51 protein-coding genes, 1 tRNA gene and 8 pseudogenes (1 of these 60 cut by a window edge) are annotated in these 56,462 nt (G+C 61.6%); 35 read left to right on the plus strand and 25 right to left on the minus strand.

Annotation, left to right across the window (positions count from 1 at the left end; translation table 11 throughout):
• The 6 genes from AC0V8S_RS29065 to AC0V8S_RS29090 all read right to left on the minus strand — a co-directional run.
• Positions 1–318 carry the 5' portion of a hydroxypyruvate isomerase family protein gene (locus AC0V8S_RS29065; RefSeq protein WP_183457665.1) on the minus strand. It extends 465 nt beyond the left edge of the window, so only the first 318 of its 783 coding nucleotides appear in the window; it begins with the start codon at positions 316–318; its stop codon lies beyond the left edge, outside the window.
• A gap of 1 nt (position 319) precedes the next feature.
• Positions 320–631, minus strand: a complete 312-nt coding sequence (locus AC0V8S_RS29070) for a MocE family 2Fe-2S type ferredoxin (RefSeq protein WP_096456187.1) — start codon at positions 629–631, stop codon at positions 320–322.
• A 105-nt stretch (positions 632–736) separates the two neighbouring features.
• Positions 737–1,561, minus strand: coding sequence for an ATP-binding cassette domain-containing protein (locus tag AC0V8S_RS29075; protein WP_183457662.1), 825 nt, complete (start codon positions 1,559–1,561; stop codon positions 737–739).
• Positions 1,561–2,562, minus strand: a complete 1,002-nt coding sequence (locus tag AC0V8S_RS29080; RefSeq protein ID WP_183465211.1) for an ABC transporter permease — start codon at positions 2,560–2,562, stop codon at positions 1,561–1,563. The genes AC0V8S_RS29075 and AC0V8S_RS29080 overlap by 1 nt, the downstream gene beginning before the upstream one ends.
• A gap of 257 nt (positions 2,563–2,819) precedes the next feature.
• Complete coding sequence (locus AC0V8S_RS29085) at positions 2,820–3,800, minus strand: sugar ABC transporter substrate-binding protein (RefSeq protein ID WP_475434877.1); 981 nt, start codon at positions 3,798–3,800, stop codon at positions 2,820–2,822.
• A gap of 89 nt (positions 3,801–3,889) precedes the next feature.
• Positions 3,890–4,909: a sterol desaturase family protein gene (locus AC0V8S_RS29090; RefSeq protein WP_475434878.1), complete on the minus strand. Its 1,020-nt coding sequence runs from the start codon at positions 4,907–4,909 to the stop codon at positions 3,890–3,892.
• Between the two features lie 269 nt (positions 4,910–5,178).
• Here AC0V8S_RS29090 and AC0V8S_RS29095 point away from each other — a divergent pair, with 269 nt between their 5' ends.
• Positions 5,179–5,646: a LacI family DNA-binding transcriptional regulator gene (locus tag AC0V8S_RS29095; RefSeq protein WP_475434880.1), complete on the plus strand. Its 468-nt coding sequence runs from the start codon at positions 5,179–5,181 to the stop codon at positions 5,644–5,646.
• Complete coding sequence (locus tag AC0V8S_RS29100; protein WP_475434881.1) at positions 5,613–6,215, plus strand: substrate-binding domain-containing protein; 603 nt, start codon at positions 5,613–5,615, stop codon at positions 6,213–6,215. The genes AC0V8S_RS29095 and AC0V8S_RS29100 overlap by 34 nt, the downstream gene beginning before the upstream one ends.
• A 34-nt stretch (positions 6,216–6,249) precedes the next feature.
• On the opposite strand, the gene AC0V8S_RS29105 is transcribed toward AC0V8S_RS29100, so the two are convergent.
• Positions 6,250–7,797, minus strand: a complete 1,548-nt coding sequence (locus AC0V8S_RS29105; protein ID WP_475434883.1) for a helicase HerA-like C-terminal domain-containing protein — start codon at positions 7,795–7,797, stop codon at positions 6,250–6,252.
• A gap of 289 nt (positions 7,798–8,086) precedes the next feature.
• On the opposite strand from AC0V8S_RS29105, the gene AC0V8S_RS29110 reads away from it, so the two are divergent.
• Together AC0V8S_RS29110 and scpA are read left to right on the plus strand one after the other, a co-directional pair.
• Complete coding sequence (locus AC0V8S_RS29110) at positions 8,087–9,529, plus strand: methylmalonyl-CoA mutase subunit beta (RefSeq protein WP_183457654.1); 1,443 nt, start codon at positions 8,087–8,089, stop codon at positions 9,527–9,529.
• Positions 9,526–11,648: pseudogene (gene scpA, locus AC0V8S_RS29115) on the plus strand (methylmalonyl-CoA mutase). The gene AC0V8S_RS29110 and the pseudogene scpA overlap by 4 nt, the downstream one beginning before the upstream one ends.
• A gap of 11 nt (positions 11,649–11,659) precedes the next feature.
• Here the strand turns inward: scpA and greA are convergent.
• On the minus strand, positions 11,660–12,133 hold the full coding sequence (gene greA / locus AC0V8S_RS29120; RefSeq protein WP_183457650.1) for a transcription elongation factor GreA: 474 nt from the start codon (positions 12,131–12,133) through the stop codon (positions 11,660–11,662).
• A 120-nt stretch (positions 12,134–12,253) separates the two neighbouring features.
• On the opposite strand from greA, the gene AC0V8S_RS29125 reads away from it, so the two are divergent.
• Positions 12,254–13,630 (plus strand): TIGR03808 family TAT-translocated repetitive protein, encoded by a 1,377-nt coding sequence (locus AC0V8S_RS29125; RefSeq protein ID WP_475434884.1) that lies wholly within the window; start codon positions 12,254–12,256, stop codon positions 13,628–13,630.
• Between the two features lie 9 nt (positions 13,631–13,639).
• Here the strand turns inward: AC0V8S_RS29125 and AC0V8S_RS29130 are convergent, their stop codons facing one another.
• A complete protein-coding gene (locus AC0V8S_RS29130) occupies positions 13,640–14,644 on the minus strand; it encodes an asparaginase (protein ID WP_475434886.1) in 1,005 nt (334 codons plus the stop codon).
• An 80-nt stretch (positions 14,645–14,724) separates the two neighbouring features.
• On the minus strand, positions 14,725–15,891 hold the full coding sequence (locus tag AC0V8S_RS29135; protein WP_095204293.1) for an acetyl-CoA acetyltransferase: 1,167 nt from the start codon (positions 15,889–15,891) through the stop codon (positions 14,725–14,727).
• A gap of 200 nt (positions 15,892–16,091) precedes the next feature.
• Between AC0V8S_RS29135 and betI the strand changes: the two genes are divergently transcribed.
• From betI to betB, 5 genes and pseudogenes are all read left to right on the plus strand, one after another.
• On the plus strand, positions 16,092–16,682 hold the full coding sequence (gene betI / locus AC0V8S_RS29140) for a choline-binding transcriptional repressor BetI (RefSeq protein WP_475434888.1): 591 nt from the start codon (positions 16,092–16,094) through the stop codon (positions 16,680–16,682).
• Positions 16,679–18,207, plus strand: a pseudogene (gene betC, locus AC0V8S_RS29145) (choline-sulfatase). Before betI ends, betC begins: the two are co-directional and overlap by 4 nt.
• Complete coding sequence (locus tag AC0V8S_RS29150; protein WP_475434890.1) at positions 18,207–19,208, plus strand: threonine/serine dehydratase; 1,002 nt, start codon at positions 18,207–18,209, stop codon at positions 19,206–19,208. Before betC ends, AC0V8S_RS29150 begins: the two are co-directional and overlap by 1 nt.
• A pseudogene (betA, locus tag AC0V8S_RS29155) lies at positions 19,201–20,852 on the plus strand (choline dehydrogenase). The gene AC0V8S_RS29150 and the pseudogene betA overlap by 8 nt, the downstream one beginning before the upstream one ends.
• Positions 20,853–20,930: 78 nt before the next feature.
• A complete protein-coding gene (betB, locus tag AC0V8S_RS29160) occupies positions 20,931–22,394 on the plus strand; it encodes a betaine-aldehyde dehydrogenase (protein WP_183457638.1) in 1,464 nt (487 codons plus the stop codon).
• Positions 22,395–22,401: 7 nt separating this feature from the next.
• Here the strand turns inward: betB and AC0V8S_RS29165 are convergent, their stop codons facing one another.
• Both AC0V8S_RS29165 and AC0V8S_RS29170 read right to left on the minus strand, forming a co-directional pair.
• Positions 22,402–24,642 (minus strand): AGE family epimerase/isomerase, encoded by a 2,241-nt coding sequence (locus AC0V8S_RS29165; RefSeq protein WP_475434892.1) that lies wholly within the window; start codon positions 24,640–24,642, stop codon positions 22,402–22,404.
• 42 nt (positions 24,643–24,684) lie between these two features.
• A complete protein-coding gene (locus AC0V8S_RS29170) occupies positions 24,685–25,584 on the minus strand; it encodes a LysR family transcriptional regulator (RefSeq protein ID WP_475438717.1) in 900 nt (299 codons plus the stop codon).
• 101 nt (positions 25,585–25,685) lie between these two features.
• Here AC0V8S_RS29170 and AC0V8S_RS29175 point away from each other — a divergent pair.
• The 10 genes and pseudogenes from AC0V8S_RS29175 to AC0V8S_RS29220 all read left to right on the plus strand — a co-directional run bounded on the left by AC0V8S_RS29175 (position 25,686) and on the right by AC0V8S_RS29220 (position 35,521).
• Positions 25,686–26,569: pseudogene (locus AC0V8S_RS29175) on the plus strand (NmrA/HSCARG family protein).
• 75 nt (positions 26,570–26,644) lie between these two features.
• A tRNA-Pro gene (locus AC0V8S_RS29180) sits at positions 26,645–26,721 on the plus strand.
• 576 nt (positions 26,722–27,297) lie between these two features.
• Complete coding sequence (locus AC0V8S_RS29185; RefSeq protein ID WP_475434893.1) at positions 27,298–28,311, plus strand: ABC transporter substrate-binding protein; 1,014 nt, start codon at positions 27,298–27,300, stop codon at positions 28,309–28,311.
• Positions 28,312–28,341: 30 nt separating this feature from the next.
• Positions 28,342–29,352: an ABC transporter substrate-binding protein gene (locus tag AC0V8S_RS29190; RefSeq protein WP_475434895.1), complete on the plus strand. Its 1,011-nt coding sequence runs from the start codon at positions 28,342–28,344 to the stop codon at positions 29,350–29,352.
• Positions 29,349–29,954 carry an SCO family protein gene (locus tag AC0V8S_RS29195; protein ID WP_475434896.1) on the plus strand — a complete coding sequence of 202 codons (606 nt, stop codon included), beginning with the start codon at positions 29,349–29,351 and terminating at the stop codon, positions 29,952–29,954. The genes AC0V8S_RS29190 and AC0V8S_RS29195 overlap by 4 nt, the downstream gene beginning before the upstream one ends.
• The gene (locus tag AC0V8S_RS29200; protein ID WP_475434897.1) at positions 29,920–32,028 is read left to right on the plus strand and encodes a sensor histidine kinase; all 2,109 of its coding nucleotides are present in this window, start codon (positions 29,920–29,922) and stop codon (positions 32,026–32,028) included. The genes AC0V8S_RS29195 and AC0V8S_RS29200 overlap by 35 nt, the downstream gene beginning before the upstream one ends.
• Positions 32,025–32,390, plus strand: coding sequence for a response regulator (locus AC0V8S_RS29205; protein WP_475434899.1), 366 nt, complete (start codon positions 32,025–32,027; stop codon positions 32,388–32,390). The genes AC0V8S_RS29200 and AC0V8S_RS29205 overlap by 4 nt, the downstream gene beginning before the upstream one ends.
• Positions 32,391–32,403: 13 nt before the next feature.
• Positions 32,404–33,552 (plus strand): response regulator, encoded by a 1,149-nt coding sequence (locus AC0V8S_RS29210; RefSeq protein WP_475434901.1) that lies wholly within the window; start codon positions 32,404–32,406, stop codon positions 33,550–33,552.
• A 352-nt stretch (positions 33,553–33,904) separates the two neighbouring features.
• On the plus strand, positions 33,905–35,011 hold the full coding sequence (locus tag AC0V8S_RS29215) for an ABC transporter substrate-binding protein (protein ID WP_475434903.1): 1,107 nt from the start codon (positions 33,905–33,907) through the stop codon (positions 35,009–35,011).
• Positions 35,012–35,044: 33 nt separating this feature from the next.
• The gene (locus AC0V8S_RS29220; protein ID WP_475434905.1) at positions 35,045–35,521 is read left to right on the plus strand and encodes a hypothetical protein; all 477 of its coding nucleotides are present in this window, start codon (positions 35,045–35,047) and stop codon (positions 35,519–35,521) included.
• Positions 35,522–36,007: 486 nt separating this feature from the next.
• Here the strand turns inward: AC0V8S_RS29220 and AC0V8S_RS29225 are convergent, their stop codons facing one another.
• The 4 genes from AC0V8S_RS29225 to AC0V8S_RS29240 form a co-directional block, all read right to left on the minus strand.
• Complete coding sequence (locus AC0V8S_RS29225; protein WP_475434906.1) at positions 36,008–36,163, minus strand: hypothetical protein; 156 nt, start codon at positions 36,161–36,163, stop codon at positions 36,008–36,010.
• Between the two features lie 564 nt (positions 36,164–36,727).
• Entirely contained in the window at positions 36,728–36,856 is a 129-nt protein-coding gene (locus AC0V8S_RS29230) for a hypothetical protein (protein WP_475434908.1), read from the minus strand.
• A gap of 95 nt (positions 36,857–36,951) precedes the next feature.
• A complete protein-coding gene (locus tag AC0V8S_RS29235) occupies positions 36,952–40,755 on the minus strand; it encodes a helix-turn-helix domain-containing protein (protein WP_475434909.1) in 3,804 nt (1,267 codons plus the stop codon).
• Between the two features lie 270 nt (positions 40,756–41,025).
• Positions 41,026–41,289, minus strand: a complete 264-nt coding sequence (locus AC0V8S_RS29240) for a hypothetical protein (protein WP_475434910.1) — start codon at positions 41,287–41,289, stop codon at positions 41,026–41,028.
• A gap of 215 nt (positions 41,290–41,504) precedes the next feature.
• Between AC0V8S_RS29240 and AC0V8S_RS29245 the strand changes: the two genes are divergently transcribed.
• Both AC0V8S_RS29245 and AC0V8S_RS29250 read left to right on the plus strand, forming a co-directional pair.
• A complete protein-coding gene (locus AC0V8S_RS29245; protein WP_475434912.1) occupies positions 41,505–41,909 on the plus strand; it encodes a host attachment family protein in 405 nt (134 codons plus the stop codon).
• A 319-nt stretch (positions 41,910–42,228) separates the two neighbouring features.
• Entirely contained in the window at positions 42,229–42,720 is a 492-nt protein-coding gene (locus AC0V8S_RS29250) for a pyridoxamine 5'-phosphate oxidase family protein (RefSeq protein ID WP_475434914.1), read from the plus strand.
• 214 nt (positions 42,721–42,934) lie between these two features.
• Here the strand turns inward: AC0V8S_RS29250 and AC0V8S_RS29255 are convergent.
• Positions 42,935–43,549 (minus strand): annotated as a pseudogene (locus AC0V8S_RS29255) (hypothetical protein); the annotation flags it as partial.
• A 328-nt stretch (positions 43,550–43,877) separates the two neighbouring features.
• On the opposite strand from AC0V8S_RS29255, the gene AC0V8S_RS29260 reads away from it, so the two are divergent.
• From AC0V8S_RS29260 to AC0V8S_RS29275, 4 genes are all read left to right on the plus strand, one after another.
• On the plus strand, positions 43,878–44,633 hold the full coding sequence (locus AC0V8S_RS29260) for a phosphatase PAP2 family protein (protein ID WP_475434916.1): 756 nt from the start codon (positions 43,878–43,880) through the stop codon (positions 44,631–44,633).
• Positions 44,630–45,541: a diacylglycerol/lipid kinase family protein gene (locus AC0V8S_RS29265; RefSeq protein WP_475434918.1), complete on the plus strand. Its 912-nt coding sequence runs from the start codon at positions 44,630–44,632 to the stop codon at positions 45,539–45,541. Before AC0V8S_RS29260 ends, AC0V8S_RS29265 begins: the two co-directional genes overlap by 4 nt.
• Positions 45,542–45,569: 28 nt before the next feature.
• Complete coding sequence (locus tag AC0V8S_RS29270; RefSeq protein WP_095198529.1) at positions 45,570–46,382, plus strand: metallophosphoesterase family protein; 813 nt, start codon at positions 45,570–45,572, stop codon at positions 46,380–46,382.
• A 142-nt stretch (positions 46,383–46,524) separates the two neighbouring features.
• Positions 46,525–46,788: a YMGG-like glycine zipper-containing protein gene (locus tag AC0V8S_RS29275; RefSeq protein ID WP_095198530.1), complete on the plus strand. Its 264-nt coding sequence runs from the start codon at positions 46,525–46,527 to the stop codon at positions 46,786–46,788.
• An 85-nt stretch (positions 46,789–46,873) separates the two neighbouring features.
• Here AC0V8S_RS29275 and dnaE2 read toward each other — a convergent pair.
• Positions 46,874–47,221: pseudogene (dnaE2, locus tag AC0V8S_RS29280) on the minus strand (error-prone DNA polymerase); the annotation flags it as partial.
• 27 nt (positions 47,222–47,248) lie between these two features.
• Positions 47,249–48,040 (minus strand): class I SAM-dependent DNA methyltransferase, encoded by a 792-nt coding sequence (locus tag AC0V8S_RS29285; protein ID WP_475434920.1) that lies wholly within the window; start codon positions 48,038–48,040, stop codon positions 47,249–47,251.
• 935 nt (positions 48,041–48,975) lie between these two features.
• Between AC0V8S_RS29285 and AC0V8S_RS29290 the strand changes: the two genes are divergently transcribed.
• Both AC0V8S_RS29290 and AC0V8S_RS29295 read left to right on the plus strand, forming a co-directional pair.
• The gene (locus AC0V8S_RS29290) at positions 48,976–49,146 is read left to right on the plus strand and encodes a hypothetical protein (RefSeq protein ID WP_475434921.1); all 171 of its coding nucleotides are present in this window, start codon (positions 48,976–48,978) and stop codon (positions 49,144–49,146) included.
• 203 nt (positions 49,147–49,349) lie between these two features.
• On the plus strand, positions 49,350–49,637 hold the full coding sequence (locus AC0V8S_RS29295; RefSeq protein WP_095198531.1) for a hypothetical protein: 288 nt from the start codon (positions 49,350–49,352) through the stop codon (positions 49,635–49,637).
• A 240-nt stretch (positions 49,638–49,877) separates the two neighbouring features.
• Here the strand turns inward: AC0V8S_RS29295 and AC0V8S_RS29300 are convergent.
• The 3 genes and pseudogenes from AC0V8S_RS29300 to AC0V8S_RS29310 form a co-directional block, all read right to left on the minus strand.
• Positions 49,878–50,115 (minus strand): annotated as a pseudogene (locus tag AC0V8S_RS29300) (hypothetical protein).
• 134 nt (positions 50,116–50,249) lie between these two features.
• Positions 50,250–50,417, minus strand: a complete 168-nt coding sequence (locus AC0V8S_RS29305) for a hypothetical protein (RefSeq protein ID WP_475434923.1) — start codon at positions 50,415–50,417, stop codon at positions 50,250–50,252.
• Between the two features lie 86 nt (positions 50,418–50,503).
• Positions 50,504–50,698, minus strand: coding sequence for a hypothetical protein (locus AC0V8S_RS29310; RefSeq protein WP_095198532.1), 195 nt, complete (start codon positions 50,696–50,698; stop codon positions 50,504–50,506).
• A 145-nt stretch (positions 50,699–50,843) separates the two neighbouring features.
• Here AC0V8S_RS29310 and AC0V8S_RS29315 point away from each other — a divergent pair, with 145 nt between their 5' ends.
• The gene (locus tag AC0V8S_RS29315) at positions 50,844–51,098 is read left to right on the plus strand and encodes a hypothetical protein (protein WP_095198533.1); all 255 of its coding nucleotides are present in this window, start codon (positions 50,844–50,846) and stop codon (positions 51,096–51,098) included.
• A gap of 17 nt (positions 51,099–51,115) precedes the next feature.
• On the opposite strand, the gene AC0V8S_RS29320 is transcribed toward AC0V8S_RS29315, so the two are convergent.
• Complete coding sequence (locus AC0V8S_RS29320) at positions 51,116–51,280, minus strand: hypothetical protein (protein WP_475434925.1); 165 nt, start codon at positions 51,278–51,280, stop codon at positions 51,116–51,118.
• A gap of 256 nt (positions 51,281–51,536) precedes the next feature.
• Between AC0V8S_RS29320 and AC0V8S_RS29325 the strand changes: the two genes are divergently transcribed.
• The 4 genes and pseudogenes from AC0V8S_RS29325 (at position 51,537) to istB (ending at position 54,910) form a co-directional block, all read left to right on the plus strand.
• Positions 51,537–51,770 (plus strand): hypothetical protein, encoded by a 234-nt coding sequence (locus AC0V8S_RS29325; protein ID WP_095198534.1) that lies wholly within the window; start codon positions 51,537–51,539, stop codon positions 51,768–51,770.
• Between the two features lie 431 nt (positions 51,771–52,201).
• On the plus strand, positions 52,202–52,396 hold the full coding sequence (locus AC0V8S_RS29330; protein WP_475434927.1) for a hypothetical protein: 195 nt from the start codon (positions 52,202–52,204) through the stop codon (positions 52,394–52,396).
• Positions 52,397–52,592: 196 nt separating this feature from the next.
• Positions 52,593–54,133: pseudogene (gene istA, locus AC0V8S_RS29335) on the plus strand (IS21 family transposase).
• 15 nt (positions 54,134–54,148) lie between these two features.
• On the plus strand, positions 54,149–54,910 hold the full coding sequence (gene istB, locus AC0V8S_RS29340; protein ID WP_475434929.1) for an IS21-like element helper ATPase IstB: 762 nt from the start codon (positions 54,149–54,151) through the stop codon (positions 54,908–54,910).
• Positions 54,911–55,076: 166 nt separating this feature from the next.
• On the opposite strand, the gene AC0V8S_RS29345 is transcribed toward istB, so the two are convergent.
• Positions 55,077–55,244, minus strand: a complete 168-nt coding sequence (locus tag AC0V8S_RS29345; protein WP_475434930.1) for a hypothetical protein — start codon at positions 55,242–55,244, stop codon at positions 55,077–55,079.
• A gap of 89 nt (positions 55,245–55,333) precedes the next feature.
• On the opposite strand from AC0V8S_RS29345, the gene AC0V8S_RS29350 reads away from it, so the two are divergent.
• Together AC0V8S_RS29350 and AC0V8S_RS29355 are read left to right on the plus strand one after the other, a co-directional pair.
• Entirely contained in the window at positions 55,334–55,597 is a 264-nt protein-coding gene (locus AC0V8S_RS29350) for a hypothetical protein (protein ID WP_143748237.1), read from the plus strand.
• Positions 55,598–55,890: 293 nt separating this feature from the next.
• Positions 55,891–56,136, plus strand: coding sequence for a hypothetical protein (locus tag AC0V8S_RS29355; protein WP_475434933.1), 246 nt, complete (start codon positions 55,891–55,893; stop codon positions 56,134–56,136).
• Between the two features lie 11 nt (positions 56,137–56,147).
• Here AC0V8S_RS29355 and AC0V8S_RS29360 read toward each other — a convergent pair whose 3' ends face one another.
• Positions 56,148–56,417 carry a hypothetical protein gene (locus tag AC0V8S_RS29360; RefSeq protein ID WP_095198539.1) on the minus strand — a complete coding sequence of 90 codons (270 nt, stop codon included), beginning with the start codon at positions 56,415–56,417 and terminating at the stop codon, positions 56,148–56,150.
• Positions 56,418–56,462 lie beyond the last annotated feature (45 nt).

Consider the following 56,462-nt stretch of genomic DNA (forward strand, 5'->3'; position numbering starts at 1 on the left):
CGGCAGGCCGCCTTCGCCGAGCCCGGTGCCGTGCAGATTGAGCCGCGCGACGCCGAGGCGTTTGCCGACCGCCGCCGTCTCCTTCGCCGTCTTGAGCAATTCGGCGGCGCCCTCGTCATCGGCAAGCCGGCCGCGCAAATAGCCATTCATGATCGAGAAGGTGGCGCCGGACCTTTCCAGCATTGCGAGATCGTGCTCGGGCCAGTTCCAGAGGCCGACCTGAAAACCCATTTCGGTGAGGCGCTTGACGCGCCATTCCATCGGCTTGTCGCGCCAGAGCATTTCGACGCAAGCCGCGAGCGTAAACGTATCGGACATGTCAGACCTCGATGTACACGCGGCCGTCCTCGACCTTCGTGGTGTAGGTTTTCAGGTTCACGCAGACCGGTGCGCGCAGCGCTTCGCCGGTCCGGTAATCGAACACGCCGCTGTGCTTCGGGCATTCGATCCTGTGTTCCATAACCAGCCCTTCGCTCAGATGCACCTTCTCATGCGTGCACAGCCCATCGGTGCAGAAGAACGCATCGTCGGGACTGCGGTAGATGGCGAATGTCCGGCCCTCGTGATCGAAGCGGATGACGTCCTCTTCGTCGATGTCATCGGTCGCGCACGCATCAATCCATTTCGCCATTGTCACTCTGCCGTCTGTTCTTTGGTTGGTCGAAAAGGCGGCCGGCGGGATTCCGCCGGCCGCCCAGGAAGATGCCCGGGAGGAGGAGATGGGCGTCTTCACTGATCATGCATGGCTCGCACCGTGCTGCGCATGCCCGTCATCGGTGGCGGAGAAGCTCTCGATCTCGGCTTCGAGCTCGGCCATCTGCTCGCCTCCGGCCATCAGGTCGGTGATCGCCTCGCGGCTTTTCTCGCCCTTGCGGAAGTCGGCGGCCTTGGCGCCCCTGATAAGCACGGCGAAGTGGTCGCCGACGGTGAGCGCATGGACGACATTGTGGGTGATGAAGATCACCGCAATGCCCTTGCGCCGCGCCTGCAGCACGATGCGCAGCACATGCGCCGCCTCCTTGACGCCGAGCGCCGCAGTCGGCTCGTCAAGGATCAGCACGCTGGCGCCGAAATGCACGGCGCGTGCGATCGCCAGCGCCTGGCGTTCGCCACCCGACAGTCCGCCGACCAGGCGATCGCCATCGTCGATGCGGGTGATGCCGAGCTGGCGCATCTCGGTGACGGCGATCTCGTTGGCCCGCTTGCGGTCGTAGATGGTCAGCGGTCCCCAGCGCCGCGTCGGCTCGGCGCCGACGAAGAAGGAGCGGCCGATGCTCATCAGCGGGAATGTCCCGCCGAACTGGTGGACGGTGGCGATGCCATGGTCGCTGGCGTCGCGGGGGCTGTCGAAGGCGACTGATCTGCCGTCCATCTCCATCGTGCCCGATGTCGGCTTGTGGACCCCGGAGAGGATCTTGATCAGCGTCGACTTGCCGGCGCCATTGTCGCCGAGCAGGCACAGCACCTCGCCTCGGTTGACCTCGAGCGAGATGTCGTGGAGCACGTCGATCGGACCGAACGACTTGTTGATTGCGGTCAGCCTGAGCAGGGGCGTGGTCATCAGCGTGCCCTCGGTTTGGTGCGCGGCGCATAGGTCAGCGCCATGGTGCGGAAGGTGTTGTTCATCAACACGGCCGCCAGCAGCAGGACGCCGATGATCAGGCTCGCCCAGTTGGCGTCGAAGCCGGTGTAGAAAATGCCCTGGTTGACGATGGCGAAGGTCAGCGTGCCCAGCACGATACCGACCACCGAACCGTAGCCGCCGGTGAGCAGCACGCCGCCGATGACCACCGCGATGATCGAGTTGAAGATGAAGGACTGCCCGGCGGCCACCTGGGCGCTGTTGTAGAGGATCGCCTGCGACATGCCGACGAAGGAGGCGCACAGGCCGCTGCTCATGAACAGCGCGATGGTCACCCGATCGGTCGGGATGCCGGCATTGCGGGCGCTCACCGCGTCGCCGCCCATGGCCAGGATCCAGTTGCCGAAACGCGAGAAATTCAGGATGAAGCCGACGATCAAGACGGCGGCGATCCACCAGAACAGCGTCACCTCGAACTTGCCGCCGAGATAGTCGCCGAACAGGAGCTTGGCGGTCGGGCCGCTCTTCAGCGCAACGCTGGTGCTGCCAGACAGGATGACCGAAATGCCGAGCGTCAGTCCGGCCAGTGCGAACAGCGTGGCGAGCGTAACGACGAAGGACGGTACCTTGGTGCGGATCACCAGCACGCCGTTGATGAAGCCGACGGCGAGTCCCAGGCCAAGCGCGGCGAGGATGCCGACGACGATCGGCAGGCCATAATGGCCCGACAGGATGGCAATGGTCATCGAACTGGCGGGGACCATCGAGCCGACGGAGAGATCGAGATGCCCGGCGATCATCAGCAGCCCGATGGGAAGCGCGATGATGCCGAGTTCCGAGGCGACGTTGAGCCAGCTCGCAGCACCCCCGGCCGACATGAAATTGGCGCCGCCGAAGATCGAGAAGAAGACCAGAACGGCGATCATACCGATCAGCGAGCCGACCTCGGGCCGGCGCACGAGGCTGCCGATCGAGGGCATCGAAGAGTGCGGGGCGGGCGGCGCGGTGGCTGCCGCGGCGGGTTGGTGGTGGGCTTGGGATGTCATCGAAATGTCCCTGGCGTTGTGGCTTGAAACGCGGCTCCCCTCTCCCCTTGTGGGAGAAGGTGTCGCCGAAGGCGACGCATGAGGGGTGCTCCAGCTTGGCAAGGACGGCGATCCGTCACCCACCCCTCAATCGTCTCGGCGCTACGCGCCGATCCACCTTCTCCCACAAGGGGAGAAGGTGAGGCGTAGCGCTAGCGAGCGCCGGCCGCAGCACCGGCCATTGTCGCGTCGACATTGGCAGCGTCGACGATCCCTGGTCCGGTCAGCACCGGCTTGGTCGGCAGGTCGAGCCCATAATTGACGAAGCCGTTCAGCAGCGACACGGCGAGATAGCCCTGCAGATAGGGCTGCTGGTCGACCGCGAACATCTGCGTGCCGGCCTTGATGCGCTGCAGGCCGGTCTCATCCATGTCGAAGGAAGCGAGCTTGACCTTGTCGCCGGCATTGGCCTGGCTGATGGCGTTGGCGGCGCTGTTGGCGTCGCCGGCGCTGATGGTGATGACTCCGTCGATGGTGTTGTCCTTCAGCACGGCGGCCTTGATCGCCTCGGCGACGGCGGTCGGGTTGCCGAAGCTGGATGAGGGCAGCGGCAACTGGCTCGATTTGCCGCCGCTCTTGGCGATGGCGTCGGCAATGCCCTTGCAGCGGTCTTCGGTGTTGGTGGCGCCCGGCAAGGTGTTGACGCACAGCACGTTCTTGGCGCCATGGCTGCCGTAATAGGTGCCGCCGCCAAGGCCGGCGGCGTATTCCTCATTGCCGACATAGTTCATGGCGCCGAGCCGCTTGGCCGCGTCCATGCCGCCGGAATTGTAGATGATGAGCGGCACACCTGCCGCAACGACTTCCTTGAAAGCGTCGTCCATGGCTTCCGGCACCCAGTCGGGGCCGACAATGGCGCTCGGCTTCTGGCTGAGCGCGGTGCGGATCAGCTTGGCGGCGTCCGGACCGAGATTGTCGTAGTTCTGCGGACCGAGCCAGGTCACCGAGCCGCCGGTCAGTTCGGCGACCTTGCCGGCATCGTCGGCGCCCTTCTTGACCTTCGACCAGAACGGGTCGTCCGCCTTGCCGCCGATGACGAAGATCTTCGCCCCGTCAGCCATTGCCGACGTGGCCGATGTCGCCGCCACGCCCGCAAGCATGATTGCCGTCAGCAGTTTCGTGATATTTTTCATTTCATTCCTCCCGGTTGCCGTCGTCAGACGGGTTAGAAAAAATTGAATTCATCTGCCGACGCGCCTCTCTCCCGTTGCGCGTCGGTAGATCAATGGTTCGCCGCGGCTTTGGCGTTCATGCGTTCCTTCTTTTTCTGGAAGCGGGCGTCCATCATGGCTTCGCCCTCTCGGGTGCCGTCGTGCCAGGTGCCGAACCACCGATCGAGCGGGATCAGGCCGTCGCCGCCATAGTTCACCTCGAAATATTTGTGGTGCAGGTAATGCGTGTAGGCGTGGCTGTTGACGGCCGTGTCCTCGGTCACTTCCAGCTTGTCGAAGCCGAGATGGCCATTGACGGCACCGAAGCCGGCGACATGCAGCTGGAACAGCGCGACGATCGGATTGGACGGGATGATCAGGTGCCAGAAGGCGACCGCGTGATAGAGGAACCCTTCCACCGGATGCATTGACAGCGACGACCAGGGCGACGGGTTGATCGAATTGTGGTGGACCGAATGGATCCAGCGATAGAGCGGTCCCCAGTGGATCAGGCGGTGGATGAAGAAGAAGTGCACCTCGTGGATGGCCGGCGCGACCAGCACCAGGGCGGCGAGGTAGACCGGATGATCCTGCCAGCCGACCCACGGCACGTAGCCATTGGCAAAGCACCAGAGAAAGATGACTTCGACCACCGTCCATAGGGGAATGGTGATGAAGAACGAGCGCATGAAATTATCGAGGTTCTGGCTCTGGAACCAGAAGACGTCGGAGGGCGCATCGGCGGGGAATTTGTGGTTGTACTTGAACCGCGTCGCCTGGGCGCGCTTGATGTAGTAGCGCAGCTCGAAAATGCCGTAGAAGACCAGGATCGCAGCGGCATTGACGGCATAGAGCCACAGCGCCCAGCCCCAGCCGATGGTCTTCATCGTCTCGACGCTCGGCACGATATAGAACCAGTACAGCAGCGCGGTGGCCATGTGGAAGGCATTCCACGGCCAGATATAGCCGGGCAGCCATGCCAGGATCTTCGGCAGCCTTGGCGGGCAGTTCCACAACGGCGCACCCTCGATGCGTCCGTTCGGCTTCCAGTCGCCGCGCTTGTCGCGCACGCCGTATTTGAGATCGTCCATGCAATCCTCCACCCGCAACGCCTTGGGATAGGCCGCACGCGCGCTGCCTCAAACCGCCTGAGGGCGGTGGGCGAAAACCCGTCCGTGCTGTGCTGCTGCTATCCCTGGGCTGGCGGTGCGTCCGCCTTGCTTGCTTTTGACGAGATAAACATCTTGATCCAAAATGAATCAAGAATAGAATGTTTGTTCCAATTGGATTGTGTCATTCATATCAATCTGGCACGGCAAATGATATTTTCGTATCAATTGCTACAAGCGGATGAGACGAAATGGATCAGAACAAGCGGCCGACGATCAAGGATGTAGCCGCCGAGGCGAATGTTTCGGTGGCCACCGTCAACCGGGTGCTGAGCGGCGCTGGCGCCGTCCGCCAGGGCACGCGCGAGCGCGTCAAGCTGGCGGCCGAGCAGATCGGTTTCTACGGCATGGGCGCGTTGCGCAGCCGCGTGGCGGCCGCCCGACCGCGCTACCGGTTCGGTTTCCTGCTGCACCAGCCCGGCCGCGCCTTCTACCGCAACATCGCCGAGGCGCTGCGCGCGGTGGCGCCGACCATGCCCGACTGCGAGATAGAGCTGCGCACGGAGTTTCTGGACGACCTGTCGCCGCAGAATGTCGCCTCGCGGATGCTGGCGCTCGGCACCGAATGCGACGCCGTCGGCGTCGTCGCCGCGGTCCATCCCTCGTCACCCAGGCGGTGGACACGTTGCATGCCCGCAACGTGCCGGTGTTTGCGCTGATCTCGCAGATTTCGGCGACCGGACATGTGCGCTACATCGGACTGGACAATTGGAAGGTCGGCCGCACAGCGGCCTGGGTGTTCGAACATGTCTGCCGCGCGCCCGGCAAGCTCGGCATCCTCGTCGGCAACCACCGCTACCGCTGCCAGGAGATGAACGAGAGCGGCTTTCGCTCCTATTTTCGCGAGCACGCCCCTGGTTTCACCCTGCTCGAGCCGCTGCTGACTTTCGAATCCAGCGCCATCGCGCAGGAGATGACCGAAAAGCTGCTGAACGAAAATCCCGATCTGTCCGGTCTTTATGTCGCCGGCGGCGGCATCACCGGCGCTATTGCCGCCCTGCGCTCCACCGGCAGGGCCGGAAGCCTCGTCGTTGTCGGCTATGAACTGATGGAGTCGACCCGCCCGGCGCTACTCGACGGCACGCTGACCTTCGTCATCTCGCACCCCCTCGCCCGCATCGCGCAAGAGACCCTGGCTGGCATGATCCGCGCTGTCTCAGCGCCGAACGAAAGCGGGAGTTTTACAAACATCCTGCCCTTCGAGATCTACACCCGCGAAAACATCTAGCGAGCCGCGCCCGATTCGCTGCCCTGGGCGCGGCTCAACGCCCTCGCGACAGGCTTCCCAGGATCCCGCGCACGATGGCGCGTCCGACCGACGAGCCGACCGAGCGCACCACCGACTTGATCGCGGCTTCAGCCACCGTCTGGCGATTGGAGGGGCGCGGCGCCGGTGCGCGGCGGCCACCGGACTGCGGTGCGGGATCATCATTGCCGAAGCCTGGAATGGTCCAGCGCGAACCGCCAGTGCCCGCCTGCTGCGCCTGCTCTTCGGCGTCCTGTGCCTCCCTGGTCTTCTTCTGCAGGATCTCGAAGGCCGATTCGCGGTCGATGACCTGGTCGTACTGGCCGGCGACGGGGCTCTCCGCGATCAGCTTCTGCCGCTCGGCGGGGGTTATCGGCCCGAGCCGCGACGACGGCGGACGGATCAAGGTGCGTTGAACCATGGATGGAACACCCTTGTCCTCAAGTGTCGAGACCAGCGCCTCGCCGGTGGCGAGCTGGGTGATGGTGGTGGCGCAGTCGAAATCGGGATTCGGCCGGAACGTCTCGGCTGCTGTCCTCACCGCCTGCTGCTCACGCGGCGTATAGGCGCGCAGCGCGTGCTGAACACGGTTGCCGAGCTGGGCCAGCACCTTCTCGGGGATATCGAGGGGATTCTGCGTGACGAAATAGACGCCGACGCCTTTCGAACGGATCAGGCGGACCACCTGCTCGACGCGGTCGATCAGCACCTTTGGCGCCTCGTCGAACAGCAGATGCGCCTCGTCGAAGAAGAACACCAGCTTCGGCTGGTCGGGATCTCCTACTTCGGGCAGTTCCTCGAACAGCTCCGACATCAGCCAGAGCAGGAAGGTCGCGTAGAGCCGCGGGTTCATCATCAGCTTGTCGGCGGCCAGCACGCTGACGGCGCCCCGGCCGTCACGTGTGGTGCGCATGATGTCGGCGATTCGCAGGGCCGGTTCGCCGAAGAAGTTCGCCGCGCCCTGCTGCTCCAGCACCAGCAGCGTGCGCTGGATGGCGCCCACCGACGGCTTGGTGACATTGCCATAGCGCGCGCTGATCTCTTCGGCGCGCTCGGCGATGTTGGCCAGCAACGCCTGCAGGTCCTTGAGGTCGAGAAGCAGCAGACCCTCTTCATCGGCAATGCGGAAGGCAATGTTCATGATGCCTTCCTGCGCGTCTGTCAGGTTCATCAGCCGCGACAGGAGCAGCGGTCCCATTTCCGAGATGGTGGCTCGGATCGGATGGCCCTGCTCGCCGAACAGGTCCCAGAAGATGACGGGGAATTCCTGAAAGTCGTAGGGGTCGAGCTTGACCTGCGCGGCCCGCTTGACCAGGAAATCCTGCGCCGTGCCCATCATGGCGATGCCCGACAGGTCCCCCTTGATGTCGGCGCAGAACACCGGCACGCCGGCATTCGAAAACCCTTCGGCCAGAATCTGCAAGGAGACGGTCTTGCCGGTGCCGGTGGCCCCGGTCACCAGACCATGCCGATTCCCATACTGCAGCAGCAATTCCTCGGGGCGCTGATAGCTGTCGTCGGGCTTGCGGCTGGCGCCGATGAAAATACTGGTGTCGTCAGCCATATCCAGGGTCTCCGCAAATTGATGTGTCAAAAGCCAGCCTTTGCCCGAAGGTATAGTGAGGCTGTTGCACAGCGACAATGACAATTGTCCAAAGCGGGCCTATCGCCGAAATCGGATTTTTGGAACTTGCGGATTTTGCTGGCGTTTGGCAATCGTTCATGGTTCGTCCACGCAAGCCGACCTATATCCAATGGATCGCATTCGGACCCGGGACGTGCATTGCGATAACCGACCGGGGACCGTAGACTGAACCGCCCGGCTGGTGCGGCCACATGAATGAGGAAGATGGATGGGCGCCGGAGCCTTGACCAAGGATGCAGAACCTGTGAACGCGGAGCGCCAGCGTTGGCTGGCCTTGGCGGAAAAGGCGTTGGCCGGCGCATCCTTCGAGGAAAAGCTGGTTTCGCACACCGACGACACCATCCGCATCGAGCCGCTCTACGACCGTTCGACCGGGGCCGAGCCGATCGTGCGCGCGAATCCCCGATCGCCCTGGATCGTCAGCCAGCGCGTCGATGATCCTGATGTCGATCGCGCCAAGGCGCAGGTCCTGGACGATATCGCGCAGGGCGCAACGGGACTGTCGCTTGTCTTCGAAGGTGCTCCGAACGCATTCGGCTACGGTCTGCCGAGGACTGCACAGGCGCTGGAGACGGTGCTGGAAGGCGTGCCCCTCAACCGGATCCAGATCCGCATCGACACCCACCCCTGGAGCCGCCCCATGGCCGACTGGCTGGTGGCGTTCCTGAGCAAGCGCCGCTCCGACCCGGCAAAACTCAACCTGTCCTTCGGCATCGATCCGGCGGCTATCCTTGCCGGCACCGGCCGGCTGCGCATGTCGATCGAGGCGCTGCAGGAATCGATGCCGCAATCGCTGGCACATTTCTTCTCGATGGGCGTTCCGGGCGTGCTGCTGGAGGCAGACGGTCGCGTCTTCCACAATGCCGGCGCCACGGAGGCGCAGGAGCTCGGCATCATGCTGGCTTCGGCTGTCTCGTATCTCAGAATGTTCGAGAAGGCGCGGCAACCGCTCGTCTATGCAGCACCGCATATCGGCTTCGCGCTCAGCGTCGACCAGGACCAGTTCCTGTCGATGGCCAAGGTCCGGGCGCTGCGCAGGCTGTGGGCACGGGTGCAGGAGGCCTGCTCGATCCCCAACTCGACAGCCAACATCCATGCCGAGACTTCCTTTCGCATGATGACGGCTTTGGACCCGGAGACCAACATCCTGCGCACGACGATCGGCTGTTTCGCCGCGGCGGCGGGGGGAGCCGATTCGATCTCCATCCTGCCGCATACGATCGCGCACGGCCTGCCGGCGCCTTTTGCCCGCCGCGTCGCGCGCAACGCGCAGCTGATCATGGCCAATGAAAGCCATGTCGACCATGTCGCCGATCCCGCCTATGGGTCCGGCGCGGTCGAAGCGCTGACGTCAGACCTTTGCGAAGCCGCCTGGGCGGAGCTGCAGACGATCGAGGCCGAGGGAGGTGTGCTGTTCAGCCTTCGGGACGGACACATCCAGAAGCGCGTTCGCGCCGCGGCCGCTCGGCGCGACGCCGCCTTTAAGTCCGGTGAGCGGGCGATCATCGGCACAACGCTCTATCCGCAGAAGGCCGAGCGTCCGGTCGAGACGCTGGACGCACAGCAGCGGCCTGCCTTCATCGAAGGCGTCGTCCTGTGCGAACCTCTCCCTCCTGTTCGCATCGACCAATCCATCGGGGCCGCCTCTTGATTCCGGATTTCAGTCAGGTCGGCTGGGCGCCACCGCGTCGCGCGCCGGTCGAGGTCAAGGGCCAGCAGGTGACGCCAGAAGGCCTTGTCGTCAAGCATCTCTACAATCAGGGCGATCTCAAGGGTCTGCCGCATCTCGACACCTATCCGGGCCTGCCGCCCTTCGTGCGCGGCCCCTACCCGACCATGTATGTCCAGCAGTCCTGGACGATCCGGCAATATGCCGGTTTCTCCACGGCCGAGGAGTCCAACGCCTTTTACCGGCGCAATCTTGCCGCCGGCCAGAAAGGCCTGTCGGTCGCCTTCGATCTCGCCACACATCGCGGCTATGACAGCGACCACCCGCGCGTTGCCGGCGATGTCGGTATGGCGGGCGTCGCCATCGATTCCATCCTCGACATGCGACAGCTCTTCGACGGCATTCCACTCGGTGACATGACGGTGTCGATGACGATGAACGGCGCGGTGCTGCCGATCATGGCGCTTTACATCGTCGCGGCTGAGGAACAGGGCGTTGCGCAGAAGGATCTGGCCGGAACCATTCAGAACGACGTCTGAAGGAGTTCATGGTCCGCAACACTTACATCTATCCGCCGAAACCCTCGATGCGGATCGTTTCGGACATCTTCTCCTACACGTCGAAGAACATGCCGAAGTTCAATTCGATATCGATCTCCGGCTACCACATGCAGGAAGCCGGGGCGACGGCCGACCTGGAGCTCGCCTACACGATCGCCGACGGCATCGAATATGCCCGCGCCGGTGTCGCGGCGGGCCTCGATATCGATCGCTTCGCGCCACGCTTGTCCTTCTTCTGGGCGATCGGCATGAATTTCTTCATGGAAGTCGCCAAGCTCAGGGCCGCGCGCCTGCTGTGGGCGACGCTGATGAAGAAGAATTTTGCGCCGAAGGACGAGCGCTCGCTGTCGCTGCGCACCCATTGCCAGACGTCCGGCTGGTCGCTGACGGCGCAGGACCCGTACAACAACATCATCCGCACCATGATCGAGGCGATGGCCGCGACCCAAGGGCATACCCAGTCGCTGCACACCAATTCCTTCGACGAGGCGATGGCGCTGCCGACCGACCATTCGGCGCGCATCGCCCGCAACACGCAGCTCATCCTGCAGAAGGAATCCGGCACTACGCGCATCATCGATCCGTGGGGCGGCTCGGCCTATCTCGAACGGCTGACCCACGACCTGGCGGCGCGCGCGCTGAGCCATATCGAGGAGATCGAGGCTCTCGGCGGCATGGCCGCCGCGACCGAGCAAGGCATCCCGAAGCTGCGCATCGAGGAAGCGGCGGCGCGCACGCAGGCGCGCATCGATTCCGGCGAGCAGATGCTGGTCGGCGTCAATGCGCATCGCCCCGAGAATGATATCGAGGTCGATGTGCTGAAAATCGACAATGCCGAAGTCAGGGCCCGGCAATTGTCGAAGCTGCAGCGGCTGAAGGGCACGCGCGAGGTTGCCGCCGTCGAAAGCGCGCTCGATGCGCTGACCCGCGCTGCACAGGGCAATGAGAACCTGCTGGAGTTCGCCATCCGCGCCGCGCGCGCCAATGCCACAGTCGGCGAGATTTCGTTTGCGCTCGAAAGAGCCTTTGGCCGCCACGTCGCTGTGGTGCAGACCATTTCCGGCGTCTATCGCAAGGCGCTTGGCGACAATCCCGTGGTCGACGGGCTGCAGGACAAGCTCGCAGCTTTCGAGAAGAAAAACGGCGGCAAGCCGCGCATCCTCGTTGCCAAGATGGGACAGGACGGCCACGACCGCGGGCAGAAGGTGATCGCCACGGCCTTCGCCGATCTCGGCTTCGACGTCACCGTCGGCGCGATGTTCCAGACACCGGAAGAGATCGCGAAACTGGCGGTCCAGCACGACGTCCATATCATCGGCGCCTCGTCGCTGGCGGCAGGCCATCTGACGCTGATACCGGAGTTGCGCGACGCGCTGAAGAAGCTTGGTCGAGGCGACATGCTGATCGTGGCGGGCGGCGTCATCCCGCCGCAGGATTACGACGCGGTGCTGCAAGCCGGCGCGGCGGAAATCTTCCCGCCGGGGACGGTTATTCCCGAGGCGGCGGACCGGTTGATGGATCGGCTGCTGGCAGCCAACTAGGCTATGCTACTCTAACTGTCCGACAGCTTGACGATTTCCCATTCCTTGCCGTTGACCGCAGCCAGGTCGCCGACCTTCTTGCCGAACAGGGCGACCGCCATCGGCGACACATGCGAAATCGTGCCCTTGGTGGGATCGGCCTCGTCCTCGCCGACGATCTTCCAGTGCACCTTCTTGCCGTCATCGCCTTCCAGCGTGACGCCCATGCCGAAACGGACGACGTCGCTGCCGGGCTCCGGCACGGAAAGCTCGGCGTTTTCGCGCCGGGCGGTCCAATAGCGCAAATCCCGCGACACCACCGCGATGCGCTCGCGATCGGCTTTCTTCTCGGCTTTCGCCAGAATGTCGCGCAGATCGGCCAGATTGTCTTCGATCTGCGCCAGGCCGCGCTCGGTCACCAGATTGCGGTGCGTGCTGATCGGCCGCTCACCAACACCAGCAATGGCATTCTCGCTGTCTTCTTCGCGGGTAAAAGCTCTGCTCATTGCCTGAACTTAGGCGCCGAGTGGCCACTCGACAAGCCATTGTCGATGCTTCGCGAAAAGGAACAGAATATCTGGCACGATTCCTGCGACATCGGAGATGAACACTGGGATTCTGTGCCGATGTTGAACAGACGAACGCTGCTGACGCAAACCGCCGGCTTTGCCGTGATGGGCCTCGCGCTTGGCAAGGCGGCGGCAGCCAGCCTGACCGGTATCGAAAAAGCTTCGATGCGCGGCTCGATCAATGCCACCGAACTCGGCGTACAACCCGGCACCTTCGACGATCAGAGCAAGGCCTTTGCCAAGCTGCTGCGTGACTCGAACGACCGCGATATACCGGCGTTCCTGCCGGCAGGCACCTATGTGGTGTCCAATCTCTCGCTGCCCGGCCGCGTGCGTCTTTCCGGCGTGCCGGGCGCCACGCGGATCGTCTATGGCGGCGACGGTCACCTCTTCATGGCCGAACAGGCCGATCATATCGAACTCAGCGGACTGGTCTTCGACGGTTCGAACCGCTCGATGGGCGACTATGCACAAGGGCTGCTCGATCTGCGCCGGGTCGGCCATCTCGTCGTCGACAATTGCCAGATAACCGGCAGCGGCAAGAACGGACTGGCGCTGGAACATGTGGCAGGCCGCATCGAACGCTCGGACATATCGGGCGCGGCGGACGCCGGCATCTATTCGGTCGAGGCAGCCGGGCTGGCAATCACGGACAACACCGTCTTCGACTGCGCCAATGGCGGCATTCTCGTGCATCGCTGGCAGGCGGCGGAGGACGGCACCATGGTTGCCGGCAACCGTGTCGAACGCATCGGCGCGCGCAGCGGCGGAACCGGCCAGAACGGCAATGGCATCAATGCCTTCCGCGCCGGCAACGTCATCATCTCAGGCAATGTCGTTTCGGACTGCGCTTTCTCGGCGATCCGCGCCAACAGTTCCAGCAATTTGCAGATTTCAGGCAACACCTGCTCGCGCTCGGGCGAGACCGCGGTCTATTCCGAATTCTCCTTCGAGGGCGCCGTCATCAGCAACAACATCGTCGACGGCGCGGCCAACGGCATCTCGATCGTCAACTTCAACGAAGGCGGTCGCATGGGTGTCTGCTCCGGCAACATCGTGCGCAATCTGTCGACCAGCGGCGCCTACACCGCCGATCCGCCCGGCTTCGGCGTCGGCATCGCCGTCGAGGCGGACACCATCGCTTCCAACAACGTCATCGAGAATGCGCCGCTCTACGGCATGTCGATCGGCTGGGGACCGTATCTGCGCAATGTCGTGGCCACCGGCAACATCATCCGCAAGGCCGGCACGGGCATCGTCGTCAGCGTGGTCGAAGGCGCCGGCACGGCCGTCATCTCCGACAACGTCATCGACGGCGCGTTGAACGGCGCCGTCATCGGTCAGCGCTGGGCCGAGCCGGTCACAGCAGACCTGACCCAACTGAGCAACAGCGGCTTTGCGCATTTGACCGTTGAGCGCAACCGCGTCAGTTGAGGGCAATTTTCAATTCAAGGCTGGTGTCGGCCTCAGCGCTCCGACCTTGGCGCCGATCCGGCTTTCAATCGGCGCGTTCGCCAGTTCAATAAGCTTCGCCGCCAGAGCCTCGTCCGCACGCAGCAGCTTGGCGAGCACGGCGGCGACCATAGCTTCACTGGCGCGGCCGGCGCCATCATCGCATTTGATCGCGATGCCGAGGCCAAGTTCAGGTATCGCGCTGCAGTGGACGCCTTCGGCGCCGCCTTTCGCAAAGATCCGGCCCGGTGCTGCTTCCATCAGGGCGACGTCTTCGCGGCCGGTGCCGGCGACAAAGAAGGGCTCCGCCATGCAGGCTGAGAGCAGCCGCTTCGCCGCCTTGGCCCGTTCTGGACCAAAACCGTTTGTCGTCGCCATGCGGGCAAAGCCGAGCGCGAAACTCCTGAGCGGCACCGCATAGGTCGGGATCGAGCAGCCGTCGGTGGCCCGCTCATCGGCGCCGTGGACAGCGCCGGTGACCGACTGCATGGCGTCGCGCACCATCTCTTGCAGTGCGTGACCCGCCTTGACGTAGCCACGGTGCGCAATGCCGGAGTGCACGCAGGTGCAGAGGAAGCCGGAATGCTTACCTGAGCAGTTGTTGTGCAGCGCATTGGGCAAATCGCCGGTGCGGGCGAGTGCTATCTCGGCGACGTGGTTCGAGGGCCAATGCGCGCCGCATTCAAGCGCTGACTTGTCCAACCCGGCCTTGGCCAGCATGGACCGCGCCAGTTCGACATGCGCCGGCTCGCCCGAATGCGAGGCGCAGGCCAGCGCCAGTTCACGATTGCCGAAGCCATAGGCATCGGCGGCACCCGTTTCGACCAGCGGCAAGGCCTGGATGGCCTTGACCGCCGAGCGCGGAAACACCGGCTTCGAGGTGTCGCCGATCTCCAGGACCGGCTTGCCATCGGCATCGAAGACCGCGACGGCACCGCGATGCGCGCTCTCGACGATCGCACCGCGCAAGACTTCGATCAGAACCGGATTTGTCATGAACCCTCCCGCCAAATCCCAGTGTTACAGCGTCCTTTGCGCGCGCCCCAAAAGGCGCGCCGCGCTGTAATGCGGGCGGTTTACCTGATCCGGTCGAGAATGGAAACGTAGTTGGCGACGGCCGCGCCACCCATGTTGAAGATGCCGCCAAGCTTCGCGCCCGGCACCTGGATGCCGCCGGCTTCGCCGACAAGCTGCATGGCGGTCAAGACATGCATGGAGACGCCGGTGGCGCCGATCGGATGGCCCTTGGCCTTGAGCCCACCGGAGGGATTGACCGGCAGGCGGCCGTCCTTTGCTGTCGTGCCGTCCAGCGCCAGTTTGGCGCCCTCGCCCGGCTTGGCCAGGCCCATCGCCTCGTATTCGATCAGCTCGGCAATGGTGAAGCAGTCATGCGTCTCGACGAAGGACAGATCGTCGAGCGTCACGCCGGCGTTCTTCAGCGCCCGGGTCCAGGCCTGCTCGCAGCCTTCGAAGGACAGGATGTCGCGCTTCGACATTGGCAGAAAATCCTGCACATGCTCGTTGGCGCGGAAGGCGACCGCACGGCGCATCTTCAGCGCTGTTGCCGTGTCGGCAAGGATCAGAGCAGCAGCACCGTCGGAGACCAGCGAACAGTCGGTGCGCTTCAGCGGGCCAGCGACGAAGGGATTCTTCTCGCTCTCTTGCCGGCAGAATTCATAGCCGAAATCCTTGCGCATCTGCGCATAGGGGTTGTCGACGCCGTTCTTGTGGTTCTTGGCGGCGATCATAGCGAGCGCATCGGACTGGTCGCCATAGCGCTGGAAATAGGCCTGCGCGATCTTGCCGAAGACGCCAGCGAAGCCCGCAGGCGTCTCGCCGTCCTCGGGCAGATAGGACGCTTTCAGCAGGTTCTTGCCGATTTCCGGACCGGGCGTCGTCGTCATCTGTTCGGCGCCGACCACCAGCACGATGCGGGCCGCGTTGGCGTCGATAGCGCGGATGCCTTGCCGGACCGCCGCCGATCCGGTGGCGCAAGCATTTTCGACACGCGTCGCCGGCTTGAAGCGCAGCCGGTCGTCGGCCTGAAGCACCAGGCTGGCGGTGAAATCCTGTGCCGAAAAGCCGGCGTTGAAATGGCCAAGCACGATCTCGTCGACTTCGTCCGGGCCGATGCCGGCATGGTCGAGCGCGTCCGTCGCGACCTTGACGATCAGGTTTTCGAGCGTCTCGCCCTCAAGCTTGCCGAAGCGCGAATGCGCCCAGCCGACGATGCATGCGGTCATGGCGGTCTCCATCCTTGGCGCCAGCCTAACATACCGGGCTCATGGCGCACTTCGCCTTTATTGTTCAAATATAAACATTCTCACCCAGGCCGTGAAGGGCCGCAAGCCGACAATCGCTTGGTACAGGTCGTGGTCGTGTCGATTTTTTGTTGATTGACCCGTCAATAAAAAATAATCTACGCGCAAAAATCGGGAACAGCATGCCGAAAGTCGGAATGGAGCCACTGCGCCGCAAGGCGCTTATCGACGCGACGATCTCTGCGATCGGCGAGCGCGGCTCGCTTGACGTGACCATGTCCGAGATCGCCGGCCGCGCCGGTGTGTCCTCCGCACTTGCCCATCATTATTTCGGCGCCAAGGACGAATTGCTGCTGGCGACGATGCGCCACATCTTGGCCGAGCTGACCGCGGACACACTTCGCGCCCTTGGTTCCGCGACGACTCCTCGTCAGCGCGTCTCCGCCGTTGTGGCCGTCAATTTCTCCGATCTGCAGTTCCAGCCTGAAACCATCGCCGCCTGGCTTGCCTTCTATGTCGAGGCGCAGAAATCGTCGGCTTTGCGCCGGCTGCTCAGGGTCTATGCAAGGCGGCTGCATTCGAACCTGATGAGTGGGCTGACCGGCATCCTGCCCAGGGCCGAAGCCGACCGCGCCGCCGAAGCGACGGCGGCGATGATCGACGGGCTCTACATCAGGCGGGCGCTGAAGGACGGCGTGCCCAACGCGGCGACCGCGATCGCGCTGGTCGAGGACTATCTCGAAACCAAACTCGGCGAGCGGCACAAACAGTGACAGCGAAGCGACCCAATTTCCTGATCGTCATGGTCGATCAGCTCAACGGGACTTTTTTCCCGATGGCCCGGCAGGCTTCCTGCATGCGCCGCATCTGAAGGCGCTCGCGGCGCGTTCGGCTCGTTTCAAGAACAACTACACCGCCTCGCCTCTCTGCGCGCCGGGCCGCGCCTCGTTCATGAGCGGCCAGTTGCCGTCGCGCACCGAGGTTTATGACAACGCCGCCGAATTCGCGTCGTCGATCCCGACCTTTGCCCATCATCTGCGCGCTGACGGCTATCACACAGTTCTGTCGGGCAAGATGCATTTTGTCGGCCCCGACCAGTTGCATGGGTTCGAGGAGCGGCTGACCACCGACATCTATCCCGCTGATTTCGGCTGGACACCGGACTACCGCAAGCCCGGCGAGCGCATCGACTGGTGGTATCACAATCTGGGCTCGGTGACCGGCGCCGGCGTCGCCGAAATCTCGAACCAGATGGAATATGACGACGAGGTCGCTTTCCACGCGGTGCAGAAGCTCTACGACTTCGCCCGCGTCTCCGACGATGCCGCGCACCGGCCCTGGTGCCTGACCGTTTCCTTCACCCATCCGCACGATCCCTATGTGGCGCGGCGGCGGTATTGGGATCTTTACGAGGATTGCCCGGCTCTGGAGCCAGAGATCGGTTTCATCCCGTACGACAAGCAGGATCCGCATTCGCAGCGGCTCTACAAGGCTTCCGACTACGACAGTTTCGACATCACGGCAGAACAGATCCGCCGCTCGCGGCGCGGCTATTTCGCCAACATCTCCTACCTCGATGACAAGGTCGGCGAGTTGCTGTCGGTGCTCGAGCGCACGCGCATGCTCGACGACACGATCATCCTGTTCTGCTCGGACCATGGCGACATGCTCGGCGAGCGCGGCCTGTGGTTCAAGATGTGCTTCTTCGAGGGTTCGGCGCGGGTGCCGCTGATGATCGCCGGCAAGGGCGTGCCGGCCGGCCTGATCGAGGCGCCGGTGTCCAATCTCGACGTGACGCCGACGCTGTGCGATCTCGCCGGCATCGACATGGGCGCAATCGCGCCATGGACCGACGGCCAGTCGCTGCTGCCGCTGCTGAATGGAAAGCCACGCACGGCGCCGGTGCTGATGGAATATGCGGCCGAGGGCTCCAACGCGCCATTGGTGGCCATCCGCGAGGGCCGCTACAAGTTCGTCCATTGCGAGATCGATCCGCCGCAACTCTATGATATCGAAGCCGACCCGCATGAATTGAGCAATCTTGCCACCGATCCGGCGCATGCCGATCGGGTGGCGGCTTTCCTGGAAAAGGTGCGCGCGCGGTGGGACATGGCGGCCTTCGACGCCGCCGTGCGTGCCAGCCAGGCACGGCGCTGGGTGGTCTATCCGGCGCTGCGCAACGGCACGCACTATCCCTGGGAATTCCAGCCGCTGCAGAAGGCGTCGGAACGCTACATGCGCAACCACATGGATCTCAACGTGCTCGAAGAGCAGAAACGATTCCCGCGAGGCGAATGATGACAGACCTTCTTGTCCCTTCGCTGGCTCATCTCAAACAGGCCTATGCCGTCACCTCCAAGGCGACGCAGATCACGCCGCTGCTGGAATCGACGGCGCTTGCCAGAGAGACGGGTGCTGCCCGCGTCTTCATCAAGCCGGAATCGCTGCAATGGGCCGGGTCTTTCAAGGTACGCGGTGCCTATTGGCGGCTGAAGCGGCTGTCGGCCGACGAGGCGAGGAAGGGCGTCGTCGCCTATTCCTCCGGCAATTTCGCGCAAGGGCTGGCGGCTGCCGGCCAGGCGCTCGGCATTCCAGTCACCATCGTCATGCCGATCGACGCGCCGGCCGCCAAGCGCGACGCGACCGCGGGCTATGGCGCGCGCGTCGTGCTGACCGATCACGGCGAGCGGGCGCGTGAAGAGGTCGCCGCCGCCAAGGCGCGCGAGATCGCCGAGACGGAAGGGCTGGCCTTGCTGCATCCGTTCGACGATCCGGAGATCGTCGCCGGCCAGGCGGGCGCCGGCCTCGAAGCGCTAGACCAGCTCGAGGCCAAGAGCGCCAGCGCCGACCTGTTGTTCTGCTCGGTCGGCGGCGGTGGGCTGATCGGCGGCGTTTCGCTCGCCTTCCACTATTTGTCGCCGGCGACCGAGATCATCGGCGTCGAGCCGGAAGGTTTCAATGGCATGGGCTCGTCGCTGGCGCATGGCAGCATCGAGACGATGCCGATCGGGCCGAAATCGATCTGCGACGGGCTGATGTCGCGGCGGCCTGGCGATGCGCCGTTCGCGGCGGTCAAGACAGCGGGTGTTCGCGGCATCACTGTCGACGACCAGTCGGTGCGGCGGGCGATGAAGATCGCCTTCGAGCGGATGAAACTAGTGCTGGAGCCGTCTGGGGCTGCGTCACTCGCGGCGCTGCTCGGCGGCAAAGTGGATGTGGCGGGTAAGACCGTCCTTGTTGTGGCTACCGGCGGCAATGTCTCGCTCGCCGATTTTATGGCGCATATGAACCATGCTTGAAGCGGATTTCGTCATCATCGGCTCCGGCTCGGCCGGCTCGGCCATGGCCTATCGCCTGTCGGAGGACGGCAAGCATTCGGTCATCGTCATCGAATTCGGCGGCAGCGATATCGGGCCGCTGATCCAGATGCCGTCGGCGCTGTCGATCCCGCTCAATATGAACCTCTATGACTGGGGCTTTGCCAGCGAGCCGGAGCCGCATCTCGGCGGCCGCGTGCTGGCGACGCCGCGCGGCAAGGTCATCGGCGGCTCGTCCTCGATCAACGGCATGGTCTATGTACGCGGCCATGCCCGCGACTTGACCATTGGGCCGAAGAGGGTGCAACGGGTTGGGGCTTTGCCGACGTGCTCCCCTACTTCAAGCGCATGGAGGACAATGACGGCGGCGAGGATGGTTGGCGCGGGCATAGCGGGCCGCTGCATGTCCAGCGCGGCTCGCGTAAAAATCCGCTCTACGGCGCCTTCGTCGAAGCGGGCCGCCAGGCCGGGTTCGAACTGACCGATGACTACAACGGCTCCAAGCAGGAAGGCTTTGGGCCGATGGAGCAGACCATTCGCGGCGGCCGCCGCTGGTCGGCAGCGAGCGCCTATCTGAAGCCGGCTCTCAAACGCAGGAATGTTAGCCTGCTCAAGGGTTTCGCCCGTCGGGTGATCATCGAGAATCAACGCGCCGTCGGCGTCGAGATCGAAGCTCACAAACAGATTCAGGTCGTTAAGGCGCGACGTGAGGTGATCGTCGCCGCCTCGTCGATCAATTCGCCCAAGATCCTGATGCTATCGGGCATCGGCCCGGCCGAGCATTTGCGCGAAAACGGCATTGCCGTGGTCGCCGACCGGCCCGGCGTCGGCCGCAACCTGCAGGACCATATGGAGCTTTATATCCAGCAGGAATCGACCAAGCCGATCACCCTGAATTCGGTGCTGAACCCGTTCTCGAAGGCGCTGATCGGGGCGCAGTGGTTGTTCTTCAAGTCGGGTCTCGGCGCCACCAATCATTTCGAGGCGGCGGCCTTCGTGCGCTCGCACGCCGGTGTCGATTATCCTGATATCCAGTATCACTTCATCCCGGCGGCGGTGCGCTATGACGGCAAGGCGGCGGCGAAGTCGCACGGCTTCCAGGCGCATGTCGGGCCGATGCGGTCGAAGTCGCGCGGCTCGGTGACGCTGCGCTCGCCGGACCCGAAAGCGAAGCCGGTCATCCGCTTCAACTACATGTCGCATCCGGACGACTGGACCGAGTTCCGTCACTGCATCCGGCTGACTCGCGAGATCTTTGGCCAGTCGGCCTTCGACGCCTATCGCGGCCAGGAAATCTCGCCGGGCAGCCATGTGCAGTCGGACGACGATCTCGATGTCTTCATTCGCGACCATGCCGAGAGCGCCTACCACCCTTGCGGCACCTGCAAGATGGGCCGCTCCGACGACCTGATGAGCGTCGTCGATCCGGAATGCCGGGTCATCGGTGTCCACGGATTGCGGGTCGCCGATTCCTCGATCTTCCCGCGTGTCACCAACGGCAACCTCAATGCGCCGTCGATCATGACCGGCGAGAAGGCGTCCGACCACATCCTTGGCCGCACGCCACTGGCGCCGTCCAACCAGGAACCATGGATCAATCCGCGCTGGCAGACCTCGGACAGATAGCGCATGATCCACGCGGCAAATCGAGCTGCCCGATAGATTGAGCCGCCCATTTGGGCGCCGGACCACTTGGAGAATCCCATGCGCGCCCAGCCCACGGCATCGCACTATGTCAACGGACGCTACATAGAGGACGAAGGCGGCGCGCCGCTGCCGGTGATCTATCCGGCAACTGGCGAGGTCATCGCTACCCTGCGCTCGGCGACGCCGAACGTGCTGGAGCTTGCGATCGAGGCCGCGCGGGCCGCGCAGCCGGCCTGGGCGCGGCTGAAGCCGGTCGAGCGCGGCCGCATCCTGCGCCGCGCCGCCGACATCCTGCGCGCCCGCAACGCCGACCTCGCCCGCATCGAGACGCTCGACACCGGCAAGGCGATCCAGGAGACGCTGGTGGCGGATGCGCCTTCCGCAGCAGACTGTCTTGAGTATTTCGGCGGTGCGGTCGCCGCCTACAATGGCGAGGCCGTCGACCTCGGCGGACCCTTCGCCTACACACGGCGCGAGGCGCTCGGCGTCTGCGTCGGCATCGGTGCCTGGAACTATCCGATCCAGATCGCCGGCTGGAAGTCGGCACCGGCGCTCGCCATGGGCAACGCCATGGTGTTCAAGCCGTCGGAAAATACGCCGCTTTCCGCACTGGCGCTGGCAGAGATCTACAGCGAGGCCGGCCTGCCTGACGGGCTGTTCAACGTCGTGCAGGGCTATGGCGATGTTGGCGCGGGCCTCGTTGGCCACGATGTCGTCGCCAAGGTTTCGGTGACCGGCTCGGTGCCAACCGGGCGCAAGGTGCTGTCGCTCGCCGGCTCGAAGATGAAGCACGCGACGATGGAACTCGGCGGGAAGTCGCCGCTGATCGTCTTCGACGACGCCGATATCGAAAACGCCATCGGCGGCGCCATGCTCGGCAATTTCTACTCCACCGGCCAGATCTGCTCCAACGGCACGCGCGTCTTCGTGCAGAGCGGCATCCACGACCGCTTCGTCGACCGTCTGATCGAGCGGACCAAGAAAATCCGCATCGGCGACCCGCTCGATCCGGAGACCCAGATGGGCCCACTGGTGTCGAAAGCACAGCACGACAAGGTGGTCGGCTATATCGAGATCGGCAAGCAGGATGGCGCTGTTCTCGCCTGTGGCGGCAACGTTCCCTCACTGCAGGGTTTCGGTGGCGGCTTCTTCGTCGAGCCGACGGTGTTCACCGGCGTCACCGACAATATGCGCATCGCCCGCGAAGAGATTTTCGGGCCGGTCATGAGCGTGCTGAAATTCGATGGCGAGGACGAGGTGATCGACCGCGCCAACGACACCGAATTCGGCCTCGCCGCCGGCGTCTTCACCCGCGACCTGCCGCGCGCCCACCGTGTCATCGCCGAATTGCAGGCCGGCACCTGCTGGATCAACGCCTACAATCTGACGCCGGTTGAAATCCCGTTCGGCGGCTTCAAGCAGTCCGGCATCGGGCGGGAAAATTCGCTGGCGGCGCTGGCGCTCTATTCGCAGCTGAAATCGATCTATGTCGAGACCGGGGATGTGGCGAGCCCGTATTGAGCCGCGCTTAAGCCGCCTTCTCCACCGTTCCATCCAGATACTGGGTCAACGCACAGACCAGGTGATAAAAGATGCTTGCCGGCACGTCTGATGCCAGCGAACGGCCACGCTCGTCGATGCGGTCGATCCATAGGCCGAGCGGCGCCGGGTCGATGTGCCAGCGGAACAGCCGGCCGACGCGTTCCTCGATCTCCGGCTTGAGATCGGGTCCACCCGAACCGTCCAGCGCTATGGCCGCCTTGACCGCTTCGGCCTGCGGCCAGCTGCGCGAGATCAGGTCCAGCGGCAGCCCCTGCCGGGAGACGGCGCCATAGGCCAGGCCGGTGGCGCGGTTGAGGCCATTGGCGATGGCCGAGGCATAGAGTTTTCGGGCGAAGCCGCTCAGCTCGGCCTGGCCGCTGCGCCCGGCGAAATCGACCAGCAGCGACGCCCATTCGAAATGGTGGCCGGGCTCGGTCCAAGTCCCCTTCTCACCGGCTGACGGCTTCCATTCGTCATCGAAATATTCGCCCAGCGTCCAGCTGTCCCGGTCGAAGAAATGGCTGCGGAAAAGATCGATGATGCGCGCCGCGCGGCGCAGATGAGCGCGCTCGCCGGTGGCCTGGTGCCAGGCCAGGAAGGCTTCGAGCAGATGCATATGCGGGTTGGAGCGCCGCTCGCCCTCGCCGTCCGATGTTTCGAGGAAGCCGGTCATGCGATGATCCTCGAGATGGGCATCGAGGAAGGCGAAGGTTTCCTCGCCGAGCCGCAAGGCATCGGGATTGCCCGACATATGCGCATGCGCCAGCGCCAGGAGCACGCAGGAATGATCATAGGCATCCTCGGTGGCGTCGGCGACGGAGCCGTCAACATGCAGGGCGCGCACCCAGCCGCCTTTGTCGGTGCGGCCATTCCTGACCATGAACTCGATACCGTGGCTGATCAGCCGGTCGGCCGGGCCATCCCAGCCGCGCGCGCTGGCGACGGCGAAGGCATAGACTTGCCTGGCCGTTGTGCGCATGCGCTTGGGTTTCATCAGCGGCCTGGCGTCGAAGCCCAACGCCTCATGGAACCCGCCATGGCGCTCGTCGACACCCGATGTCGACCACAGCGGCAAGGTCTCCTGGAACAGCCAGTGGTGCACACGCCGCCGCCAGGCGCCGCTTTCGATGACGCGGTCATGCGCCGGCGTGAACCTGGTTTCCAGCCGGCCGGATTTCTCGAGCTGCTCAACCACCTTCTTGACATGCTGGCTGTGGCTGACCGGCGCGACGAAAGTGGCGTCAGCGGTCGAAACGATGGCGACGTCCTTCATGCCGATCGCCGACAGCAGGCGACCGTCGCTGCGGATGTAGGAGTTCTCGCAATCGATGGCGACAACATCGCCGATGACGACATTGCCGTGGTCGTCGGCCGGGCCGACGTCCAGCAGCGATTGCCAGGAGCCGAGATCGTTCCAGCGGAAGTCGGCCGGCACCATGGCAATGCCTTGCGCCCGTTCCATGATGGCATAGTCGATCGAGATCGAGGGAATGGCCTCATAGAGCTCCAGCGGCATATAGAGGCCGGACAGGTCCGATGTCGCTGCCTTGTAGGCGGCTTCGGTGGCCTGCCAGATGTCGGGCTCGAAGGCGGCGAAGGCGTCACGCATGGCAGCGGCGCGAAACAGGAAGATGCCGGTGTTCCAGTAAAAGCTTTCCGCCTTGAGATAGCTCTGCGCCGTCGCAAGATCCGGCTTCTCGACGAAACGCGTGACGTCGAAGATGCCGCCCCGCGCGCCCGCCACCTCGATATAGCCATAGCCGGTTTCGGGCTGAGTCGGTTTGATGCCGAACACCACGAGCCGGCCGGCATGCGCCGCCTCGGCGCCTGCCTCGACGCTCTGCCAGAATTGGCTTGGCGTTGATATTTCATGGTCTGACGGCACGACCATCACCAGGCTGTCGCCAAATTCAGACAGGGTGCGCAGCGTTGCCAGTGCGATCGCGGCGGCGGTGTTGCGCCCCGTGGGTTCGAACAATGGGCCCCCGCCGGCGAGATCGAGCCCGGCCAGATCGGCATGGACACGATCGGCATGGCGCTCGGAGGCGATCAGGAAGATCGGTGTTTCGCCGGCCGGCCTTGCCGTCAGCCGGCGCAAGGTCTTGGCCAGCATGGAGCCGTCACCCGAAAAATCGTGAAACTGCTTGGGATTGTCCTCGCGCGACAGCGGCCAGAGCCGCGAACCAACGCCGCCACTCATGACAAAACTGACGATGCGCTGGCTCATTCGGGTCTCGCTTGGAAGTTGGCCGGAGGTAGCAGACATGCCTTAAGCCGCGTTTGCCCGATTGGAAATCCGCTCGACCGCCAGATCGATGAAGGCCTTAACCAGGGGTGAAAGGTGCCGGCTGCTGGGATAGAGAACGTGCAGGCCGCCGGCCGGTGTCGTGTAGCCGTCGAGAACGCGCCGCAGCCGTCCCTCGTTGATCAGCCCCTCGGCCATCAGTTGGGGCAATTGGGCGATGCCGAACCCTGCGAGCGCGGCCGCCACCACCGCCTGCATCTCATTGGCGGCGAAGCGCCCGGCGACCACGACGGTTTCCTGGCCTTGTGGCCCATCCAGCACCCAATGAGCGCCTGAGGCCGAAGGGCCAGCGATAACGCATCGATGGCGGGCGAGATCGGTCGGGCCTTCCGGCATGCCGTACCGTGCGAGATAGTCGGGGCTGGCGCAGAGCAGCCGGTGCGTTGAACCGATCTTGCGGGCAATCAGCGTCGAATCCTCAAGTCTCCCGGTGCGGAAGGCGAGGTCGATGCCGTCCTCGACCAGGTTGAGTTTGTCGTCAGTGAGACGGAGCTCGACATTGGTCTTCGGGTACAGCGCCAGAAACTCGATCACGGCGCGGATGAGGAAGTGACCGCTGAAACCAACCGGGGCTGAAATGCGGATCGTACCCGAAGGCTCCGCTCTCGCCTCGGCGAGACGCAGATTCGCCTCCTCGATCGTCCGCAGGCCCTGGCTGCTTTGCTCATAGTAGAGGCGCCCGGCATCCGTCAGGTTGAGGCTGCGCGTAGTGCGCTGCAGCAGGCGCACACCGACCTCGCGTTCGAGCGCGGCGACACGGCGGCTGACGGTCGTCTTTGGCATGGCGAGCAGGCGCGCGGCAGCGGTGAAGCTGCCGGCTTCGAGGACGCGGGCAAACACGATGACATCGTTGAGATCGATCATTGTGCTCAAGATTGGGACAAAGTTTTCCAATTATAGGCAGTTATGCATCAATGCGACAGAGCCTAATTTTGCTGCAGACAAAACAAGACGGAGCAAATGAGATGACCAGCAAACGAAGCATTCTTGTGACCGGCGCCACGGGCCAGCAAGGCGGCGCTGTTGCGCGTGCCCTGTTGTCCAGGGGCCATCGCGTCAAGGCACTGACGCGCAAGCCCGACAGCGATGGCGCACGGCAACTGACGGCGGCGGGTGCCGAGGTCGTGGCCGGCGATCTCGGCGACGCAGCCTCCGTCGTGAAGGCCGCAAAGGACGTCGACACCATGTTCCTGATGGGCAACAGCTACGAGGCCGGCCTCGAGGAGGAACCCGCCAGGGGATCCTGGCCGCCGATGCGGCGAAGGCCGCCGGCATCGGACACCTGATCTATTCATCCGTTGCCGACGCCGACAAGCAGACCGGCATTCCGCATTTCGAAAGCAAATATCTGGTCGAGCAGCATGTCAGGCAGCTCGGCATCCCCTACACGATCAGCGCGCCGGTCGCCTTCATGGAGAATGCCGTCGCGCCGTGGTCGATTGGCGCGCTCAGCCAGGGCACTCATGCCTTCGCCATGCCGACGAAGCGTGTCCTCCAACTGGTCGCGCTGGCGGATATCGGCGCCTTCGTCGCCACCCTGGCGGAACGGCGGGAGCAGGTGTTCGGCAAGCGTTTCGATTTTGCCGGGGATGAATTGTCCGGCGAAGAGCAAGCGAAAATCCTGTCCGAGGCCATCGGCCGACCGATCCGCTATCAGGAAATCCCGATCGCTGCTGCCCGCCAGCAGAGTGAGGACGCGGCGCTGATGTTCGAATGGTTCGACCGAGTCGGCTACGACGTCGACATCGCCGCCTTGCATAGGCAATTCCCAGAGGTGCGCTGGCACGGTTTTGCCGACTGGGCGCGCGCATTTAACTGGGGCGCCAGCGGCCTGCGCGGCGAAAGCTGATGAAATGCGACAGAAGTGCTGCCATTGCCGCTTGCAGGAATGAGGTGTGGCGGCTATAAGCCCGCCGTCTGGTCACGGAGTGTAGCGCAGCCTGGTAGCGCACCTCGTTCGGGACGAGGGGGTCGCAGGTTCAAATCCTGCCACTCCGACCAGAAAAAACAGACACTTAGGTGTTTGTTTCTCCCGACACCCCACAGATATCCCCACAGAAATGGAAAAGTAGTTGGCAGCTCTTAGCGGCTGGCAGGGTGTATAGCTCTCCTAAGCAGCGTTCAGTTGCCGGCAGTCGTCGGATGACTGCAATGGGGCCGACAGCGGAATGGCGGCTTTTGGCGTCCGAAGAAGATAGCAGACGTTCCGCCCGGCGGAACCAAGCTCTGAAGCTGACCCGATGCATACCTTGCGTCGATCACTAGGTCCGGCCGCGCGGCAAACTCGAAGTGGCTATTCACAACAGCGCAAACAGTCTACCTGACAGCGAGGTGCTGGCGGGACGTTTGGCGTAGTAAGTTTTGCGCTCGCAACCTACGCAAATTGGGCGTACGTTGGCATATCGTCGGTTGCTAATTGATGACCCGGCGACTGAGAGCGCAAGACTCCCGCAGCGGACTGGGCGCGCTAGAATCCACAACTACTCGTCGCGCCCACGAGACCATCTGCCTCTGCCGAAACCTCTTTTGTTCGGTTCGGGCCGAAATTGCCTTGCAGTTCGGAGAGGGAGCGTTCCGATGCAGATCATGCAAACCCGCCGCCGATTCCTGTCCGGCGCTGCAATGGCAGGCGCTGCCGGTATCGTCGGTCTTCCGCAGCCACTCCACGCGGAACCGCCGCTGGAAACCACCACTGTTCGTCTGCCGCATTGGGTTGGTGGTTCCTACTGCTGGGCAGGTGCGTACATCGCCGGGGAACTGATGCGTGCGGATGGCTTCACAGACGTTCGCTACGTACGAGGCGATAAGAGCGTCGACCAATCGGAGTGGATCGCACGCGGTGAGACGGATTTCTCGGTCAACTTTTCGCCGAAGCAAATCGCGTCGATCGATGCCGGCGTGCCGATCAAGGTGCTAACCGGGTTGCACTCCGGATGCCTCGAACTGATCGCCAACGAGAGCATCCGCAGCGTCACGGATCTGCGGGGCAAGAGGGTGGGCGTTGATGGTCTCAACAACTCGCGACACGTGTGGCTGTCCCTCATGTCCGCCTATGTCGGGCTCGATCCCGTCAACGATATCCAGTGGGTCTTGACTGAGGACGTCAAGCCCACGGAACTCTTCATGCAAGGGAAGATCGACGCATTCCTCGGGACGCCGCCCCAGCCGCAGGAGCTGCGCGCCAAGAAGATCGGCCACACGATCCTCAACAACACCGTCGACCGCCCCTGGTCACAGTATTTCTGCTGCATGATCTCCGCGACGACAGACTACGTGACCAGGTACCCGGTGGCGACCAAGCGGGTCTTGCGATCCATCCTCAAGGCCGCCGACCTCTGCGTGTCGGCTCCGGAAATGGCGGCGCAGCAGATGGTCGATCGCGATTTCGTCCCATCGTATGACTACGCGCTCCAAACGCTGCAGGATATCCGGTACGACCGTTGGCGAGAATTCGATCCTGAAGACTCCCTGCGGTTCTATACACTGCGCATGCAGGAGACGGGCATGATCAAGTCAGGCCCGCAGGAAATCCTCGCCAGCGGAACGGACTGGCGCTTCCTCAATGAACTGAAACGCGAGATGAAGACGTGATCCCGTTTGTCGTGATGGGGAGACTTGAACATGCAAATCATCCAGAGTCGCCGCAGCTTCATAGCCGGCCTGGCAGCCGGCACCGCTGGACTTGTCGCAGCGCCGAGACTGGCGCTCGCTGAGCCGCCGCCGGAGACGACCACGGTTCGCTTACCCGTTTTCTACAAGATTTCCGATTGCCAGTTGCCCGAATACATTTCTACGGAACTGCTGCGCGCCGAGGGCTTCACCGACATCCAATTCGTGGCCTCCGGCACCGGCCCTGATTCACCAGATTGGCTCGCTCATGGCGAACTAGATTTTGATTGGCCCTTCTTGCCGGCAGCGATCCGCTCGATCGACAGCGGCGCTCCGATCAAAGTTCTGGCCGGCATGCACTCGGGATGCCTTGAACTGATCGCTGACAAGAGCATTCACAGCGTTTTGCAGCTCAAGGGCAAGAGGGTGGGAATTGACATCACTAACGGAACCCCACACGAGCTTCTGATCATCATGGCTACCTATGTCGGCCTCGATGCTATCAACGATATCCACTGGGTCGCCAATCCGGATTTGAGCCCCTTGGAGCTGCTTGCCGAAGGCAAGATCGACGCCTTCCTCGGTATTCCCCCCCTGCCCCAAGAGGCACGCGACCGCAAGCTCGGCCATGTAATCCTCAATACGTCCATCGATCATCCCTGGTCGCAGTATTATTGCTGCATGCTGACCAGCACTGTGGATTATATGAGCAGATATCCGGTAGCGACCAAGCGCGTGTTGCGGGCGCTACTCAAGGCCGTGGACCTTTGCGTGTCCGACCCAGAGCGAGTGGCTAGGCTGGCAGTCGAGAGGGGCTTCGCCAGCCGTTACGACTATGCGCTGCAGGCGATGGGCGATGTGCGTTACGACACCTGGCGGGACTATGATGCCGAAGACTCGATGCGGTTCTATGCGCTGCGCATGCAGGAGACAAAGGCGATCTCCATGAGCCCACAGGAGGTCCTGGATCGCGGCACCGATTGGCGCTTCCTCAATCAGCTCAAGCGGGAGATGAAAACGTGAGCCGCTGGCCGACGCGCGCCTTGCTGGTCCTGGCGCTCGTCGCCCTGCCTGTACAGGCCTATGCGCACGAGGCCCATGCGCACGCTGGGGAGAGCGAGCGACTACCGATGATGGGGGCTGCGCCTGACTTCATGCTGACGTCGCAGGACCGCAAGCGGGTATCGCTGCACGATTTCCACGGCAAGGTGGTCGCCGTCGCCTTCATCTACACGTCCTGTACCGACGTCTGCCCGATGCTGACCGCCAATATGGCCAGCGTGCAGGAAAAATTGGGGAGTGCATTCGGACCCAAAATCGCCTTCGTTTCGATCACTGTCGACCCGGAGCGCGATTCGCCCGATGTCTTGAAGGAATATGCGCAGAATTTTGGCGCCGATTTGAAGGGCTGGTCTTTCCTTACCGGTGATCCGGCGACGGTCCATGAGGTTGGACGAAAATACGGGGTCATCGCGAAGAAAACGGCGGATGGTGATGTCGACCACACCTTGCTGACGTCGCTGGTAGACCCTGAGGGTAACTTGCGCGTACAGTATCTCGGCGTTCGGTTCGACCTCGAGGAGTTCCGGGGTGACCTTCTCAGCCTCTTGGACGAATCCAAATAGCATAACGAACCGGCTCGTTGGCTGGGTTGCCCGGCTGCCGGCGCGTGTCCAGACCAAGTTGCTGATCGCGTTCCTGTCGATCGTCGGGCTCTTGATCGTGCTCGGGGCCGTCGGGTTGCAGGTGCTGAGCGGCGTCAATGATCAAACAAACGAGCTGATCATGCTGCAGCGCCGCATCGCAGCCTATCGCCAGGTCCAGCACGACACTACGAACCAGCTCTACAGCATCTCGACCGCGCTTCTGCTTCAGGACGAGCGGATGCTGGATGCAGCGCTGCGCCAGCTCAACCAGTTTGGCTACGACCTCGACCGTATGGAGTTCGTCGCCGAAACTGAGGCGGAGGTGCTGGGGCAGGTCCGGCAAGAGTACGAACGGCTCGCGGCCGGCGTGACGCACGTTGTGGAGCTTTTCCGCGCCGGTCGCACGGAAGAGGCGCGCAAGGTTCAGCTGGATGAGATCATCCCGTCGGCCGACCGCCTCGAGCGGCTGACGAACCAGCTGGTCAACATGGCCGAAGCCGACATGGTAGCGGCGATCGAAACGAGCGAGGGGGCATACGGCACCTCCCGACTGATCGTGGTCTCCTTTGCAGTGGGCAGCATCCTCCTCGCGCTGGCGCTTGGCTACCTAATCTCCTGGTCGTTGATCGAACCGGTCAAGAAGATCGAGACGCGTCTCCGCCAGATAGCGGCCGGCGACTTCGCCCAGCAGGTCGCCGTCGCCAATCGGGACGAACTGGGAGCGCTTGCGGACAATGTCAACCAGACATCTGAGCAGCTGGGAAGACTGTATCAAGAGGTGCAGGCGCGCACGGCTGAGCTTGCTCGGTCGGTCGGCGAACTGGAGGCGCTCGGGGAAGTCAGCAAGGCGGTCAACTCGACGCTCGATCTCGACATGGTGCTGCAGACGATCGTGGCCAAAGCGGTTCAACTGTCGGACACTGATGCGGGCACCATATATGTGTTCAGCGGCGCGAGACAACAATTCCGGCTGCGCGCAAGTTTTGGGATGAACGACGAGCTCATTGCCGCGATGTCCGACCAGATTATCGGGCTGAACGATTTAGGAATCGGCAACGCCGCAGGGGGCTACGCGCCCGTCCAGTTTCCCGATCTCGGCGCGGGAACGCCCTCTCACGTCCAAAAGATCGTGCTCGATGCCGGCTATCAAAGCATCCTGGTAATTCCACTGCTTAGGCCTAACAAGATCGTCGGCGCGCTTGTCGTGAGGCGCCTTAAACCTGGTGAATTCGACAAGCAAGTCGTCGACCTCATGGAAACCTTTGCGGCCCAATCGGTGCTCGCCATTCAAAACGCGAAGCTGTTCCGCGAAATAGAAGAGAAAGGCCGGGAACTGGAGGCCGCCAGCCGCCACAAATCCCAGTTCCTGGCGAATATGAGCCACGAGCTCAGGACGCCGCTGAATTCGGTTCTGGGCTTCACGGAACTATTGGTCGACGGAATCTACGGCGAGCTTCCGGAGAAGGCAAAGACGACCGTTGCGCGCGTGCAGGCAAACGGCCGTCACCTCCTCGGGCTCATCAATGATGTGCTCGACCTTTCAAAGATTGAAGCGGGCCAGCTCACTCTCACGCTTGAAGACTATTCAGTCGGGCAAGTGGTGCGATCGACCGTCGCGGCCGTCGAGCCACTGGCGCGAGCAAAAGGTCTCAATCTCGCTGCGACTGTCGGAGAGAACCTTCCAATTGGCCGCGGAGACGAGCGCCGCCTAACCCAGGTCCTTCTCAATCTCGCAGGCAATGCGGTCAAGTTCACCGAGACGGGTACGGTCGACATTCTTGCCGGAGCGGCCGACGGACACTTTGAGATCAAGGTGCGGGATACAGGTCCCGGCATTGCGGCCACGGACCAGGCTCTCATCTTCGAGGAATTCCAGCAGGTCGACAGCAGCAGCACCAGGCAGAAGGGTGGTACAGGTCTTGGCCTGGCGATCTCGAAGCGCATCGTCGAAATGCATGGCGGAACCATCGACGTCGAGTCCGTGATCGGGTCAGGGTCGACATTCCGTCTGAAGCTGCCAATCCGGGTGAGTGAGGACGTGAGGGCCGCATGAGCAAACGAATCCTGATGGTGGAAGACACCGAGGACAACCGCCAGATCATCCGCGATCTCATTGCCACCACCGAATACGAGCTGATCGAGGCGGCGGACGGCGCTGCCGGCGTCGCTGCAGCCGGAGCGTACAGGCCGGACCTGATCCTGATGGACATTCAGCTCCCTGTGATCGACGGGTATGAAGCGGCCCGCCGCATCAAGGCCGACCCGGCGCTCCGGCACATTCCAATTATCGCCGTTACTTCCTACGCGTTGTCGGGCGACGAGGCGAAAGCCCTTGCTGCTGGGTGCGATGGTTATATTGCCAAGCCATTCAGTCCGCGCCAGCTGCTTTCCGAGATTCGCGGGTTCCTTTCTTGAGGGAGGCAGCGCCTTGCACGATCCGCCTCGCATTCTCGCGGTCGACGATACCCCGGAAAACCTCGAGATTCTGCGCATGCGCCTCGAGGCGAACGGCTACGAAGTAGCAACCGCCGCCGACGGTGAAGAGGGGCTTGCGAAAGCCCGCGAACTCACGCCGGATCTGATCCTGCTCGACATCATGATGCCGAAGCTCGACGGAATCGCCGTGGTGCGCTTGCTCAAGCAAGACGACTCGCTGCGATCGATCCCCGTTATTCTTGTTACAGCCAAAGCCGACACTCGTGACGTGGTCGAGGGATTGGATGCCGGCGGCGACGACTATCTGACAAAGCCCTTCGAGCACCAGGCGCTGCTGGCGCGCGTGCGATCGATGCTGCGCCAGAAGGCGCTTCACGATACCGTCGCGAGCCAGGCCCAGCTACTACAGGATCAGGCCGCGCAGCTTTCCGATTGGAACCGCTCGCTCGAGCAAACCGTGGCTGAGCAGGTGACGGAACTCGAGCGAATGGCCAGGCTCAGACGGTTCCTGCCCGAGCAGGTCGCCGACCTCATCGTTGCGGCGGGCGACGGAGACGCGCTCTTGCGGAGCCATCGTCGCGAGGTGACCGTTGTCTTTTGCGATTTGCGCGGCTTTACAGCCTTCGCAGAGACCGCCGAACCCGAAGAAGTCATGACAGTTCTTGCCGAGTATCACGCCTGTCTCGGCGAGCAAATCGTCCGCTACGAAGGGACTTTGGAGCGGTTCGTCGGCGACGGTATCGTCGTGGTTTTTAACGATCCACTGCCGTGCGCCGACCATTCCGAGAGGGCTGTGTCTATGGCCGCGGCGATGCGCGATGCGATTGACGGGCGTTCGGAGCAATGGCGCAAGCGGGATTACTTGCTCGGCTTCGGAATCGGCATCGCTCGGGGCCATGCAACCATCGGGCGGATTGGTTTCGATCAGCGCGCCGACTATGCCGTAATCGGCACTGTGTCGAACCATGCGGCTCGATTGTGCGAAGAGGCGAAGGCTCGGCAGATTCTCGTCAGCCAGCGGGTCTTCGGCGCTGTCGAATCACTGGTCGAATCCGCTCCGGTTGGTGAACTGACGCTGAAGGGTTTTCGCCGCCCGATGCCTGCCTATGAAATCGTTCGGTGGATCGGTCGGCCAAGCTAGCGTTGGACGCACGCTGTGCTCTTTCCCACGATACGGCCCGTCGAACCGTGGGCACAAAGCATCCCAGCCATCGACCGATATCGAAAGCGCTGCAACGGGGAGAAGGCGGTCGTTCTGCCAATAGCAACCTAACGTCCGCAAATGGCGGATATTGTTGAAAAAGTCCAGCGCCCAAGCCGAAGACGATGTTCGCTGGGGCGTGGCCGGCCTTTTGGCGCCGGGTCAGCGCTTTGCCCTCGCTACGAACGCAGACAAGGCGTATGGTCACTGATCGCTGGCTGGGAGATCACGGGCCAGCGACTGAGAGCGGAAGACTCCCACCTTAGCACACGGCGCGCTCTAGGTCGCTTTGTTGGGCGCGCTCACCAGATTGCCTGCCCTGCCGGCATCTCTTTGCTCGATTCCGGCCGCAATCGATTTTTTGCAGATCGGAAGGAGCGTTCCGGTGCAGATCATACAAAATCGTCGCACCTTCCTGGCCGGCCTGTCGGCGGCCGGTAGCGCAGGGCTGTTCCACGTTCGCCCATCCAGTGCCGCAGGGGAGCCAGCGCTGGAAACGACCGCCGTCCGCCTGCCACGGTGGATCAATGGCGCCTATTGCTGGGCGGGCCTGTATCTTGCGGGAGAGCTGCTGCGCGCGGACGGCTTCACCGACGTCCAATACGTGCAAGGTGACCCCAAGCTCGACCAGTGGGCGTGGATCGCAAGCGGCGACACGGATTTCAGTGTGAATTACGTGCCGGTCCATCTCAGATCGATTGACACCGGCGTGCCCATCAAAGTGCTTACCGGGCTGCACGCCGGATGCATGGAGCTGGTCGCCAACGACAGCGTCCGTGACATCACCGATCTGCGGGGCAAGCGGGTGGGCACATTTACCCTCGATTCGCTGTCTTACATGCTTGTCGCCCTGATGGCCGCCTATGTCGGGCTAGACCCCGCCAAGGACATCGAATGGGTCATCTGGAAAGGCAAGCCGGCGGAAGGCTTCGTCGACGGAAAGTTCGATGCCTTCCTGTTCACCCCGCCCGTAACGCAAAAACTGCGCGCGAAGAAGATCGGCCATACGATCGTCAACACGAACCTTGACCGCCCGTGGTCCCAGCATTTCTGCTGCATGATTTCTGCTACTTCGGACTACGTGAACAGATACCCGGTGGCGACCAAGCGCGTGCTGAGGGCCATCGTGAAGGGAGCCGAGCTTTGCGCGTCTGATCCCTCATGGAGCGCAGGGCAGCTGGTGGATCGTGGTTTCCTCCCGAGCTACGAGATGGCCCTGCAAACGCTGAAGGACACTCGCTACGACATCTGGCGGGATTTCGACGCCGAGGCCTCGATGCGTTTCTACGCGCTGCGCATGCACGAAACGGGCATGATCAAGTCGAGCCCGCAGAAGATTATCGCCGACGGCACTGACTGGCGCTTCCTCGACGAGCTGAAACGTGAGTTGAAGACGTGAGCGGGTGGCCGGCACGCTTTGTGGAGGCCCAACATGCTTAGCTTTACCAAGGCCTGCGTGGTGATCCTTTTGTCAGGGAACTGCGCTTTCGCTCAATCCGATCCGATAGAGCCAAAGGCTGGATCCTGGAAGACGTGGGTGATCACGTCTGGCAAGGATTTCCGAGTCCCGCCCCCACCGGATACTTCCGCAACCGAGCTGGAGCAGCTCCACAAACTTGTCGCAAAGAACGACGCGCAGGTCGCCGCCAAGATCACGTTCTGGGACGCCGGCTCGCCCGGCTATCGATGGATCGACCTAGTCAACAATCGTGTTCTAAAAGGCCGGCCGATCTCCAATGCGCACCGCATCTATACCTATTTGACGATGGCGATGTACGACGCCACCATCGCGGCGAGTTCACCGGAACGCATGCGGATGGCTTCGCGGTCGCAAACGATAGTTCGTCCCTTGAGGTTGCGGAACACCGCGCCTCTTGCCCCGGCCGTAGGCTACGCGCGGAGTGGGTGACGAATGCGGCGTTTCGCGTTCGTATCGTGAATGCCCAAAGATGGCGCACCGCGGGTAGTGTCTCAGTTTGAAATTTAGCCGGCCCAGCCAAGCCGCTTGCAAAATTCCTCGCCGGCCTTGCGTGCAGCAGCGAAATCTTCAAACGTCCCAGGAAGTTCGTAACGCTTCCCCCTAAAATGCACGATGCACTTCTTGTTTTCTATCGCGACAGTCATGTTCAAACTGAGACACTACCGCACCGCGACCTCCGGAGACCTTGCTTGCGATGTCTGCTATCAGGACTCGGCGAAGCCGATTTCTACGGCCGAGGTGAGGCGCATAGTTGTCCGGAGTTTTGAACCCGAAAGTAAACGGTTTTTGCTCGCGAGCGCTGATCTTCGCGCACCGCGCACCCCGAGAAATCCAATCTGCAGGCGACTCCTCAAAATGAGAGAATAGCTACTGCTTACGTAGGTTTGCGGGCAGGTCAGTATGCGAGTGGCAGCGCTATTTCCCTCGCTTTTCAATCTTGAGGTTTGGGAGGTCGGGCCGCTTGGATTCCAAGCCGGCTTCCTTCAAGGCCGTGTATCCCACCTTTTTGAGGAGCTTCTCTGTTTTGGCGCGCTCCTTGTTGAGAGCGCTCTCACGTTTGACCTTGGGCATCCATCCGTCCTCCCTTCGGTTCGTTGTCGTTCGCCAGCAAATAGGATTGCAAGCGCTATCGCGCGCGATGTCAGCTTGATGCTGTGGCAGTGACTACGTCAATGACCGAAATGAGGCGCATTCCTGACCGGCAGATCTGGGCCGTCAGCGGGCGGACAGCTTTTGGCGATCGCAAATGCAAAGCGGACCCAGTTTGAGGCAAGGGAGCTTGCGCGTGTTGAGGTTCGAGGGGCATAAGCACGCCTGAAACTCTGCCCGTCGGCGAGACCGGGGTGCAAGGATTAAGGAAGGGGCATCATCCGGCCTGCACAAGCGCAGCGCGGAAGGCGTGGCCCCCCTTGACCCGCGCCGGGGGGCGGAGCCCCAAGCAAACTTCGGCAGTTATGACCGCGGGCCGGTAAGCCAAGGCAGTAGATCTGAGGCCGCACCGAACACCACTACAAGGGCGACGATCGTCGCCAGCGCTACGAGTGCACAGACCGCCAGCGCGCCATCAGCGTTAATCACAAGCTTGTCGCCCAGGCTGACGCGCAAACTGCAAGACTTGCCCGCGCGGGTCACCGACTAGTCCTCATCGTATTCGGTCTGGCGCAGGATCGAAACGTCGGCGTGCTTGTTGACCTGGTCATAGAGCTCACGCAGGGGCGAATTTGGCGGGCACTTGGCCAATGCCTCCTCGGCAGCCTTTTTCATGTCGAGGTCCTGTGGGAAAGGCTCGCCTGCCGTCCCGCTGCGCGGCCCGTCTACGGCCGAGCAGTACAACTCAGTCAGCACCATTTTCCTCGTCTTCACGCCGAACTGCCGCGCGCGTTCAAAAAGCCTGAGCAGAAAGGCCGGATACCGGAAAATGAAGGAACTGTCGGCCTCGCGCAGGACGGCGGCAATGTAGTTGAAGTCGTCGAGCTGGGCCGTCTCCAACCAGCCATCCAGGATAGCGACAAGCTCGTCATCGTAGGGGCAAACATGGCCTCGAACGCCGTCCGGGCACTGTAGTTCAGCAACCAGACATCGTCGCCGGCGCCACGCCACCAGTTCATGAATTCCATGATGAGTTCACGCGTATACGGAGTCTGCCTGAAAGCCAGTCGGCTTTGCATCCAGGGGCCGTGATTGATGGCCCTGAAGCGTTCATCGCCTTCTCGGCGGCCGGCGGCAGCTTCGAGACGAGCTATGAAGAACCGCAACACCCAATGCGGGATCCGGCGGCTTAGCGCGGTCAATAAGGTTTGTACCCAGTGGCCCTCTAGTCTTGGCAGCTCGGCAAACTTGTCCAGCAGAAGTCCAAGCTCATCGTCCGAGAGAATATCCAGGGGAATTTCCTCCTGGAACGCGAACAGGACCGCCACATCGTCCGCCATGCGCTCGGAGGTAATACTCAGGCCGAGTACGAGGGCTTTCGCCCCCTCGGAATTGCTTTTTGCAAGCTGCCGTATCGCCCTCAAGGCCCTCATCGTTATGTTTTCGTTGGCATTGGCCAGCAGCCGCCGGACCACAGCGATGTCGCCGGGCTCGGTATTTTCCCTGTCGTAAGCGCGAAAACCAACCGCGTTGGCGGCGATGGCTTGAAGCGGCTCGGGGGCTGAGGCAGCGAAGCGGGCAATATAGTCTCTGAAGGCCCGAGCATCTGCAACAAACAGATAGCTGAGGGCAACGGCCGCATAGTTCGCGATAAGGCGTTCGGGGTCCTTTTCGGCCGCATCGACAATAGTCCGGCACAATTCTACATCGGCAGCCATCAGCCTATCGACCAGCACGTAGGCGCTTCCGTTGCCCAGTCTGGACACCCGCTTGAGGTCATATAGCCGTGTCTCGATAAACGCCGCGAGGTCTGTCTTGTTCGGATATTGGCCAATCAGCTCAATCGTCAGGGCGTCGAGGGACGCCTTCCACATAGCCTCCCCGTCCGCGCGCGACATGAGACGGGCATGCATGCCGTAGCCGTCGGCCAGGGCACGATCGGTCCTTGCCTCGAGGGTCATCGAAAAGGCGTCGGTGATTTCATTGGCCAGCTCCGAAAGTTCTGCTGGCCCGTGACCGGCCTGCCAGGCCAAAGCCCGCTCAAGTTCCAGCTGTACGGCGGAGTGCAACTCGCTCGAAGTTACCAAGGAAAGCAACTGCCGCATCGTCTCCGCGAATTGCGCTGTCCATTGCTTGCGGTTTTCCGGACCGGGATCGGCACCCATCATGCCCATGGGGAATCTCAAGGCGGTATGAAGTGCTTGCGCGGCCTTAGCGCCGACCGCGGGATCTGCGTGGGTAAGAAGGGAGAAAATCAGCGCCAGCACCCGTTCGCGCAGTTCGCGAATTCCCGCCGGACGGATGAAGAAGGGGCGGAAGATCACTTGCCTTCTATCAGACTCAGTCTCGTGGCCTTCCGTGGCGAGCACCCCCGATAGGAAGTCGAGCGGGTTGGCATGATGTGACCAGGCATCGTCCGCCTGGGCGAGCTGCAATCCAAAATCGACCACCCCCTCAACATAGACCAGCGGTTTTTTCGGATCAGGCTCGGCCAGTTCTTTCAAGATGCGGATGGCGTGCTCAGTGTTCGAGTTCTGATGGGTGGTATCGTCCCGGCCAAGTTCCCAAAGAAGTTCGAGTGCACGCTGCAGATAGTCCAGGTTGTACGCGGCGTACTTGCAGATCCTTGCAAGCTTGGGCGTAACATTGCCCACCGCCACCTTTCGTTCGACGAAGTCCAGGCACCGCCGCGGTTGGTAAAACGCGATGTCCGCGATGGCATCCAGTTGCGGGTCCCACGGTTCATTCGACGGGCTGAGCTTCGCCCACACGCCGTCTAGCAAGCGGCTCTCTCCAACCTCACCATTTTTGCGGCGCCAGTCCAAACGGGCGAGATTGACCAGCAACTGCCCTTTCAGGCGGTCATCGATGATGTCGAAAACCTGCTCGGCATACCCGGTAGAACTGCCGTCGAAGGTCACGCAGCGATCTTCTATGAGATAGTCCGCGAGTACATCGGGCGACAGGCGATAGGTTTGCCCACGCCGGAACAGCACGCCGGCCCGGGCGAGCGCGTCGAGTAGTCGCTTGACCTCGTGAAGCGGCAAGCCTGCAAAAGCAGCATATGCCAACCAGGTCGCATCGTCGTTCAAGGCGATCGGTTGCAGCAGCGCGATGAACCTGAGAAGGGCGCTAAGCTGCGCGGCATCCTCGGGACGGCCAACGTGGCCAGCTGCAACGGCTTCGAACTGTTTGAAAATGGCTGCGCGAAAGCGGTCCTCATGACCAACAAGCGACACGTGACGCGGCTCTGCCGCAATCACCTGGGCCGCGACGACCGTGGCCAGCGGGCAATCCAGCGTCAGGCGTGCGATCTGCTTGGCGACATCGTCATCCCCGGTCCAACCCGATGCAGCAAGCGCCTGGTGCGCGAGCTTTTCCGCATCCGCGAGCGTGAGGTCCTTGAGTGATATCGCCGTCGTTTTCGGGTCAAGCAACGAAAACCGGATCGCCAATGTACGATGACGGTCATACCCATATGGCCGTGTGGCTATCACCAGTGGCACGCGGTCGCGGTTGACCGACGCATACTCGAACAGCGCATGAAGGTCCGCCCGGTCATGTGCATCGTCGACAATTAGCTGAATCCGACCCTCGCCGAGGTCCTCGATGGACTGCCTATTGAGCTCACCGTCGCGGGCGAGGAAATACTGGCGAACGGTCGTATGGGTCTTTCGATAGTCCTGTAGGGCCTGCTTGAGCAGGCGTGACTTGCCCGACCCACCGGATCCGACAACAAAGACGACCGGCGACGAGCCGTCTTCTAGCTTCGCGTTCAGCTCATCGAGTTCCGCTTGACGCCCTACGAGGTCCCATTTGTGATTGAACAGCAACTGGCTGTCCTCGAAGGCGAGAAAGAATTCTTCGGGGCTTTCCCACGGAGAAGACGCGCTTTCGCCAAGCAGCGCGATTTCATGCTGGCGGAAAAACGTTCGGACGATGCGCTTCTGATCAACGGGCGCGAGTGATCTAATACGGCGAGAAATATCCTCCTTGTCCCAAATGGCCCAATTCGCATGCTTCGCCATCTCGTCTCTGGCCTGTGGACTAGCAATACGCGAGAGAGCGATGAATTTCTTGTCCGCCTGGGCGGTGTGTTCGAACACTGCGTCCCGCACTTTGCCGGGACCGAAATATGCTTCGCGCTTGCACTGGAATGAATAGCGCTTCCCATCAGGAAAGGTCGCGAGGACATCGATGCCGTCCTGCTTATGCCCTGTCGCGCCATGGCCGTGAACGTCTGCTTCGGGAAAGACCAGCTCGGCTAACATCTGAATGAAGCGCTCGAAGCTCTCGTCGGACAACGCTTCCCCCGGAAATGGCCGGTCAAAGCTCACCGTGGTGCTCAGCGTGGTGTAGCCCGCGCTTTCCAAGAGCAAGATTTGGTCGCCCTTTAAGAGCGCAGCTAACTCTGTGACCTGTTCGGCCCGGGGCCGAGACTCGCCTGCCTCCCAACGGCTCACGGTCTGCTGCTTGACGCTCAGCATCTCAGCGAGCTGGGACTGCCGCTCGATGCCGGCGTCCGCTCGGAGGCGGGCCAGAACCTTTCCAAAGGTAACAAACTTTGCACTCATTTTTTGTGTCCAAATTTTTGAACACATTAAATGTGTAGAAAAATTCCGTCAACTGGCTGACTCTTGTTTGAGCATGAGCCTTACGGCCGCGAAATCCCCCTCTCGTCGCTCTTGAAGAGCCGCATTCACCTACTTTGAAGATTTGGTACCCTTGGGATAGCCGCCTGCGGTTTTTTCGCCGGCCGCTGACGCCTCGTGCGCTCCCGCAGAGTTCGCCACAATCTTGCGGGTTACGACTCTGCCGGGATCCCGTTCGCGGTAGAGTCGCGCTTACTTGGCATCGTCGACTTCGCCGGGGCCGCTCTTCTGATGCCGTGCGCCCAGTAATAGTGTTTCGTTCATTCGCCCGCCGAAGCCAACTTCAGCCACTACTCCATGTTGCACGCACGCTACAGCGTCCGGGCCGAACGGCAGCTTTCGGGCAAATCGGTTACGCTTTTGAACGGCGAGAATGCGGCGCAAAGCGGATATTCCCTTAAACCCGACGTGCACCTCATCACCCGAACAATCGCATGTCACTCCGAGGGGCGCCATGTGGGATCTCCTTTCAGCGACCCAGCGGCACGATGCTTGTGTTCCGCTGCAGGGACGACTCCGTCCGACGCACGCGCGGCAGTCGTCGCCATTTGCGGCTCATCTCCTGGAAAGGTGGCTCAAGGCATCCAATGGCGACCTGATGCGTTGAGGGTAACGTCAGCAGGCCATCTATCGGATCGGCAAAAGGACTGGCGCAACTCGGAGACTCACCAATGGATATTCCCAAGGGCGCCACCGTCGCTGTTGTTGACGGCGAGAAGCTCAACGTATTTCGCAATACTGGAGACGAAGCCAATCCAAAGCTGACGGCGTCGACGGTAGACGACGTGACAAACGACAACAAGGGGTCAGGCGCCCGGCACCAGAGCAGTTCCGCGAACCCTGACAGCAGTCAGATCGAGGAAGACAGTTTCGCGGCCGGCACAGCCGACTTGCTCAATCGCCAGGTTCTCGGCGGTCAAATCGCCAACCTCATCGTAATCGCCGCCCCTCGGACGCTTGGAGAGCTTCGTAAGCATTACCATCAGAAACTATCGGCCGTGCTTGTCGGCGAGATTCCCAAGGATCTTACGGGACATTCGGCCCAGGAGATTGAGAAGGTGGTTGCCGCCGCCTAGCGATATCGACATCGGGTCCGCGCTGCTGATCGAGCAGGCCACGCGGACCTGGATGCAGTGGGCGACCGCCGAGCTTAGGTGGCACGCGATCCGGCCCACGTCCAGCCAACGATACAATCCAATACGCCGTCAGCTTGCATGGCCATTAAAAAAACCGCGGCCCTGACAGCGTGAAGTGTCGCGAGCCACGGCCAGGTATGTTTCGACACTACGTCAAGATCGGTCGTCACCATGAACCGCACACGATGAAGGTATCGACTTGGAACGTCGCGGGCCCTCACAAGTTGTACGAGCGCAATTTATTCCCTGGAGGACATTTATGGCCAAGCGTCGAGAACAAAAGACAGACCTCACACCCGCCGAGGCAACAGACCGCATTTGGGAACTCGCCAAGAAAATCGACGTCTGCATGTTCGTGACGTGGGACGGCGAATACAATCGCGCTAGGCCGCTCTCTGCGCGCGTCTTCCGTGACGAGAGCGCTATCTACTTCCTCGTCAATGACGACAGCGCCAAGAACAAGCAGCTATCGAAATATCCGAAGGTAACATTGGCCTGGAGTTACAGCAGCCACTACAAATATGTCACGATCTCCGGCCCGGCTGCAGTGACAAATGACAGGGAAAAGATCGCCGAGCTCTGGGAGAAGACTGACGCGGCTTGGTGGGACAACGCTGACGATCCCGAAATCCGTCTGATAACGGTGAACCCGGACGAAGGCGAATTGTGGGACAAGCCCGGGACTGGTCGTCGCTACAGCGAAAATGGTGTTCGCGGCTGTGTCCGGCGCCAAGCCGAATGTGGGCGATAACGCGAAAGTCGATCTCTAAGAGAGCCAGGCCGCCCTGCATCGTTGCCGGAGAAGCACATGACCAATCGCGCCCGCCAGCCTGCAGCACGTGCGCCGCTTTCGTCCTGCTTGCATCGGTGAAGTCACGTACACCGATGGCGGCGTTTTTGGGGCCAATGGCGGCACAGGCGTTGTCTAAAGCCAGTTGATTGCGACCAGGCCTATCGCAGCAAGCCTCGTCCTCGAACGCGTCCCATCCTTCCAACTTGGATGGCGCCCCCTTCTCTTTACCGGGTTTTTTCGCACCCTTGCCCTTGCCAGCGCGCGTCAGCGCGGCCTTGCCAGCGCCGCGCCGCCTGTTCTCCGCAACTTCTTGCGCGTCCTGTTCTCTCCAGACGGACGATAGGTCGCGATCGGGCACGTCCTCTATGTGCCGCGGGTCGAAAACATGGAAAGTGACGGCCTTCGACCGCCCGCGCATCTTGACTGTGCGGGTGCCGATGCTTCGCAGCCGGCCATCCTTGAGCCATTTGTGACGTTCGCGCGCACGGATCGTAAGGATATCCTCTGCCTCGCGCGGTAGCACGGGCAGGTGCTCAATGCCTTCCAGCGTCTTGGCGATGGTGGCCGAAGCGGCTTTGAACTCATCTGCCTCGCCAGCGGGCATTTGAATTGCGATACGACCGGTTTCCGCCTTGAGGTGCTTTCGCAGGGGCCATGGCAGGCACGCACGCACTTCGCGTTCGATGCCCTTGGCGCGCACTGCGGATCCGAGCGTCGCCGACGGCGGTAGCGGCCACTCTGCAATCAACGGAGGGGGGTGCTCGCCCCTTGATCGGTCGTCGCCCAGTTTAACGTGCGTTTCCGCACGATGTTGATTAAGTATGCGCCGGCTCGCTCCAGTGCTGCCGCCGCAGATGACTTACGCTTCCCTTCGGTTTTCGGCCGGCGCTGTTTCATGCGACCTGTCCTGTTTTCATCTCCAGCTGATGCACGGCGTCTAGAAAGTTCCGAAACGAACGATCACCTCCACCCATGACGCTTGAGCAGCGCAATAGTTGCACCCAGGTTGCCACGGAACATGAGCGCACATCTCGCGCCTATCTCGTCTCCTATTGCGCACGGACGACACGGGAACTTCGTCCTCACAATTCCGTTGTGGCCTCGGAAACGAGGTCGTGCGCTTGCGTGAATCAACCCCAACCAACGAGCGCAAATCCTTCGAGCGTCGCGAACCGCGTTCGCTGTCCAGGACGGCCTGGCCCAGCGCGACTTGGTCGGTTGCGGCGGGGCTGGTTGTTGCAGTCCTCGTTCTGGTGTTCGGCGCGCTTGCTGAAGAAGTCCTAGACGGCGATACCACCCCGTTCGATCTTGCCATCCTCTCGGCCTTGCGTAGCGCAGCCGATCCGGCCAATCCGATTGGACCGCCGTGGCTTCACGAAGCCGCCCGAGATGTGACATCCATCGGAAGCGTGGTGTTTCTTGGATTCGTGCTGCTGGCAGGGGTCGGCTATCTCCTTCTGATCCATAAGCGGGCTCTCGCGATCTTGATGGCTGTTTCGGTGGTCGGCGGCGAACTGCTCAGCACGATCCTCAAGAAGAGCTTTGATCGGCCCAGGCCCGACATTCCTCATGTGACTCAAGTGTTCACCGCGAGCTTCCCGAGCGGACACGCAATGCTTTCAGCGATCACCTTCCTCACAGTGGGTGCCCTGCTTGCTCGTGCCAACGCGGACCCGCGCGTCAAGGCGTATTTCATGGGGCTCGCCGTCTTCCTGACGGTCGCTGTTGGCGTAAGCCGCGTCTATCTCGCAGTCCATTACCCCACGGATGTGCTCGCGGGATGGTGTATCGGTTCTGGCTGGGCAATCTTGTGTTGGACGGCTGCGTCGTGGTTTCAGCCGACCAGAGTCAATCAGGAGCTCGAACCGTGAGGGCTTTGGCGCTCATCAACCAAAGCGCGGGCGCTGTCGCGCGCAGCGGCGATATCGAAAAGCTTGTCCGTGATGGGTTCGCGAAACGCGGCATCGACGCCGATGTGAAGTTAGTGGCTGGGCACCAGATTGGCGAGATGGCGCAGGGGTTCGTCGCTGAACGCCCAAGATCGGGCGATCGAAGAGTGTTGGTGGTGGGTGGTGGCGATGGTACGCTTGGGAGCGCAACGTCGGCGCTCGCCGGGACCAACGTAGCGCTGGGCGTCCTGCCGCTAGGCACATTGAACCACTTCGCCAAGGATCTTGGCGTGCCGATCGAACTTGATGCGGCAATGGACGCCATCGCGGCGAACAACCCTGTGGCAGTCGATGTCGCCGAGGTGAACGGTCGCGTTTTTCTCAACAACTCGTCGATCGGCATCTATCCCTTCTTTGTCGCAAAACGCTCCGCCGAGCAAGAGCGGCGTGGGTTGGGCAAACTTGCGGCGATCGGTCCCGCTCTCGCAAGAACAGTGAGGTCCGCGTCCTGGCAGGCAGTCCATGTTGCCGCTCAAGGCAACCGCGAACGGCTGCTGACGCCATGCGTTTTTGTCGGTAACAATTTCTACGACATCGGTGATCTTGGACGCCGCAAAAGCCTGTCCTCACACGAGCTCTGCGTTTACGTCGTCAAGCAGCAGTCATGGTTCGGACTGGCTTTGCTCCCGTTCAAAATCGCGTTTGGTCTCATCGACGCAACCCGAGACGTGGAGACGTATCGCACAAAAGCCCTCCAGATCACGTCGCATCGCGCCGCCATGCTGGTCTCGTTGGACGGTGAGGCGATCAGTATGGACATGCCCCTGAACTTCCGGATTCGCCCAGCGGCCCTGCAGGTTCTGTCACCCACCAAAATGGAACCGGATTAATGGCCAGACCTATAGCCGGAGCAATGTGGTGAAGACCCTCGTCCATCTCTCGGATTTGCATTTCGGAAAAACAGATAGCCAGGTCGTGGCAGCCATCGCGGCTGAGGTTCGCGACATCGTTCCCGATTTGCTCGTCGTTTCCGGGGATTTGACGCAACGTGCTCGAAAAGGTGAGTTCCTGCAGGCGCGAGCGTTCCTCGATTCCTTTCCTGCCCCTCGCATTGTGGTGCCCGGCAACCATGATGTACCGCTGTGGAATGTCTTCGCCCGTACCTTTACCCCTCTATCCCGCTACAAGCGGTATATCGAGGCGGACACGGATTCATTCTACGCGGATGCCGAAATCGCTGTTGTCGGTATCAACACTGCACGATCCCTGACGATCAAGGACGGCCGGATCAATGTCCGCCAGCTCGAGGCGGCAGAGGAAATATTCGCGCGCTTATCCGATAAAATCATCCGCATAGTGGTAACGCATCACCCGTTCGAAGGACTGGATTTCGAAAGCGATGATGGTGTCGTCGGGCGGGCCAGCCTTGCAATGGATGCCTTCTCGCGCAGTGGCGTAGACATGATCCTGTCTGGTCATCAGCATCTTCATCGCGCCGGTTCCAGCGCCAGGCGGTACCTTATCGACGGGTATGCGGCATTGCTCGTTCAGGCGGGAACAGCGGTCTCATCGCGACTCCGCCAGGCCGCAAATTCGTTCAACATCATTTGCGTCGATGGTCCGGAAATATCCGTGGAATGTCGAGGCTGGCGGTCGCCTCGGGGCGGGTTCGAAACCTCGGCGAGATATTCCTTTCGGCATGGCCCAGACGGATGGCGCCTGCTTGATTAGCACAGATCAATTCAATTCCAGGGGCTGCGCCCCGACTAGCAAGGAGCGGGTGCAAATGTGTTGGTTCTTGGCCGGGTCGATGGATCGAAAGACTCCGTGGCGCATTTAAGCTTCGGCTAATAATGGCCTCAGGAGAGAACCAATGAAGAAGACGCTGCTCATTTTGAGTATACTCATTCCGCTCGCCGCATGCTCCCGCACAGAACAAGGTGCTGCCGTCGGCGGCTTGGGCGGCGCAGCTATTGGCGCAGCCGTGGCCGGCGACCCGGTGCAAGGAGCGGTTGTTGGCGGGGCGGTCGGAGCAATAGCCGGGGCGGTCATCGGGCACGCCAGCGAAGCCGGTCAGTGCAGATATCGCGATCGGCATGGCCGGGTTTACGTTGCACGGTGCCCGGACGGATACTGAGATCTGAGGGCGCGTGATCTCATTCGATCACGCGCCTCTTCGGGATAGGACAAGTGAATGGCACGTAAGGCCGCAAGGCCTCGCGGTCGCTCCGCAGGAAGGACACAGGATATCGCGCAGGTCAGCCCGACATAACCGTAGTCTTCGACGACCTCGCCGCCTGATGTCATGGCCCGTAAAGTGACGCTCGGCTCCTGTACCTCCGGCACCGTTGTTGCTCGCGAGTTGAGGCGGCCGCAAACAGCGGCAGCGGCTCGTCGCGCAGAGCCTTGATCGCCCACAAAGCCTCAGGCCTCGCCAGCGACAATGAGGGTTCAAACGCGTGGGCCTGGGCGAGCTCGACCAGGGAGGCAGCAGCAACACCGGTGTGACACCGGAGATCATCAACAGATGCGAAGGGCTGGTCGGCACGTGTGGTGACGATCGTTGCCGCCGCATGAAGGCAAGCTCGGATTTGCGACTATCGCTTTCTGGCGACCACTAAGAAATTCTGAGCAAAGCGTGCTGGGATACCAGCTCGCCAGCATATCGTTTCAACAGGCCCGACCAACATTTCGCAAAGCCTTGGTAGCAGCCACCCGGGCCGCGGCAAAAACCCATAGCCGATGACCCGTTCGACGACAAACCCGTTGGAAACGAGCATCTGGCGATATGCGTGGATGCTCAACGTACTGCGCACGACGCGCCCCCGAATTCGGTTGAGAAAGCGGCAGACAAGCCCCATTGGCGAGGTTGCGTTCATGTGGACGTTCGAAACCAGCAACCCACCGTCGTTCAAATGCTCATGAATGGCCGACAGTGCGTCCCGCCTAAGAGTGTCTTCAGCGTTCAAGAAGAATCGAAAAGCTGTAACCACGTCGAATCTTCTGGAAAGGGGGGCAACCGTCAGATCGGCTTTCACCAGTTTGACGTTGCTCGGAACCCGCGCGCAAGCAAGCATGGATTGAGAGACGTCGACGCCAACGACCTCACCGAACAATGGGCCTGCAACAGTTGTGACGCGCCCCGTGCCGCACGCGAAGTCGAGGCAGCTGCGATCCGGCCCGCCAAGAGGCCTGAGAATGCCTTCCACAAGGGGGCGTTCGATACGCAACCACAAGGCAGCATAGTAGCCGGAACAGAAGGTTTTGGTGTAATCGGTGCCGTAGCCTTGGGTCTGATGGCTCGATCGGTAATCGCTATAAGCGCTCCCCTCGAATGACCGCTCGGTCAACACATCGCCTCGAGAACCGCCCATCACAACAACCTCCATTCTGGGCTTGCCAATAAAATTCACTAGTCCCGATCGATCTTCATCCGATCACATGACGCAAACCTTACAAAAAATTATAGCAGGGGCAGAATTCCGATCATGCCGAGAGGGGCGTCAGTTCAGGCTGCCCGCTTCTCCACTTCGCTGATCATGGCCTTTCGCTCGTGCCTGGACGGCGTCACCACCGCGCGTTTCCGGCTGGCCGCTCTGCTACCGCTCCGACGCTTCTCGCGCGGTCGTTGCCGGCCAATCCATCCGCTGAAAGCTCCTCGTCTTACGACTTTGGTCGGGCTGTTGTGCGCAAAGGTCTGAGGCCTGCAACCCGAATGACCTTGCGTGGTTAGGACATCGATCGCCGAGTAAGTGCCCTTCTTCATCGCCGGTCAGATCGATGCCCGCCAACTCACCGGAGGTGGCGGGCATCGGATTGAGGAGCAATGACGAAATGCCTTTGTCCGATGAACTGCGCGACGTTCTGGTCGAATTTTCATGCCCGATCTGCTCGCATCCTATCGTGAAGCCAGGGTCTTGGCTCCGAACGATCGGGGTTTTCAATTGCGAAGGCTGCAAGGATAGGGTGCGCATTGGCTATGAAGAGAAGCTAGAGATCTTCGGGCGCTATCTTCGAAAGCCGACTAGAGGTCCCCAGCGCCCCGCCAAGCTGCGCTATGCCGGAGGATAGGTCACGGGTGCTACCGGCACGTGACCTATCGCTTGGTTAGTGGGTCAGTTGGAAATTTGAAGCTTCACTGCGGCGCGTCCCGAATTTCATGCATGGCGTCGATAAGCAGACCCAATTCGGCGACGTCATCACGCTCCGTTTTTAGGCGGAGTGAGATTTCTCAGCACCAAGGGGCAATGTCAGTGTCAATCTTCTTCCGATCAGGAGCGGCCGTTCAGTCAAGTCCCGCAATGTGCGATAATTGGCTATGGGAATGAAGGTGAAGGAGAAGACCAAGCAGGCGATTTATGCGCCGTTAGAGGGCGGGCTTGGAGCGGAAGCCGTATACTATGCCCGCAGGGTCGGCATCACTAGAGACGAAGCCGCCAAGATCATCAGGGAAACTCACGAACTGTATAATGTCCGCAAGGAAAAGACCAGATAGCTTCGCTCATGGTTCAAGGCAGCGATGGCCAATACCGGCCAGGAAGATGGTATGCAGATCCGTGCAGATATCGTTGATGATGTGCTGGAGGGCAAAGGCCAACAGCACAGCTAGTGTGGCCTAAACGACCGACGCGCCGTGTGCGGGAACAAATTGCTGGATGCCGAGTTGACCCCCCGAAGGGTAACACTCAGGAGAATCAAATGAAAATCATCCTCGCCGCACTGGCGATTTGCATCGCCGTGCCTTCGATTGCCTCGGCCGATGCGATCGTTCTGACCACGAACCAGCATCGTCATCACCGCCACCATCATTGGAACAACGGAGAGGTTATCATCAATCGGGATGGGGGGCGCCTTCATCACCGCCGCCACGGCCAAGAGGCCTTCTACGATCACGGCCGCCGGCATCATCACCGCCCGGATGTCGTCATCGTGACCAGGAAGCACCACCGTCATCATCACGTCGTCATGGATAACGGCGGCTACTGATTGGGCCGACTTAGGCTCGGGGCTCGGCTGCTCGACAAGAGAGAGCCGGGCCTGTTGCCGGTTAAAGCCGGCCGGTTGACTGATGCAGCCCTGTCCGCCATCTCCATCACCCTGTCGCTCTAAAGCCCGCACCCCTCTGGCGGAGAAGAGCGCGGGCCGATCGGAGTTCCGATCTTCGGCAGGAGATGGAGCGCACCAACCTGCCGCACGCAACAACCTTTAGAGATAGCTAATGTTCCGTCAAGCCGCGGCCGGCAGTACCGGTGCTGTGGTGTACCACTGGATGAACGGGACTTCGTTCCCGGTTACTCCCGAACGGCTTTCAAGAGCGCCTCATACAGGGCACGCGTTGCCCGGTAGTCATCGCATGTAGGTGATATGAGCGGCTTCACGATGCTCTTGTGCAGCGCTTCGGCTGCCACCAGGACGTCTCGATTTGAGCCTGCGACAACTGCTTGGAAGGTTTGGTTCTGGCCATTTGGTCGACCTCTTCGTCGATTTCGCCGCGCTTGATCCCAATGGAACTGGTGCGTCAACTCATCGATCGAGATGACGTCGTCTCGGGGACCTCGTTGGCAAGCCATTTGTCGAGGAAGTCTACGCCGCCCGTGCTCATGCCTCACCCTTCTTCAATATCCAGGCTTCCCGCACGATAGAGGAATGATCGTAGCCGAGCATCGCGATCAGGTACCTAACCTGCTCCTCGGTAATGCCGGTCTCGCGTGCCACATTGCGCACAAACTCGGCTCTCGGATCGAATGGTTTCGGTTCCTCCGCCATAGAACCAAATTCGCCACCCGCGCAAAAGCTCTCTGAAACGTACCAATGGATAGCGCCTGCCTAGTTTAATCGACCTCGATGATTTTTTAAAACTTCTTCTTTGCGCGTGCTCGATCACCTTTGACCAGAATCGCGTTCTGGACGAATGCTTCGGCTGAAAGTCGCGCCTCGCGCAGGCGCGCTGTCTTGGCATCTCTTGCCGCTCGCTCCGCCTCGATCGCCAGCTTCGATTCTCGATCTGCCCGCTCGATCCGGTCTTTGTCGATGCGCCGCCTTACCACAGCTACCTCCCATCACATATGCGGCATGAAGGGAAATCAGGGCAAATGGTTCCGAAAAGAAAGCGCATGTTCGCCTCGTCGCCCTGGAACATTTCGACCCACGCTGGGTTAAGAGGGCATCCGATTGGTTTGCAGCAGGCGCACAGTGTGGATTTCGATAACGCCCGATGTTCCAGAGGAGAAACGCCCGCGGTGGGGCATTCTTGCAATCTTCGCGGCCACCCTTTTTGTGATGGCCGTCGGATGGTCTATTTTTGAGTTGTTCTTCGAACTGCCAGCGACGCAAGTGGAACGTACGGCAGGGGAAAGCCGCAACTCGGCGTTCAATGGCGTGCCGGACGACCAAAACCCTAAGCCTGGCAAAATACCGTCCGCTCATCGAGATGCTGCCGAGAAGTAGGGCTGCAAGTTCCCTTTTCAGCGCTTCTTCGGCTTCGGAGTGATTTCCTCCACCCGCACCTTGTCGCCGATCTCCTTGGCCAAATCCAACGCCTTCTGCTTGTCCTTGGTGGTAAGCACGGTCCGCCAGTGCGGCTTCTCGAATACGCTGACAACGTAGGTCGTTGCAGGCCTGTCGGTCATCAACGGCCGTCGTGTCCTTCGTTCGTACGCTGCGACTATATTAGCATGAACGTATGTATTGCCCACCCGACGTCGCTACCGCTCACAAATAGCCCGCCGGTTAGGCCCGGCGTCCTATTCACATCCCAATCTATAGGTGCCGGGCCGCATTTGCCGATCGGATAGGCCAGGGTCGTAGCGTCCTTCGTTCGCACGTTTCGATTATATTAGCGGCACCGCATATACTTGCCATGCGGCGCCTAGAGCGGAGGCCCAAATGGGCGGCTTTAAGCCTTGGCATGATGCTATTCACGACCATCAGGTCGAATGTTTCGCTTCGGAGAACGGTTTGCCTGCCGACCTGGTCTGGGAGTTGATCCTAAAACACGGAAACAGCCGCAAGGCAGTGATCAAAGCTGCGCAGGGTTGCCGGGCCGCTCTCGCCACTGAGAATGGAAACCCGCCGGGCGAAGACCCCAACCACCTCAAGCCCGGCGAGCCTACTACCTGATCAGGTACGCGATCAGGGCCGGGATTAGCCGGCACACTATCCGACGCAAGAGCAATGCCAGAACGCCGTCCCAAAATGGGACGATACCGGGGGAAAACGCCCACGCAGGGTTATGTTGCAGACCTGCTAATATTACGGTCGCACCGGTCGGCTCGCCGCGGATGAGTCGGCCAGGCCCGGCGGCCAGTCAATACAACACCCCAACGACGGCTGCCGGGCCGCATCGAAGGCCCTAGTCATTGTGCCGCCTGTAGGCACTACCCCAGCCGTAGGCGGCCGCACCGGTCCTGTGTTGTTCCTGACAGGCCGGCACTAATTTGACTCGCTAACCAATTGTCGGAAGCGTACAAATCTCCTGTCGCCCGCCTTATCCGGCAAACGGGCGCTTGGAAGCCAACTCAGGTGCTCCCGCCAATACGCGGGAGATCGAAATGGCAGACGACCATTCAGACAACAGGATGACGTCTTTAGACTGCGACATCATTCGCAGCGCCTTCAGAAAGTCCATTGTGGAAAGGCGCATTTCCGAAGGTGAGCGCCGCCGGTATGCGAGACTTCTCGCGCTCGAACTCACCGAGCTTGATGAAATTGATCCGGACATTATCGACTGGATTGTAGCCCGCTAGATCACTAGGCCGAGCCCCCTCTGCGTATTTCAGTCGATCGTGAGCACGGATTTCACCGCATCGTGAGCGCGCATTTCGCGGGATCGTGAGCAGCGATTTCAGACGATCGTGAGCAGCCTCCTCGAAGGTTGTGGACGCTTCGGCCGACATCTCAACCGGGCTACAGGTTGCCTCGTCAATGCAACGAGGAAGCCTGATGCCAACCCAGAGATTGTCGATGCGCCGGATCAGAGAAGTTTTACGTCTAAGGCATGTCCAGGGCCTGACCGAACGCGTCATCGCGCGCACGCTCGGGGTGAGCAATGGCGTCGTGCATGGTTACCTGCGGCGTGCCCGTCTTGCGGGGCTGAGCTGGCCGTTGCCTGAAGGGATGGATGACGAAGGCCTTGAGCTGCTTCTCTTTCCGGCACCGAAGGCGGCGTCGCAAAGCCCTCGGCGGTCCGTTCCCGACTGGAACTATGTGGAGAAGGAGTTGCGCCGCCGCAGCGTCACGCGGGTGCTGCTGTGGGAAGAGTATCGTGCCGCCAATCCAGACGGCTTTGGCTATACCTGGTTTTGCACGACCTTCGAGGCCTGGAAAGGGCGCGCGCGCCCGACGATGCGCCAGACGCACCTGGGCGGCGAGAAGGTGTTTGTCGATTTCGCTGGCGATACCATCGACATCTTCGACCCCATCACCGGCGAAGCGCGTCCCATGAAGCTGTTCGTCGCAGCGATGGGCGCCTCGAACTATACCTACGCCGAGGCGTGCCCGAGCGAGAGCCTGCCCGACTGGATCGGCCTTCACACCAACCTGTTCCGGTTTCTAGATGGCGTGCCGAAGTTCGTGGTCTGCGATAATCTCAGGGCCGCCGTCACCAACCCCGACCGCTACGACCCCGGTCTCAACCGGACCTATGCGGAGATGGCGAGCCATTACGGCACCGCAGTTCTCGCAGCCAGGCCGAGACGCCCGAAGGATAAGGCAAAGGTCGAGGTCGCCGTGCAAATTGCCCAGCGCTGGGTCCTAGCGCGGCTGCGCAACCAGCGCTTCTTTTCCCTGGCGGAGCTGAACGCAGCCATCCGCCTGCTCGTCGCCGAACTCAACGCCCGCCAGATGCGCGGCTTCGGCTCCAGCCGCGCCGAGCTCTTCGCCGAGATCGACAGGCCGAAGCTGGGAGAACTGCCGGACCAGCCATACGTCTTTGCGCGCTGGAAGCGTTGCCGCGTCGCGCCCGACTATCACGTCGAGGTCGACGGGCACTGGTATTCCACGCCCTACCGCCTCATCCGCGAGCTCGTCGATGTGCGCATCGCCGACAACACCGTCGAGATATTCCACAAGGGGCAGCGCATCGCCAGCCACGCCCGTGCGCCCAACCGGCGCGGCCACACCACCGTTGCCGATCACATGCCGAGCGCGCATCGCCGCTACGGCAAGTGGACGCCGGGGGACTGATCGCGGCCGGCGAGAAGATCGGTCCCGCCACCGCCGCCTTCTTCCAGGCTGTCATCGCTGACCGGCCGCATCCCGAACAGGGCTTTCGCACCTGTCTCGGCATTCTGGCACTGACCAAGAGCTACGGCAACACGCGCGTCGATGCAGCCTGCCAACGCGGCGTCCTAATCAAGGCACGCTCCGTCGCCTCGATCCGTTCGATCCTCAAGAACGGCCTTGATCGGGCCTTCCTCGACGAGACGCCCGACCACCAACCCCTGCGCCACGGCAACATCCGCGGTCAGGGCTATTTCCACTGAACCATGGAGTTCTCAATGCTCGCCCATCCCACCCATGAACGGCTGATCGCACTCGGCTTGACCGGAATGGCCAAGGCCTTCGAGGAGCAGCGACGATCACCGGATCTCGATGCCCTGTCGTTCGAGGAGCGCATCGGGCTTCTTGTCGATCGCGAAGCCGCCGAGCGCGACACCAAACGGCTCACCACACGCCTCAAATTCGCCGCGCTGCGCCAGAGCGCGTGCGTGGAAGATGTCGATTTGCGCACCCCGCGCGGCATCGACCGCGCCGTCTTCGCCCGGCTCGTCGCCGGCGACTGGATCGATCGCCATGAGAATCTGCTGGTCACGGGCGCAACCGGCTTGGGAAAGAGTTGGATTGCCTGCGCGCTCGGCCACAAAGCCTGCCGCGACAATCGATCGGTGCTCTATCATCGCGTCCCGCGCCTCTTCGAGGCGCTCGCGCTGGCTCGAGGTGACGGACGCTATGGTCGCCTGCTCAAGACGCTCGGGCGCGTTCAACTCCTCCTTCTCGACGACTGGGGCCTGTCTGTTCTCAACGCGTCCGAACGGCGCGACCTCCTGGAGATCCTCGACGATCGCCACGGCCGAGCATCGACCATCGTCACGAGCCAAATTCCCGTGGAACTCTGGCACGACGTCATAGGCGATCCCACCCTCGGTGACGCGATTCTGGATCGCCTCGTTCACAACGCTCACCGCCTTCAACTCACCGGAGAAAGCATGCGGAAACACAGTGCCCGCGCCCGCCCTCTTGACGGCGCCTCAAACACCTGAATCAATGAACACGTCGGTCGAAACGGCAGCTCATGATCGCGCGAAATACCTGCTCACGATCAAATGAAACGAGCGCTCACCATCGCCTGAAACGGCTGCTCACAATCAGCGAAATGCGCACCCCTCCAAACCACCGGATGAACTCCACTTCCTTTCCGGTGATTTCTCATACGGCCTTCAACAGCGCCTCATGCAGGATCCGCGTAGAGCGGTAATGGTCGCAATGGTGCGATATGAGCGGCTTCATAATGCTCTTGTGGAGCGCTTCCGCTGCCACCAGGAAACGCTCGATCTCAGCCTGCGATAACTGTTTGGAAAGTTTTGATCTGGCCATTTGGCGATCTCCGTTTTTGAGGGTTTCGCCGCAACGTGGGATTATATTCCTCGACTGGATCGAGGCATGCAAGAGGGAGGATGCAGAAAATGACAACCGACGACACGGTAAAGCAAGAGATGCGCCTCTTGGCGATCGAATACATGCTCATGGAAATCTACAATCTTGTATTGGTAAGTTCTGATACGCCGGAGCCTGTCGTCGAAGGTTTCGAACAACGCTTGCTGGAAAATGTGGACAGGATAACCTCTGTCGTCGCGGATGATCCGGCGATGGCCGACCATGCCGCTGCGGAACTCAGAGATGCGCTTGCGGACCTAATGACCGGCGCGAGGCAGATGCGCCTTCAATAGCCCTTTTGGCCAGCCTGTCCAGCCGATCGTCGAGAGACTTCAGGGCGCGAGCGCTCATTCCGTTAAACCCGGATCATAATTCACAATCGCGTCGAGGATCGTGCAGTAGAGGCTGTCAACCTCTTCATCGATTTCGCCGCGCTTGATACCGAGCGCCCTCCTATCCAGCAATCCAGCGTGCCGAGCGTGTCGATGACGTGCCCAACGTGCAGGCCAGAAATCTCCAGTCCATCCAGGCGGCCCTGATTGCCGGTGGCGTGGAATTTACCCAATGGTGTGACGCTGAGTGAGCAATGAGCAAGGCAGCCGGATATATTTTTCACCCTGAGGAACTTTCGCTGCCGACTCGGTGTTTTCGTGCCGTGGGCAAGAAAGCAAAGCAGCGCCGCGAAGAGCCAAACGACCGCGAACGCGTGGCCGAAGCTGACTTTTATGCCCGCAGGTGCGGTCTTACCCGCGAGGAAGCTCTGAAACTTCTCAAAGAGACCAGCCCGTCAAAGCCGGTGATCCATCTGGTCGGCAAGGGTAAGGGCCGCTAGGCAGCTACCCTTTACTCATCCTTCCAGATCACGCGCTTTTCCCATCGGATCTCAACCAGGCGCCGGAACCGGATCGTTTCAAGCTCTTGGCCGACCGGATGAAATAACTCAGCGCTCATCGATTCCTTGCGCTTGCATTTTTCGCAGCGGACCTTTGTCCTTAGCTGATCGGCGGTGACGTTGCCGATCACTTCCCGCAATTCCAGGGGCTTATAGAAGCGCTTGATGTTGCAGTGGCCGCACCGGATACGCGCCACCTGCCCTGCATTGTGGGCATGCATCAACGTCCAAGGTGTGCCCTTCGGCCACTTTTCTGGTTGCTCTGG

The organism is Mesorhizobium oxytropidicola (assembly GCF_056174625.1).

Coding starts and splice junctions, on each gene's coding strand:
- AC0V8S_RS29070 (WP_096456187.1), bottom strand. CDS start 631: ATGGCGAAATGGATTGATGCGTGCGCGACCGATGACATCGACGAAGAG.
- AC0V8S_RS29075 (WP_183457662.1), bottom strand. CDS start 1,561: ATGACCACGCCCCTGCTCAGGCTGACCGCAATCAACAAGTCGTTCGGT.
- AC0V8S_RS29080 (WP_183465211.1), bottom strand. CDS start 2,562: ATGCCCTCGATCGGCAGCCTCGTGCGCCGGCCCGAGGTCGGCTCGCTG.
- AC0V8S_RS29085 (WP_475434877.1), bottom strand. CDS start 3,800: ATGAAAAATATCACGAAACTGCTGACGGCAATCATGCTTGCGGGCGTG.
- AC0V8S_RS29090 (WP_475434878.1), bottom strand. CDS start 4,909: ATGGACGATCTCAAATACGGCGTGCGCGACAAGCGCGGCGACTGGAAG.
- AC0V8S_RS29095 (WP_475434880.1), top strand. CDS start 5,179: ATGGATCAGAACAAGCGGCCGACGATCAAGGATGTAGCCGCCGAGGCG.
- AC0V8S_RS29105 (WP_475434883.1), bottom strand. CDS start 7,797: ATGGCTGACGACACCAGTATTTTCATCGGCGCCAGCCGCAAGCCCGAC.
- AC0V8S_RS29110 (WP_183457654.1), top strand. CDS start 8,087: ATGGGCGCCGGAGCCTTGACCAAGGATGCAGAACCTGTGAACGCGGAG.
- greA (WP_183457650.1), bottom strand. CDS start 12,133: ATGAGCAGAGCTTTTACCCGCGAAGAAGACAGCGAGAATGCCATTGCT.
- AC0V8S_RS29125 (WP_475434884.1), top strand. CDS start 12,254: ATGTTGAACAGACGAACGCTGCTGACGCAAACCGCCGGCTTTGCCGTG.
- AC0V8S_RS29130 (WP_475434886.1), bottom strand. CDS start 14,644: ATGACAAATCCGGTTCTGATCGAAGTCTTGCGCGGTGCGATCGTCGAG.
- AC0V8S_RS29135 (WP_095204293.1), bottom strand. CDS start 15,891: ATGACCGCATGCATCGTCGGCTGGGCGCATTCGCGCTTCGGCAAGCTT.
- betI (WP_475434888.1), top strand. CDS start 16,092: ATGCCGAAAGTCGGAATGGAGCCACTGCGCCGCAAGGCGCTTATCGAC.
- AC0V8S_RS29150 (WP_475434890.1), top strand. CDS start 18,207: ATGACAGACCTTCTTGTCCCTTCGCTGGCTCATCTCAAACAGGCCTAT.
- betB (WP_183457638.1), top strand. CDS start 20,931: ATGCGCGCCCAGCCCACGGCATCGCACTATGTCAACGGACGCTACATA.
- AC0V8S_RS29165 (WP_475434892.1), bottom strand. CDS start 24,642: ATGAGCCAGCGCATCGTCAGTTTTGTCATGAGTGGCGGCGTTGGTTCG.
- AC0V8S_RS29170 (WP_475438717.1), bottom strand. CDS start 25,584: ATGATCGATCTCAACGATGTCATCGTGTTTGCCCGCGTCCTCGAAGCC.
- AC0V8S_RS29185 (WP_475434893.1), top strand. CDS start 27,298: ATGCAGATCATGCAAACCCGCCGCCGATTCCTGTCCGGCGCTGCAATG.
- AC0V8S_RS29190 (WP_475434895.1), top strand. CDS start 28,342: ATGCAAATCATCCAGAGTCGCCGCAGCTTCATAGCCGGCCTGGCAGCC.
- AC0V8S_RS29205 (WP_475434899.1), top strand. CDS start 32,025: ATGAGCAAACGAATCCTGATGGTGGAAGACACCGAGGACAACCGCCAG.
- AC0V8S_RS29220 (WP_475434905.1), top strand. CDS start 35,045: ATGCTTAGCTTTACCAAGGCCTGCGTGGTGATCCTTTTGTCAGGGAAC.
- AC0V8S_RS29225 (WP_475434906.1), bottom strand. CDS start 36,163: ATGCCCAAGGTCAAACGTGAGAGCGCTCTCAACAAGGAGCGCGCCAAA.
- AC0V8S_RS29230 (WP_475434908.1), bottom strand. CDS start 36,856: ATGAAAAAGGCTGCCGAGGAGGCATTGGCCAAGTGCCCGCCAAATTCG.
- AC0V8S_RS29235 (WP_475434909.1), bottom strand. CDS start 40,755: ATGAGTGCAAAGTTTGTTACCTTTGGAAAGGTTCTGGCCCGCCTCCGA.
- AC0V8S_RS29240 (WP_475434910.1), bottom strand. CDS start 41,289: ATGGCGCCCCTCGGAGTGACATGCGATTGTTCGGGTGATGAGGTGCAC.
- AC0V8S_RS29245 (WP_475434912.1), top strand. CDS start 41,505: ATGGATATTCCCAAGGGCGCCACCGTCGCTGTTGTTGACGGCGAGAAG.
- AC0V8S_RS29250 (WP_475434914.1), top strand. CDS start 42,229: ATGGCCAAGCGTCGAGAACAAAAGACAGACCTCACACCCGCCGAGGCA.
- AC0V8S_RS29275 (WP_095198530.1), top strand. CDS start 46,525: ATGAAGAAGACGCTGCTCATTTTGAGTATACTCATTCCGCTCGCCGCA.
- AC0V8S_RS29285 (WP_475434920.1), bottom strand. CDS start 48,040: ATGGAGGTTGTTGTGATGGGCGGTTCTCGAGGCGATGTGTTGACCGAG.
- AC0V8S_RS29290 (WP_475434921.1), top strand. CDS start 48,976: ATGAAGGTGAAGGAGAAGACCAAGCAGGCGATTTATGCGCCGTTAGAG.
- AC0V8S_RS29295 (WP_095198531.1), top strand. CDS start 49,350: ATGAAAATCATCCTCGCCGCACTGGCGATTTGCATCGCCGTGCCTTCG.
- AC0V8S_RS29305 (WP_475434923.1), bottom strand. CDS start 50,417: ATGGCGGAGGAACCGAAACCATTCGATCCGAGAGCCGAGTTTGTGCGC.
- AC0V8S_RS29320 (WP_475434925.1), bottom strand. CDS start 51,280: ATGACCGACAGGCCTGCAACGACCTACGTTGTCAGCGTATTCGAGAAG.
- AC0V8S_RS29325 (WP_095198534.1), top strand. CDS start 51,537: ATGGGCGGCTTTAAGCCTTGGCATGATGCTATTCACGACCATCAGGTC.
- AC0V8S_RS29330 (WP_475434927.1), top strand. CDS start 52,202: ATGGCAGACGACCATTCAGACAACAGGATGACGTCTTTAGACTGCGAC.
- istB (WP_475434929.1), top strand. CDS start 54,149: ATGCTCGCCCATCCCACCCATGAACGGCTGATCGCACTCGGCTTGACC.
- AC0V8S_RS29345 (WP_475434930.1), bottom strand. CDS start 55,244: ATGGCCAGATCAAAACTTTCCAAACAGTTATCGCAGGCTGAGATCGAG.
- AC0V8S_RS29350 (WP_143748237.1), top strand. CDS start 55,334: ATGACAACCGACGACACGGTAAAGCAAGAGATGCGCCTCTTGGCGATC.
- AC0V8S_RS29355 (WP_475434933.1), top strand. CDS start 55,891: ATGAGCAAGGCAGCCGGATATATTTTTCACCCTGAGGAACTTTCGCTG.
- AC0V8S_RS29360 (WP_095198539.1), bottom strand. CDS start 56,417: ATGCATGCCCACAATGCAGGGCAGGTGGCGCGTATCCGGTGCGGCCAC.